Annotated in this window: 52 protein-coding genes (1 of these 52 only partly in view); 20 read left to right on the top strand and 32 right to left on the bottom strand. The window is 73.9% G+C overall.

Annotated elements, in window-relative coordinates; all coding sequences use genetic code 11:
* The 6 genes from V6U82_RS04930 to V6U82_RS04955 all read right to left on the bottom strand — a co-directional run.
* Positions 1–1,071: the 5' portion of a SulP family inorganic anion transporter gene (locus V6U82_RS04930; RefSeq protein ID WP_334459439.1), read on the bottom strand. The gene continues 618 nt to the left of window position 1, outside the view; the window shows 1,071 of its 1,689 coding nt (coding positions 1–1,071); its start codon is at positions 1,069–1,071; the stop codon falls past the left edge of the window.
* Positions 1,072–1,103: 32 nt separating this feature from the next.
* The gene (locus V6U82_RS04935) at positions 1,104–1,442 is read right to left on the bottom strand and encodes an ArsR/SmtB family transcription factor (protein WP_091419334.1); all 339 of its coding nucleotides are present in this window, start codon (positions 1,440–1,442) and stop codon (positions 1,104–1,106) included.
* Between the two features lie 77 nt (positions 1,443–1,519).
* On the bottom strand, positions 1,520–3,967 hold the full coding sequence (locus V6U82_RS04940; RefSeq protein WP_334459442.1) for a glycoside hydrolase family 2 protein: 2,448 nt from the start codon (positions 3,965–3,967) through the stop codon (positions 1,520–1,522).
* The gene (locus V6U82_RS04945) at positions 3,964–4,824 is read right to left on the bottom strand and encodes a carbohydrate ABC transporter permease (protein WP_128137749.1); all 861 of its coding nucleotides are present in this window, start codon (positions 4,822–4,824) and stop codon (positions 3,964–3,966) included. The genes V6U82_RS04940 and V6U82_RS04945 overlap by 4 nt, the downstream gene beginning before the upstream one ends.
* Positions 4,821–5,834 (bottom strand): carbohydrate ABC transporter permease, encoded by a 1,014-nt coding sequence (locus tag V6U82_RS04950; RefSeq protein WP_334459443.1) that lies wholly within the window; start codon positions 5,832–5,834, stop codon positions 4,821–4,823. Before V6U82_RS04950 ends, V6U82_RS04945 begins: the two co-directional genes overlap by 4 nt.
* Positions 5,835–5,904: 70 nt before the next feature.
* Positions 5,905–7,188 (bottom strand): ABC transporter substrate-binding protein, encoded by a 1,284-nt coding sequence (locus tag V6U82_RS04955; protein ID WP_128137747.1) that lies wholly within the window; start codon positions 7,186–7,188, stop codon positions 5,905–5,907.
* Positions 7,189–7,537: 349 nt separating this feature from the next.
* On the opposite strand from V6U82_RS04955, the gene V6U82_RS04960 reads away from it, so the two are divergent.
* Positions 7,538–8,563: a LacI family DNA-binding transcriptional regulator gene (locus V6U82_RS04960; RefSeq protein WP_334459445.1), complete on the top strand. Its 1,026-nt coding sequence runs from the start codon at positions 7,538–7,540 to the stop codon at positions 8,561–8,563.
* A gap of 11 nt (positions 8,564–8,574) precedes the next feature.
* Here the strand turns inward: V6U82_RS04960 and V6U82_RS04965 are convergent, their stop codons facing one another.
* Positions 8,575–11,073: a GGDEF domain-containing protein gene (locus V6U82_RS04965; protein WP_334459446.1), complete on the bottom strand. Its 2,499-nt coding sequence runs from the start codon at positions 11,071–11,073 to the stop codon at positions 8,575–8,577.
* A gap of 464 nt (positions 11,074–11,537) precedes the next feature.
* Here V6U82_RS04965 and V6U82_RS04970 point away from each other — a divergent pair, with 464 nt between their 5' ends.
* Complete coding sequence (locus tag V6U82_RS04970; protein WP_181726734.1) at positions 11,538–11,921, top strand: PH domain-containing protein; 384 nt, start codon at positions 11,538–11,540, stop codon at positions 11,919–11,921.
* Here V6U82_RS04970 and V6U82_RS04975 read toward each other — a convergent pair.
* Positions 11,915–12,841, bottom strand: a complete 927-nt coding sequence (locus tag V6U82_RS04975) for a 2-hydroxyacid dehydrogenase (protein WP_334459447.1) — start codon at positions 12,839–12,841, stop codon at positions 11,915–11,917. The genes V6U82_RS04970 and V6U82_RS04975 overlap by 7 nt on opposite strands.
* A gap of 142 nt (positions 12,842–12,983) precedes the next feature.
* On the opposite strand from V6U82_RS04975, the gene V6U82_RS04980 reads away from it, so the two are divergent.
* From V6U82_RS04980 to V6U82_RS04990, 3 genes are all read left to right on the top strand, one after another.
* Positions 12,984–14,789, top strand: coding sequence for a SpoIIE family protein phosphatase (locus V6U82_RS04980; RefSeq protein WP_334459448.1), 1,806 nt, complete (start codon positions 12,984–12,986; stop codon positions 14,787–14,789).
* An 86-nt stretch (positions 14,790–14,875) separates the two neighbouring features.
* Complete coding sequence (locus V6U82_RS04985; RefSeq protein ID WP_334459449.1) at positions 14,876–16,051, top strand: PQQ-dependent sugar dehydrogenase; 1,176 nt, start codon at positions 14,876–14,878, stop codon at positions 16,049–16,051.
* Positions 16,052–16,104: 53 nt separating this feature from the next.
* Complete coding sequence (locus V6U82_RS04990; protein WP_334459451.1) at positions 16,105–17,718, top strand: metallophosphoesterase family protein; 1,614 nt, start codon at positions 16,105–16,107, stop codon at positions 17,716–17,718.
* 434 nt (positions 17,719–18,152) lie between these two features.
* Here V6U82_RS04990 and V6U82_RS04995 read toward each other — a convergent pair whose 3' ends face one another.
* The 7 genes from V6U82_RS04995 to ligA form a co-directional block, all read right to left on the bottom strand.
* The gene (locus tag V6U82_RS04995) at positions 18,153–20,510 is read right to left on the bottom strand and encodes a transketolase-like TK C-terminal-containing protein (protein WP_128137356.1); all 2,358 of its coding nucleotides are present in this window, start codon (positions 20,508–20,510) and stop codon (positions 18,153–18,155) included.
* A 96-nt stretch (positions 20,511–20,606) separates the two neighbouring features.
* Positions 20,607–22,100: an Asp-tRNA(Asn)/Glu-tRNA(Gln) amidotransferase subunit GatB gene (gatB, locus tag V6U82_RS05000; protein WP_128137355.1), complete on the bottom strand. Its 1,494-nt coding sequence runs from the start codon at positions 22,098–22,100 to the stop codon at positions 20,607–20,609.
* Positions 22,101–22,197: 97 nt separating this feature from the next.
* Positions 22,198–23,352, bottom strand: a complete 1,155-nt coding sequence (locus V6U82_RS05005) for a putative Ig domain-containing protein (protein ID WP_334459452.1) — start codon at positions 23,350–23,352, stop codon at positions 22,198–22,200.
* Positions 23,353–23,611: 259 nt separating this feature from the next.
* Complete coding sequence (gatA, locus tag V6U82_RS05010; RefSeq protein ID WP_128137358.1) at positions 23,612–25,087, bottom strand: Asp-tRNA(Asn)/Glu-tRNA(Gln) amidotransferase subunit GatA; 1,476 nt, start codon at positions 25,085–25,087, stop codon at positions 23,612–23,614.
* Positions 25,088–25,110: 23 nt separating this feature from the next.
* The gene (gatC, locus tag V6U82_RS05015; RefSeq protein WP_013284468.1) at positions 25,111–25,416 is read right to left on the bottom strand and encodes an Asp-tRNA(Asn)/Glu-tRNA(Gln) amidotransferase subunit GatC; all 306 of its coding nucleotides are present in this window, start codon (positions 25,414–25,416) and stop codon (positions 25,111–25,113) included.
* A gap of 105 nt (positions 25,417–25,521) precedes the next feature.
* Positions 25,522–28,098, bottom strand: coding sequence for a putative bifunctional diguanylate cyclase/phosphodiesterase (locus V6U82_RS05020; RefSeq protein ID WP_334459455.1), 2,577 nt, complete (start codon positions 28,096–28,098; stop codon positions 25,522–25,524).
* Positions 28,099–28,249: 151 nt separating this feature from the next.
* Positions 28,250–30,403 carry an NAD-dependent DNA ligase LigA gene (gene ligA / locus V6U82_RS05025; protein ID WP_435120952.1) on the bottom strand — a complete coding sequence of 718 codons (2,154 nt, stop codon included), beginning with the start codon at positions 30,401–30,403 and terminating at the stop codon, positions 28,250–28,252.
* Between the two features lie 183 nt (positions 30,404–30,586).
* Here ligA and V6U82_RS05030 point away from each other — a divergent pair, with 183 nt between their 5' ends.
* Positions 30,587–31,225: a type II toxin-antitoxin system PemK/MazF family toxin gene (locus V6U82_RS05030; RefSeq protein ID WP_334459457.1), complete on the top strand. Its 639-nt coding sequence runs from the start codon at positions 30,587–30,589 to the stop codon at positions 31,223–31,225.
* Here the strand turns inward: V6U82_RS05030 and V6U82_RS05035 are convergent.
* The 7 genes from V6U82_RS05035 to V6U82_RS05065 all read right to left on the bottom strand — a co-directional run bounded on the left by V6U82_RS05035 (position 31,215) and on the right by V6U82_RS05065 (position 37,596).
* On the bottom strand, positions 31,215–32,246 hold the full coding sequence (locus tag V6U82_RS05035) for an ADP-ribosylglycohydrolase family protein (RefSeq protein ID WP_334459458.1): 1,032 nt from the start codon (positions 32,244–32,246) through the stop codon (positions 31,215–31,217). The two genes, V6U82_RS05030 and V6U82_RS05035, sit on opposite strands and share 11 nt — an antisense overlap.
* 26 nt (positions 32,247–32,272) lie before the next feature.
* Complete coding sequence (locus V6U82_RS05040) at positions 32,273–32,641, bottom strand: VOC family protein (RefSeq protein WP_184682833.1); 369 nt, start codon at positions 32,639–32,641, stop codon at positions 32,273–32,275.
* A 37-nt stretch (positions 32,642–32,678) separates the two neighbouring features.
* Positions 32,679–33,683: a methionine synthase gene (locus tag V6U82_RS05045; protein ID WP_334459461.1), complete on the bottom strand. Its 1,005-nt coding sequence runs from the start codon at positions 33,681–33,683 to the stop codon at positions 32,679–32,681.
* Positions 33,684–33,713: 30 nt separating this feature from the next.
* A complete protein-coding gene (gene mnmA / locus V6U82_RS05050) occupies positions 33,714–34,790 on the bottom strand; it encodes a tRNA 2-thiouridine(34) synthase MnmA (RefSeq protein ID WP_334459462.1) in 1,077 nt (358 codons plus the stop codon).
* 37 nt (positions 34,791–34,827) lie between these two features.
* A complete protein-coding gene (locus V6U82_RS05055) occupies positions 34,828–36,003 on the bottom strand; it encodes a cysteine desulfurase family protein (protein WP_334459463.1) in 1,176 nt (391 codons plus the stop codon).
* Between the two features lie 97 nt (positions 36,004–36,100).
* Positions 36,101–36,766, bottom strand: coding sequence for a class F sortase (locus V6U82_RS05060; protein WP_334459464.1), 666 nt, complete (start codon positions 36,764–36,766; stop codon positions 36,101–36,103).
* Positions 36,763–37,596, bottom strand: coding sequence for a DUF4397 domain-containing protein (locus V6U82_RS05065; protein WP_334459466.1), 834 nt, complete (start codon positions 37,594–37,596; stop codon positions 36,763–36,765). The genes V6U82_RS05060 and V6U82_RS05065 overlap by 4 nt, the downstream gene beginning before the upstream one ends.
* Positions 37,597–37,836: 240 nt before the next feature.
* Between V6U82_RS05065 and V6U82_RS05070 the strand changes: the two genes are divergently transcribed.
* Entirely contained in the window at positions 37,837–38,442 is a 606-nt protein-coding gene (locus V6U82_RS05070) for an RNA polymerase sigma factor (protein ID WP_120571328.1), read from the top strand.
* Complete coding sequence (locus V6U82_RS05075) at positions 38,396–39,169, top strand: anti-sigma factor (RefSeq protein ID WP_047893164.1); 774 nt, start codon at positions 38,396–38,398, stop codon at positions 39,167–39,169. Before V6U82_RS05070 ends, V6U82_RS05075 begins: the two co-directional genes overlap by 47 nt.
* Before the next feature lie 97 nt (positions 39,170–39,266).
* On the opposite strand, the gene V6U82_RS05080 is transcribed toward V6U82_RS05075, so the two are convergent.
* The 4 genes from V6U82_RS05080 to V6U82_RS05095 form a co-directional block, all read right to left on the bottom strand.
* Positions 39,267–40,226 (bottom strand): electron transfer flavoprotein subunit alpha/FixB family protein, encoded by a 960-nt coding sequence (locus V6U82_RS05080; RefSeq protein WP_047893165.1) that lies wholly within the window; start codon positions 40,224–40,226, stop codon positions 39,267–39,269.
* A 12-nt stretch (positions 40,227–40,238) separates the two neighbouring features.
* Positions 40,239–41,018: an electron transfer flavoprotein subunit beta/FixA family protein gene (locus V6U82_RS05085; protein WP_047893166.1), complete on the bottom strand. Its 780-nt coding sequence runs from the start codon at positions 41,016–41,018 to the stop codon at positions 40,239–40,241.
* A gap of 178 nt (positions 41,019–41,196) precedes the next feature.
* Positions 41,197–41,601: a hypothetical protein gene (locus tag V6U82_RS05090; protein ID WP_047893167.1), complete on the bottom strand. Its 405-nt coding sequence runs from the start codon at positions 41,599–41,601 to the stop codon at positions 41,197–41,199.
* A 2-nt stretch (positions 41,602–41,603) separates the two neighbouring features.
* A complete protein-coding gene (locus V6U82_RS05095; protein WP_047893168.1) occupies positions 41,604–42,401 on the bottom strand; it encodes a GNAT family N-acetyltransferase in 798 nt (265 codons plus the stop codon).
* Positions 42,402–42,442: 41 nt separating this feature from the next.
* Here V6U82_RS05095 and V6U82_RS05100 point away from each other — a divergent pair, with 41 nt between their 5' ends.
* Genes V6U82_RS05100 through V6U82_RS05110 form a run of 3 tightly spaced genes read left to right on the top strand, consistent with a single transcriptional unit; the run spans position 42,443 to position 43,550 of the window.
* Positions 42,443–42,829 carry a YidH family protein gene (locus V6U82_RS05100; RefSeq protein ID WP_047893169.1) on the top strand — a complete coding sequence of 129 codons (387 nt, stop codon included), beginning with the start codon at positions 42,443–42,445 and terminating at the stop codon, positions 42,827–42,829.
* A complete protein-coding gene (locus V6U82_RS05105) occupies positions 42,826–43,125 on the top strand; it encodes a DUF202 domain-containing protein (protein WP_334459469.1) in 300 nt (99 codons plus the stop codon). Before V6U82_RS05100 ends, V6U82_RS05105 begins: the two co-directional genes overlap by 4 nt.
* Positions 43,126–43,151: 26 nt before the next feature.
* A complete protein-coding gene (locus V6U82_RS05110; protein WP_334459471.1) occupies positions 43,152–43,550 on the top strand; it encodes a PLD nuclease N-terminal domain-containing protein in 399 nt (132 codons plus the stop codon).
* 55 nt (positions 43,551–43,605) lie between these two features.
* Here the strand turns inward: V6U82_RS05110 and V6U82_RS05115 are convergent, their stop codons facing one another.
* Positions 43,606–45,228: an acetolactate synthase gene (locus V6U82_RS05115; RefSeq protein ID WP_334459473.1), complete on the bottom strand. Its 1,623-nt coding sequence runs from the start codon at positions 45,226–45,228 to the stop codon at positions 43,606–43,608.
* Positions 45,229–45,298: 70 nt separating this feature from the next.
* Positions 45,299–46,072: an enoyl-CoA hydratase/isomerase family protein gene (locus tag V6U82_RS05120; protein WP_334459476.1), complete on the bottom strand. Its 774-nt coding sequence runs from the start codon at positions 46,070–46,072 to the stop codon at positions 45,299–45,301.
* Positions 46,073–46,204: 132 nt separating this feature from the next.
* On the opposite strand from V6U82_RS05120, the gene V6U82_RS05125 reads away from it, so the two are divergent.
* Complete coding sequence (locus V6U82_RS05125; protein ID WP_334459479.1) at positions 46,205–46,753, top strand: DUF6232 family protein; 549 nt, start codon at positions 46,205–46,207, stop codon at positions 46,751–46,753.
* Here the strand turns inward: V6U82_RS05125 and V6U82_RS05130 are convergent.
* The gene (locus tag V6U82_RS05130; protein WP_047893173.1) at positions 46,699–47,127 is read right to left on the bottom strand and encodes a nuclear transport factor 2 family protein; all 429 of its coding nucleotides are present in this window, start codon (positions 47,125–47,127) and stop codon (positions 46,699–46,701) included. The two genes, V6U82_RS05125 and V6U82_RS05130, sit on opposite strands and share 55 nt — an antisense overlap.
* A 59-nt stretch (positions 47,128–47,186) precedes the next feature.
* Between V6U82_RS05130 and V6U82_RS05135 the strand changes: the two genes are divergently transcribed.
* Both V6U82_RS05135 and V6U82_RS05140 read left to right on the top strand, forming a co-directional pair.
* Entirely contained in the window at positions 47,187–47,666 is a 480-nt protein-coding gene (locus V6U82_RS05135) for a DUF6232 family protein (RefSeq protein WP_334459481.1), read from the top strand.
* 65 nt (positions 47,667–47,731) lie between these two features.
* Positions 47,732–48,502: a hypothetical protein gene (locus tag V6U82_RS05140; protein ID WP_334459484.1), complete on the top strand. Its 771-nt coding sequence runs from the start codon at positions 47,732–47,734 to the stop codon at positions 48,500–48,502.
* Between the two features lie 3 nt (positions 48,503–48,505).
* On the opposite strand, the gene V6U82_RS05145 is transcribed toward V6U82_RS05140, so the two are convergent.
* A complete protein-coding gene (locus V6U82_RS05145) occupies positions 48,506–49,402 on the bottom strand; it encodes a ribokinase (RefSeq protein ID WP_334459487.1) in 897 nt (298 codons plus the stop codon).
* A 16-nt stretch (positions 49,403–49,418) separates the two neighbouring features.
* Positions 49,419–50,258, bottom strand: coding sequence for an ABC transporter ATP-binding protein (locus V6U82_RS05150; RefSeq protein ID WP_128138705.1), 840 nt, complete (start codon positions 50,256–50,258; stop codon positions 49,419–49,421).
* A gap of 132 nt (positions 50,259–50,390) precedes the next feature.
* On the opposite strand from V6U82_RS05150, the gene V6U82_RS05155 reads away from it, so the two are divergent.
* Positions 50,391–51,395 carry an ABC transporter ATP-binding protein gene (locus V6U82_RS05155; RefSeq protein WP_334459493.1) on the top strand — a complete coding sequence of 335 codons (1,005 nt, stop codon included), beginning with the start codon at positions 50,391–50,393 and terminating at the stop codon, positions 51,393–51,395.
* The gene (locus V6U82_RS05160; protein ID WP_334459496.1) at positions 51,392–52,402 is read left to right on the top strand and encodes an ABC transporter permease subunit; all 1,011 of its coding nucleotides are present in this window, start codon (positions 51,392–51,394) and stop codon (positions 52,400–52,402) included. The genes V6U82_RS05155 and V6U82_RS05160 overlap by 4 nt, the downstream gene beginning before the upstream one ends.
* Before the next feature lie 85 nt (positions 52,403–52,487).
* Here the strand turns inward: V6U82_RS05160 and V6U82_RS05165 are convergent, their stop codons facing one another.
* Positions 52,488–53,693, bottom strand: coding sequence for an ROK family transcriptional regulator (locus tag V6U82_RS05165; protein ID WP_269701679.1), 1,206 nt, complete (start codon positions 53,691–53,693; stop codon positions 52,488–52,490).
* A gap of 124 nt (positions 53,694–53,817) precedes the next feature.
* On the opposite strand from V6U82_RS05165, the gene V6U82_RS05170 reads away from it, so the two are divergent.
* From V6U82_RS05170 to V6U82_RS05185, 4 genes are all read left to right on the top strand, one after another.
* Positions 53,818–55,272 carry a glycoside hydrolase family 3 protein gene (locus tag V6U82_RS05170; RefSeq protein WP_334459502.1) on the top strand — a complete coding sequence of 485 codons (1,455 nt, stop codon included), beginning with the start codon at positions 53,818–53,820 and terminating at the stop codon, positions 55,270–55,272.
* Between the two features lie 117 nt (positions 55,273–55,389).
* On the top strand, positions 55,390–55,827 hold the full coding sequence (locus tag V6U82_RS05175) for a hypothetical protein (RefSeq protein WP_334459503.1): 438 nt from the start codon (positions 55,390–55,392) through the stop codon (positions 55,825–55,827).
* Positions 55,824–56,306 (top strand): thiol-disulfide oxidoreductase DCC family protein, encoded by a 483-nt coding sequence (locus V6U82_RS05180; RefSeq protein WP_334459504.1) that lies wholly within the window; start codon positions 55,824–55,826, stop codon positions 56,304–56,306. The genes V6U82_RS05175 and V6U82_RS05180 overlap by 4 nt, the downstream gene beginning before the upstream one ends.
* Positions 56,245–56,946: a TetR family transcriptional regulator gene (locus tag V6U82_RS05185; RefSeq protein WP_334459507.1), complete on the top strand. Its 702-nt coding sequence runs from the start codon at positions 56,245–56,247 to the stop codon at positions 56,944–56,946. The genes V6U82_RS05180 and V6U82_RS05185 overlap by 62 nt, the downstream gene beginning before the upstream one ends.

Consider the following 56,946-nt stretch of genomic DNA (forward strand, 5'->3'; position numbering starts at 1 on the left):
CGGGATGCGGCCGACCAGCGGGGCGGCGGCCAGGACGATCGCGGCGAGGGCGACCGCGTGGGTGAGCGCGGCCAGCTTCGAGGACGCCCCGGCGCGCACGTTCACCGCGGTACGGGCGATGGCGGCGGTCGCCGGGATGCCGCCGAAGACCGGGGAGGCCAGGTTGGCCAGGCCCTGGCCGAACAGTTCCCGGTCCGGGTCGTGCCGCTCGCCGACGGTCATGCCGTCCGCCACCGTGGCGGAGAGCAGGCTCTCCAGGGCGGCGAGCGCGGCCACCGCCAGGGCGCTCGGCAGCAGCACGCCCAGCGCGCCGAGGTCCACGAAGCCCAGTGACGGCACGGGCAGCCCCTGCGGCAGCTCGCCGATCCGGGCCAGGTCGATCGGGGCCAGCTCGGCGAGAGCCGTCGCGGCGGCCACCCCGACCAGGGAGAACGGCACGGCGGGCCGCCACCGCCCGCCGAGCAGCATCAGCGCCGCCACGCCGAGCGCCACGGCGATCGCGGCGGGCCGGGGCTGCGCGGCGAACCGGGCGACCGCGTCGGCGGCGACCGCCCACACCTTCTCCCCGTGTGCGCCGGTGACGCCGAGCGCGGCGGGCACCTGTTGCAGCGCGATCACCACGGCGATGCCCGCGGTGAAGCCCTCGATCACCGGGGCCGGCAGGTAGCGGACGTACCGGCCGAGGCGGGCCAGGGCGAGCGCGATCAGGATCAGCCCGGCCAGCGCGCCGACCATCAGCACGCCACCGGCACCGAACTGCTGCACCACCGGCACCAGCACGACAGTCATCGCACCGGTGGGGCCGGAGACCTGGAGGTTGGAGCCGCCGAAGACCGCCGCGACCGCTCCGGCGACCACGGCGGTGACCAGACCGGCCTGCGCGCCGAGCCCGGAGGTGACGCCGAAGGCGAGCGCCAGGGGCAGCGCCACCACGGCGACGGTGAGCCCGGCGAGCAGGTCACGCCGGGGCGAGCGGCGTACTGCCGCCCAGTCGGCCCGGCCGGGCAGCAGCCCGCCGAACAACCGGCCCGCCTGCCGGACGACGTCACCGGCGCGACGGCGGCCGGACACCGGAGGCGCCTGCGAGCCGGACGCCGCCGCGCTCACCGGTCCGTCCCCGAGGCCCGCAGCTCGTCCAGCAGGGCGTCCCGGTCGGTGAGGACCGCGCCGAGGATGCGCCGTCCGGCGGCGAGCAGGTCGGCCACGTCGGGGGTGCTGAGCGCGTACATCACCAGCGGGCCGTCCCGGTACGAGGTGACCATGCCGGCGCGGCGCAGCACGGCGAGCTGCTGGGAGAGGTTCGACGCCTCCACGTCGATGGCGGCGAGCAGGTCGCGGACCGGCAACGGCCCGTCCTGGAGCAGTTCGAGCACCCGGATGCGGACCGGGTGCCCCAGGGTGCGGAACAGCTCCGCCTTGGCCTGGTACAGCGGCACCGACACGACTCACCCCTCCGACGACTCTGAAGACTTTAGCACTTGCAGAAATCTTCAAATCGACGAGGATGCGGGTGACCGCCTCAGATCAGGTCGTTGACGCAGCGCAGCACGGGGCGGCGGGTGAGCGCGTCCGCGTCGAGCGGGCCGGGCGCGTGCACGGTGAACGTCGCGCTCTCCCCCGGCAGCAGCGTCACCAGGGCCCGGTCCACCTGCGCGGCCGGATCGAGGCGGTCCGGGAACAGCGTCAGGTCGCGCAGCACGGTCCGGGCGGTCACCCGGACCCGCACGCCGCCGTCGGCCGGCTCGGCAGTCGCGTCCCACCGCGCCGCCGGCCAGCGCACGTCGCGGTCCTCGGCGAAGAACCACAGCGCCCGCTCCGCGGCGTCCCCGGCGTCCGCGACGAGCAGTTCCGCGCGGCCGTCGTCCGGCCGCGCCAGATCCGCCGGCAGCGCCACCACCACCGAGGAGTACGCCGGGACGTCGAGGTCGACCGAGGTCTTCGCCCTCGGCTCCCCGGTGACTGTCAGCCGGGTGACGCTCACCGGCCCGCTCCACGCGTCGGCGGTGTCGTTCACCGCCACCAGCGCCGGCCCGCCGTCACGCGGCTGCACGGTGAGCAGCCGGTCGGCGTAGGCGCGGCGCAGCGCGTACCACAGGGGTTTGCGGCGCCCGTCGCCGTCGATCGCCGACCACGAGGTGACCGGCCAGCAGTCGTTGAGCTGCCACACGACGGTGCCCGCGCAGACCGGCCGGTGCGAACGGAAGTGCTCCACGCCGAGCTGGATGGCGCGGGCCTGGTTGAGCTGGGTGAGGTAGTGCCAGTCGTCGAAGTCGGCGGGCGGCGGCAGGTGCGCGTCCAGCCCTCGGCGGAGCTTGCGGTCCCCGTCGGCCGCCTTCTGGTGGTGGGCCATGCCCGGCGAGTCGTGCGCGAGCGGGTCGTCGGAGAGGGCCCGGCGCAGCGTCGCGTACGCGGGCGGTGCCTGGTAACCGAACTCGGCCACGAACCGGGGCACGTAGTCCCGGTAACGCGTGTAGTCGTCGGTGTTCCACACGTCCCAGATGTGCGTGGTGCCGTGTGCCGGGTCGTTGGGGTGGACGTCCTCGCTGCCCGACCAGGGGCTGCCCGGCCAGTACGGGACCGTCGGATCCAGCTCCCCGACGATCCCCGGCAGCAGCTCCAGGTAGTAGCCGCGTCCCCAGGTGCGCCCGGCCAGCGGTTCCTGCCAGTCCCAGTCGTGCCAGCCCCAGATGTTCTCGTTGTTGCCGGTCCAGAGCACCAGCGAGGGGCGCCCGGCGAGGCGGGCCACCTGCTCGCGCGCCTCCGCCTCGACCTCGGTGCGGAACGGCTCCTCCTCCGGGTACGCCGCGCAGGCGAACAGGAAGTCCTGCTGCACCAGCAGTCCCATCTCGTCGGCGAGCTGGTAGAAGTCGTCCGACTCGTACCGGCCGCCGCCCCAGACGCGCAGCAGGTTGACGTTCGCGCCGGCCGCCTGGGCGAACCGCTGCGCCAGGCGCTCCCGGGTGACCCGGTGGGGAAACGCGTCGTCGGGGATCCAGTTGACGCCCCTGACGAACACCGGCACGTCGTTGACGTGCAGCGCGAACGGGGTGCCGTGGGCGTCGGGCGTGGTGTCCAGGCGTACCGAGCGGAACCCGATCCGCCGGGACGCGGCGTCCAGCTCCCGGCCGTCGGCGCCGTGCAGGCTCACGTCGAGGTCGTACAGCGGCTGGTCGCCGTACCCGATCGGCCACCACAGCGCGGGGTCCGCGACGGTGAGCGTCACGACGGCGGTCCGCTCCCCCGCCGGTACGGCGACCTCGGCGGTGACCCCGGCGACGGCGGCGCGGACGGTCAGCGGCTCGTCGCCGGCCCGCTCGACCTCGGCGCGCAGCTCGACCCGGCCGGTGCCGTCGACCACCGTGACGAGCGGCCGGACCGACGCGAGCCGGGCGGTCGACCAGGCGTGCAGGGCGATGTCCTGCCAGATGCCGACGGTGACCAGCGCCGGTCCCCAGTCCCAGCCGAAGTTGCAGGCGGTCTTGCGGATGAAGTGGAACGGCTCCGGGTACGCGTTCGGCCGGTCACCGAGCCGGTCCCGGTGCGCCTCGGCGTACCGGTACGGGGAGTCGAAGCGTACGGCCAGGGTGTTGCCGCCCGGGCGCAGCAGCGCGCGGACGTCGAAGCGGTACGAGCGGTGCTGGTTCTCTGTGCGGCCGACCTCGACGCCGTTGAGCGTGACCGTGGCGACCGTGTCCAGGCCGGCGCAGACCAGGTCGGCCCGGTCGTCGTCGCCGGGCTGCCGGTCGAACGTGGTCTCGTAGACCCAGTCGGTGCGACCGATCCAGGTGAGGCGGTTCTCGTTGTCGTCCAGGTACGGGTCGGGGATGAGGTTCGCCGCCAGCAGGTCGGTGTGGACGCAACCGGGGACTGTGGCCGGCACCGCCGTCCCGGCGATCTCCGGCGGCACCGCCGGACCGGGCTCGGCCCGCAGCGTCCACCCCTGGTGCAGCAGCGTTCGACGGCTCACGACTTCACCGCGCCTTCCATGATTCCGCGGACGATCTGACGTCCACCGATGAACAGCATGACCAGCAGGGGGACGGTGGCGATGAACGCGCCCGCGAGCACCCGCCGGTAGATCACGTAGTTGCCGCTGGCCAGGTCGGAGACCGCCACCATCGACGTCGGGTAGTCGGTGCCGCTGAGCGTGATCAGCGGCCACTGGAAGTCGTTCCAGGTGGCCACGAACGTGAGCAGGCCGAGCACCGCCAGGGCCGGGCGGATCGCCGGGAGCACGATCGTCGCGTACACCCGCATGGTCGTGGCGCCGTCGACCCGGGCCGACTCGATCAGCTCGTCCGGAACGGTGTTCACGATGAACTGCCGCATGTAGAACACGCCGAACGCGGTGACCAGGCCGGGCGCGATGACCGCGAGCAGCGTGCCGTTCCAGCCGAGCTTGCCCATCACGATGTAGAGCGCGACGATGCCGAGCTGGTTGGGCACGGTGAGCGTGAGCACCACGAACAGCATCAGCGCGCGGCTGCCCCTGAAGCGCAGCTTGGCGAAGGCGAACCCGGCCAGCGAGCAGAAGAACAGCACCGAGGCGGTCACCACGGCGGAGACGATGACGCTGTTGATCAGCGAGGCGGCGAAGTAGACGTCCTGGAGGGAGAAGACCTCGTCGACGTTCGTCAGGAACCGGTCTCCGGGGATCACCGCCGGGGGCAGCTTCGCCAGCGCCTCGTCGTCGCTGGTGGCGATGACGAACATCCAGTAGAGCGGGAACGCGGCGAACAGCATGCTCACCGCGAGGAGCAGGTAGGTCCAGAGCCCGGCCGGGGTGTCCTGTGGCGCCCGGGCCACCACGCGTCGCGTCGTCACCGGCGACCTCCGGAGAGTCGGTTCGTCAGCAGGTAGTTGAGGCCGGCCACGATCAGGATGATCAGGAACAGCGCCCAGGACATGGCGGCGGCGTAGCCGAGGTTGAGGTCCTTCCAGCCGACCTTGTAGATGAGCTGGGCGATGGTCTGCCACTCGCCGTCCGGCCCGCCGGTCGCGGCCTGCGCGTTCGGGTCGAACAGCATCGGCTCGGTGAACAGCTGCAACCCGCCGATGGTGGACAGGATGACTGTGAACAGGACCACCGGTTGGATCATCGGGACGGTGATCCGCCAGAGCTGCTTCCACGGGCCGGCGCCGTCGATCGCCGCGGCCTCGTAGACGTCGCGCGGGATGGACTGCATGGCGGCCAGGTAGAGCAGCGCGTTGTAGCCGATCCACTTCCAGTTGACCATGGTGGCGATGGCGATCCAGGCGTGCAGCTTGTCCGCCCGCCAGTCGATCGGATCGTCCGGGCCGCCGATGCCGAGCAGGCCGAGCGCCCAGTTCGCCATGCCGAAGTCACGGGAGAAGAAGACGCTGAACACCATCGTCGAGGCCACGATCGGTGTCACGTACGGCAGCAGCACACCCACCCGCCACCACGTCTGCGCCCGCAGCCTGCGGTTGAGCAGCGACGCGACGAGCAGCGCGAGCAGCAGTTGCGGGACGGTGGAGAGCAGGAAGATGCCGAAGGTGTTGTAGAGGGCGTTCCAGAAGTCCTCGTCGGCGACCAGGCGGCTGAAGTTCTCGGCGCCGGCCCAGTACGGCAGCGTCGGGTCGTCCAGCCGGTAGTTGCGCAGCGAAACGACCGCGTTGAACAGCAGCGGGAACAGCCCGAACACCACGAAGAGCAGGAAGAACGGCGCGATCATCAGGTACGGCATGTAGCGCATGTCGAAGCGGTACAGCCGGTCGCGCCAGGTCATCCGCCGGTCACCGGCCCCGGTACGGCCGCGCTTGCGCGCGGGTGGGCGGTCGGGCGGCGCGGGCGCGGCACGGGTGCTGGACATCGGTTCACTCCAGGGCCGGGAGATCGGACGGCGACGGGGCGGACCGGGCCGCCCCGCCACCGCTGACACGTCAGGACTTGGCGGCCTTCTCGGCCTCCTTGACCGCCTCGGACCAGGCGGCGTCGGACTTGAGCGACTTGTTCTCCACCCGCCGGATCACGTTCTCCACCGCCACCCGGGTCGGACCGTTCTTCCGGCCCAGGTACTGCGGGGTGAGGCCCTGCGCCATCTTCGGGAAGATCTGGCCGACCGGGGCGTCGTTGAAGAACGGGTTCTTGAAGTCGGCGATGGCCGGGTCGGCGTAGAGCGCCGGCTGGGACGGCAGGTTGCCGACCTTCTTGAAGATCTCGATCTGCTGCTCCGGCGCGACCAGCCAGGTCAGCAGCTTGTACGCCTCGTCGACGTTCTTGCCCTGCTTGGGCAGCGTCAGGAAGGAGCCGCCCCAGTTGCCGCCGCCCCCTGGTACCGCGGCGATGTCCCACTTGCCCTCGGTGCCGGGCGCGGTGTCCTTGATGTGGCCGAGCATCCAGGCCGGGCAGGCCAGCACCGCGAACGCGCCGCTGGTGAAGCCCTTGTCCCAGTCGGCCTGGAAGCTGACCAGGTTGGCCGAGAGCCCGGCGCCGACGGCCTTGACCGTGTAGTCGAACGCCACCTTCGGGCCCTGCTCCATCCGGAGCTGGTCCTGTTCGTCGTAGAAGCCGACCGGCTGCTGGCCGAGGATCGGGTTGAACAGGTTGGTGCCGGCGTCGATGAACTTCTTCTTCGTCTTGGTGGTGTACTGCTGGCCGACCTCGATGAACCTGTCCCAGGTGGGCCAGAGCGCGGACACCTGGTCGCGTTCGGTGGGCAGGCCGGCGGCCTTGAACAGGTCGGTGCGGTAGCACATGGCCAGGCCGCCGACGTCGGTGCCGAGGCCGATCTGCGTCCTGCCGTCGGCCGACAGCGACTGCTTCCACTTCCAGGGCAGGTACTTGCTCTCGTACGAGCCGGCGCCCTTGTCGAGCAGGTTGACGAACTTGTCGGACTGGCTGCGGAACTGGACCATGAAGCCCTCGTCGATCGCCGCGATGTCCGGCGCCCCGTTGCCCGCGACCAGCTTCTTCTGCAGGTCTTCGTGCTGGGCGTTGTACTCACCGGAGTTGAGCTGGATCTTGACGTTCGGGTGCTCGGCCTCGTACTTGGCCTTCAGGTCCTGGAGGCCAAAGTCGCCCCAGAAGTTGATTTTCAGCGTGACCTGACCACCGGCCGAGTCCGAGCCGCCGGTGGTGCTCCTGCCGCTGCATGCGGCGACCATGACCAGGCTGACGGCACCGACGGCGGCCACGCGCGCCAGGTGCGTCCAGGACCGTTTCATGTCATCCTCCGCGCCGAATGGGAACGCTCCCGATATCGAGGAACGTTGACTGAACCGGATAAGTGAGGCCACCGTACGGTTCGCCTCCGGGGCTGTCAACGGGCGGTTACCGATGTGCTCGTCCGGTAACCTCTTCGCCGCTCACAGCGGCGGTTCGGGCCCGTTCACGGCAGGTGCCGGGTGGTCGGCGCACTAGGCTGAACCGCACAAGCGACCGCCGTCCGATGCCGTCCGCGGCCGCCACCGGCGGCACCCGGGCCCGACGGGGCGTGCAGTAGCGTCACCAGACGCCGGTGATCCGGCGACCGAGAGCGCCCGCGAGGGCCGGACACAGTGGAGGAACGCTTCGGTGAAGCGGCCGACCATCGCCGACGTCGCCCGGCGCGCCGGAGTCTCCAAGGGCGCGGTGTCGTACGCGCTCAACGGGCAGCCCGGCGTCTCCGAGGCGACCCGCCGGCGGATCCTCGCCATCGCCGCCGAGATCGGGTTCCGTCCGAGCAGCGCCGCCCGCGCGCTGTCCGGCGCCACCGCCAAGGCGGTCGGGCTGGCGCTGTGCCGCCCCGCCCGGATACTCGGCATCGAGCCGTTCTTCATGGAGCTGATCAGTGGCGTCGAGGCCGAGCTGTCGGCCCGCTCGTACGCGCTCACGCTCCAGGTGGTGAGCGACCAGGAGGCCGAGATCGCGGTCTACCGGCGGTGGTGGGCCGAACGCCGGGTGGACGGCGTGCTCGTCTGCGACCTGCGCACCGACGACCGGCGCGTGCCGGCGCTGGAGGAACTGCAACTGCCGGCGGTGGTGATCGGCGGGCCCGGGCACACCGGCGGCCTGGCCAGCGTCTGGTCCGACGACGCGGCGGCACTGGCCGAGACCGTGGAGTACCTGGTCGCGCTCGGCCACCGGCGCATCGCCCGGGTCGGCGGGCTGCGTTCGCTGCTGCACACCGAGATCCGCACCGAGGCGTTCACCGACGTGTGCCGGCGGCTCGGGCTGGACGAGGCGACCACCGTCTGGTCCGACTACACCGGCGAGGAGGGCGCGCGGGCCACCCGCCGGCTGCTCAGCTCCGCCGGGCGGCCCACCGCCGTGATCTACGACAACGACGTGATGGCGATCGCCGGGCTCTCCGTGGCCCAGGAGATGGGTCTCACAGTGCCCGGCGACCTGTCCATCGTGGCCTGGGACGACTCGCCGCTCTGCCGGCTGGTGCACCCGCCGCTGACCGCGCTGGGCCGGGACATACCGGCGTACGGAGCGCACGCCGCCCGGCAGCTCCTGGCCGTGATCGCGGGCGAGCCGGCCGCCGTCGTACAGGACGAGACGGCGCACCTGACGCCGCGCGGCAGCACCGCCCCACCTCGTACGGCGGCCCGCTGAACCGGTTCAGCTCACCGGGCGGTGGACGGGTACTCCTCGAACCACGCCTCGACCCGCTCGGCGGTCGCCGGCCGGGCCAGCGCGAAACCCTGGCCGTACCGGCAGCCGGCCCGCCGCGCCCCCGCCACCTGCCCCTCCGACTCCAACTCCTCGACCACCAGCTCCACGCCCAGCCGGTCGGCCAGGTTCGCCACCACGTCGATCAGCGGGCGCTGACCGTCGCCGCCCGGACCGACCAGGTGCGGACCCACCTTGAGCAGGTCGATCGGCAGCCGGCGGAGCTGGGCGAGCGAGGCGTGCTCGGCCCGGAAGTCGTCGAGCGCGATCCGCACGCCGATCGACCGCAGACCGGCCAGCCGGGCCACCACAGTGGACGGCTCCGCGCCCACCACCGGCTCGGCCACCTCCACCACCAGCCGTTCCGGCGCCACGTCGTACGCGGCCAGCGCGGTCGCGGTACGCGCCACGAAGTCCGGCGCGGCCAGCTCGCGCGGCGTCACGTTGACCGCCATCCACAGCTCGCGGCCGCCCGCCGACCACGCGGCGAGCTGCCGGCAGGCCCGGTCCAGTACCCACCGACCGATCTCGCCGGTCAGGTCGAGGTCGGCCGCCACCGGCAGCAGTTCGGCCGGGAGCACGGTGCCCAGCGCCGGGCTGCGCCAGCGCAGCAGCGCCTCCGTACCCACCGGCATCCGGTCGGCGAGCGCCACCACCGGCTGGTAGACCAGGTCCAGCTCACCGCGCGCCACCGCGCCGGGCAGCTCCCGCTCCAGGTCCAGGCGCCGGACCAGTTGCTCCTCCAGGTAGGCGTCGTACCACTCGACCCGGTCCCGGCCGAGCTGCACCGCCCGGCGCCGGGCCAGGCCCGCCTGACGCAGCACGTCCTCCGGATCGCCGCCGCTGGTCTCGGCCAGCCCGACGCTCACCCCCAGCCGGACCGCGCCGCCGGGCCGGGGGTACGGCTCGCCCAGCGCCGCCAGCAGCCGCAGGCCGAGCGCGTACGCGAGCACCGGCCCACGATCGGTGAGGACCGCGTACTCGGTGTCGCCGAGCCGGGCGACCAGATCGTGCGTCTCGGAGCCCGCCCGTAACCGGCGCGCGGCCTCGGTGAGCACCGGCCCCTCCGGCACCGCGCCGCCCGCACCGTGCAGGTCGACGACGAGCAGCGCGCCACCACTGCGTTCCGCCATCGCCCGGACCAGCTCGGCGCGCGTCAGCGGCACGGGCCCGGCTGCCCGGGCCTCCGGTCCGAGCCGGCGTCGTAGCCACGCCTCGCGGGCCGCGAGCCGTTGCACCCGGCGTCGCTGGTCGGCGGCGGCGAGCAGCTCACCCACCATGATCGGCGGAATGACGGCCAGGCCCAGGGCCATCGCGGCGGTGCTGAACTCCCCCGCCGTACCCAGGTGGATCCCGGCGGCCAGCGCGGCGATCCCGGCCGGCGCGGTGAGGCGGGGCCACGCGGCCGGCGCCACGTCCCGGCCCGGTCGTTCACCGCCCGAGGTGCGCCGGGCCCCGGCGGCGGTGAGCAGCGCCCCGGCCACCAGCGGGGCCGCGACGAGCGGCAGCGCCCGGTCCGGCGCGCCGCAGGCCAGCAGCACCACGAGCAGCGTCAGCCCGCCGAGCGTCAGGGCCGCACCGGCATGGCAGCGCGCGGCGCCCGGTCGGCGGCGGCGTTCCGCGACGGCCGCCACCGCGAGCACGGCGAGCACCACAGCGCCGCCCGCCGCGACGACCCCGGCGACGGCCGGGACCGGGCCGCCCGGCAACAGCATCCAGCCGGCGAAGACCAGGCTGACGCCGAGCGCGAGCACGTCGACGGTACGGCGCAACAGCTCCGGGCCGGACAGCCGCGACCGGCCGGGCAGGCGCAGCAGGGCCGTCACGTGCAGCGCCCCGGTGAGGCACAGCCCGGCCAGCGCGATCGGCAGCCGGTGGGCGGCGTCGCTCAGCGGCAGCACCGCGACGGTGAGCCCGGCGACCAGGACGGCGCTGTCGAGGATGGCCGCGACCCGGCGGGACAGCGCCGCGCGTCGCGCCCGCCGCCCGGTCGCCGTCGCGCCGTGCGGTACGGCGTCGCCCGCCGTCACGTCGGCGTGCCACCGGAACGTGACGGCCTGCTGCGGTCCGGGTTCGGCGGCTCGGCGCCCAGGTTCCGCGTGCCAGTCGCGTTCCGACGCGTGCCGCCCGGACTCGGCGGTCATGCCACCCGGAACGGGATCACCCGCCAGCACGGTGCGGTCGGTCGACGCGGGCCGGCCGGTCGACGCGGGCCGGCCGGTCGACGCGACAGGATCCGGCGGCGCGGCGCGGCCGGCGGGTGCAGGGCGATCGGTCGGCGCGGGGCGACCGTCGGCTGCGGGACGGTGGGGCGGCGGGGCGGCTCCGGCCAGCCAGGCGAGCCGGACGCAGGCGAGGGCGAAGCCTCCGGCGACGGCGAGCGCGGCGGCGGCGGGGCCGGGCAGGGCACCGGCGACGCCGGCCAGGAGGAAGGCCGCGCCGGTGAGCGACACGGCGACATCGGGCAGGACCGATCGCCGACGGGGGACGGCGGAAGGGGGGACGGGCACGGCGGTCGCCTTCGTGAGGGGGCACGGGGGCGGTGCGGTTGCGGTACGCGGTACGGCGTGCGGGGTCGGGGCGGCCGGGGACGCATCGGCGGGGACCGCTGCGGCCACGCCTAGAGACGATCCCGGAAGCGCCCGGTGACGTCACCGCACCAGTGACGTCCGTCACATCAATAGACGTCACGGCGACGGATCCCGTTCAAGATCGACGCCGTCGGTTCCGTACCGGCCGCCCAAGACGAAATCGTGGAAGGAAACGGCCCCCAGAGGGGCCCAACGCTTCCAAGATCTCCAGCACGGGGAGATCTTGGTACCGAACCGCCCCCGGAAGGGCGGGGCCGTACCAAGATCTGCGGCGGGTGGGGATGCCCGCGGGGTGGCGTGAACTGGCCGGATGGGATCATCGGGGGGTGAGCCGCGCCGATACCGTCCGCTTCCGTCACAACCAGGCCATCCTGGTCGCCGCGATCGTCGCCTTCATCGGCGCGCTGCCGCTGGCCTCCGCCCGCTGGTGGCTGCTCTGGGTGCTGCTCGTACCGCTCGCCGTCGCGGTCTGGGCGTGGCGGGCCGGCACCGACGCCGACGCCCGGGAGCTGCGGCTGCGGGCACTCGTCGGGCAGCGCCGGGTGCCGTGGAACCGGGTCGCCGAACTCGCCGGTGACCCCCGGGGCCGGGCGGTGGCCCGGCTCGACGACGGCGAGGTCGTGGTGCTGCCGGCGGTACGCGCCACCGAACTGCCCCGGCTGGTCGCCGTCACCGGCCAGGAGCTCTCCGGCACCGCCGGCGATCAGTAGCCGTCGACCACCCGGTTCGTCAGCTCCTCCCCGGCCACGTACCGGCGCAACTGCTCGCCCACCAGCCGGTACGCGCGGGGCAGCAGCCCGCGTACCGAGCCGGCGACGTGCGGGGTGAGCAGCACGTTCGGCAGCTCCCACAGGGGATGGTCGGCGGGCAGCGGTTCCGGGTCGGTGACGTCCATCGCCGCGCGCAGGCGGCCCGAGGTCAGCTCGGCGACCAGTGCCGAGGTACGGGCCACCGGCCCCCGGGCGGCGTTGACGAGCAGCGCGCCGTCAGGCATCGCGGCGAGGAAACGCTCGTCGACCATGCCCCGGGTCTGCTCGGTCAGCGGCACCAGCAGCACCACCACGTCCGCCTCTGGCAGCAGCGCAGGCAGCTCGTCGACCCCGTGCACGCCCTGGTCGGGGCGCGGCGTACGGGCCACGAGCGTGAAGGTCACCTCGAACGGGGCGAGCCGGTCGCGGACAGCGGTGCCGATCGAGCCGGCGCCGACGATCAGCACCCGCTTGCCGGCCAGCTCGTCGGTGGGCGCCACCTCGTCGTACGCCCACTCGCGCCGCGCCTGCGCCCGGGCCAGCGGCGCGAACCCGCGCAGCGAGGCGAGGATCGCGGCGACCACCCATTCGGCGGTGGGCGAGTCGTGCACGCCCCGGGCGTCGCAGAGCGTCACGCCGTCGGGGATCCGTCCCACCCAGGCGTCCGCCCCGGCGGAGAGCAGTTGCACCACCTCGACGTCGGGCAGCTCGGCGAGGAGCGCCCCCGCGTCGGGGCCGGACAGGAACGGCGGCACCCAGAACCGCACCCCGGACGGGGACGACGGAAGCCGGTGCGGGTCGTCCAGCAGTTCCACGGTGACGCCGGGCGGCAGCTCGCCGAGCAGCCGCCGGCCCTCGGGGTGCGGGATCCATGCCTTCACGACCGCCGACGATATCGGCCCCGGGCGGCCGGTACGGCGTGACCCGTGACGAACACCGCGCCGGGAATGGAGTGGCGGTCCGGCGGGGTATAACCGAGGACGGGATGCCGGTCGGGTGTTCCACTTGCTGAGGGCGGTGGCGATGAGCGAGGACGGCCGGGGACGGGTGTCCGTGCCGATTCCGGCGCTCGCCGACCCCGACCGGTTGCGCTCACTCGACGAGACGCGGCTCGACGCCGTACCGGACGAGGCGTTCGACAGGTTCGCGCGGCTGGTCGGGGATCTGCTGGACGTACCCGTCGCGCTCGTCTCCCTGGTGGACGCGGACCGTCAGTTCTTCCCCGGCGCGACCGGGCTGCCGGAGCCGTGGACGGGCCGCCGGGAGACGCCGCTGACCCACTCGTTCTGCCAGCACGTCGTCGACATCGAGATGCCGCTGGTGCTGCCCGACGCCCGCCTCTACCCGCGCGTACGCCTCAACCTGGCGATCGAGGACCTGGGCGTGGTGGCGTACGCGGGCATGCCGCTGACCGACCTGGACGGGCGGGTGCTCGGCTCGCTGTGCGCGATCGACAGCAAGCCCCGGGCCTGGACCAAGGAGCAGCTGCGGACGCTCGCCGACCTGGCCGCCGCGTGCTCCTCGGAACTGCGGCTGCGCATCGCGGTCCGGGGCGCCGAGCAGGCCCGCCGCCGCGCCGAGGAGGCGCACGACCGGCTCGCCATGCTGGCCGGGATGAGCGAGATGCTCGGCGGCACGCTCGACGTGGCCACTGCCGTCGACCGGCTCGGGCACGCGATGGTGCCGCTGCTCGCCGACTGGTGCCTGATCACGCTCGTCGACCCGGCCGGCCGGCCGCGCACCGTCACCGGCGTACACCGGGACGCCGAGTGCGAGGCCGACCTGGCCCGTTTCGCCGAGCTGCTGACCACCGGGCTCAGCGCGGAGTCGCAGATCCGGTCGGTGCTGCGTACCGGGCGTCCGGCGGTGCGGGCCGTGGCCGGCCTGGACGACGTGGCGCGCGGCACCACGCACCCGGAGCTGGTGCCGCTCGCCGACCGGCTCGGCGTCGGTTCCCACCTGACCGTGCCGATCACCGCCGCCGGGGACCGGGTGATCGGGGCCGTCACGCTGGTCAACCGTCAGGGGCGGCGCGGTTTCGACGCGAGCGACCTGCGTACCGCGCAGGACATCGGGGTACGCGCCGGTCAGGCGGTCGGCAACAGCCGCCTCTACGGCGAGCAGCGCCACGTCGCCGAGGTGCTCCAGCACAGCATGCTGCCCGCCCTGCCGGCCGTACCGGGGATCGAGCTGGCCGCCCGCTACCTGCCGGCTGCCGACCGGGTGGAGGTGGGCGGCGACTGGTACGACGCCTTCGTCCAGCCCGACGGCGAGTTGATCGCCGCGATCGGTGACGTCGCCGGGCACGACATCGAGGCGGCGGCCACGATGGGCCAGTTGCGCAACCTGGTGCGGGGCAACGCGTACGGGCGGGGCGATCCGGTGGAGGACCTGATGGCCCACCTCGACCGGGCCATGGGCGGGCTGCGGGTACCCACTGTCGCCACCGCCGTGCTCGCCCGGGTCCGCCCGGTTGCCGACGGGCTGACGGTCTCCTGGTGCAACGCGGGGCATCCACCGCCGTTGCTGGTGCGGGCCGACGGAACGGTCTCGGCGGCGGACGGTCGCGGGCCGCTGCTCGGCCTGGCCCGGCCGCCCCGGCGCACCGGCCGGACGCTGACCCTGGCCCCGGGCGACACGCTGCTGCTGCACACCGACGGGCTGATCGAGCGCCGGGACCAGCCGATCGACGAGGGCCACGCCGACCTGCTCGCCCACCTCCGGGCCGGCGGGCCGGCCGTACCGCTGGACCTGCTCTGCGACCGGCTGCTCGCCGCCGCGCACCAGTGGGAGGACGACGTCGCCCTGCTCGCGCTGCGGGCCGGTTGAACCGGCACTCCCCCGAACGGCCGGACGCGGGCAGGCGTGCGCGTGACGTGCCCGGTTCGCCGGTCCGCCCGGCTAGGCTGGGGCGGGTGAGCCCGCGTCTTGCGTACCCCCGTGTCCGCCGCCTCCGGACGGCGCTGGCGGCGTCCTGCGCGGCGCTGCTGCTGGGCACCGCCGGCTGCGCCCTCGGCGAGCCCGAGCCGGACCCGGCCGGCGCGCCGCCCAACCTGCCGACGCCGTCCGGCACCGCGAGCCCCGGCGGGGCCGGCCAGCAGGTGGTCGCCACCGTGCTGGCCAAGGGGCTGGAGGTGCCGTGGGGCATCGCGTTCCTGCCCGACGGCGGGGCGTTGGTGACCGAGCGGGACAAGGGACGGATCCTCCAGGTCGGCCCGGAGTCCGGCCCGGACGGGCTGGCCGTCCGGCCGGTGCAGACAGTGCCCGACGTGGCCGCCGGTGGCGAGGGCGGCCTGCTGGGCATCGCGGTCTCTCCCGCGTACGCCCGGGACCGCACGGTCTTCGTCTACTACACGGCCGAGGACGACAACCGGATCGCGAAGATGCAGCTCGGGCAGGCGCCGAAGCCGATCCTGACCGGCATCCCGAAGTCCGGCACGCACAACGGCGGCGGGCTGGGCTTCGGCCCGGACGGCCACCTCTACGCGAGCACCGGCGACGCCGGGCGCACCGAGAACGCCCAGGACGCCAAGAGTCTCGGTGGCAAGATCCTGCGGATCACGCCGGACGGCAAGCCGGCGCCGGGCAACCCCACCGCCGGGTCGCCGGTCTGGTCGACCGGTCACCGCAACGTCCAGGGCTTCGCCTGGGCGCCGGACAAGAAGATGTACGCGGTGGAGTTCGGCCAGAACACCTGGGACGAGATCAACCAGATCAACAAGGGCGGCAACTACGGGTGGCCCCGGGTGGAGGGGCGCGGCGACGACAAGCGCTACGTGAACCCGATCACGCAGTGGCCCACCGGTGACGCCTCCTGTTCCGGCCTGGCGGCGGCGGACCGTCTGCTCGTCGCCGCCTGCCTGCGCGGCCAGCGACTGTGGCTGGTCGAGCTGGCCGGCAACGGCACCGTCCTCGGTCAGCCCCGCGACCTGCTCACCGGCCGGTACGGTCGGCTACGGGCCGTCGCGGCGGCGCCGGACGGCTCGCTCTGGGTGAGCACCTCGAACCGCGACGGGCGGGGTACGCCCACCGCCGAGGACGACCGCATCCTGCGGCTCGTCTTCGCCGACGGGGGTGCCGGCCGGAGCTGATCCGGCCCACCGGGTTTGTCAAGATCGCTCAAGGGGCAGGTCAGGATCTCAGCATGGACGGCCACGAGAACGAACAGCACCGCACCGGGGACGAGACGTCTCCGGAGCGCGGGGGCGCCCGCCGCTGGACGGCTTGGCGGCCCGGTCACCGGCTGCGCCGGCTCGGTGTGGTGCTGGCTGTCCTCGCGGTCACGCTCGGCGGCATCGTGGTCGGCACGTACGCGGGCGGCCACGTCGGCACCGACATCGGCCCGTTCCGGGCCGAGCTGAAGCTCAGCCCGTCGCTCAGCGGCGGCACCACTGTCGACATCCCGCCGCTGGGCGCGCTGCTGCTGGACAGCCACGACGGCCCGGCGTATCTGACCGTCGAGGTGGGCTCGCTGGACCAGGGGCGCACCGAGGCGCTCATCGACGACCCGGCCAGCATCAGCCGGGCCAGCCAGTCGGCGGTCCAGGACGTCCGCGACGGCGTGATGCGGCTCGGGCTGCGTACGCTCGCCTCGGCCGTGCTGGCCACGCTGCTGCTGGCCGCGCTCGTCTTCCGGGACGTCCGGCGTACCGCCTGGGCCGGCGGCCTGGCGCTCGTCGTGACCGCCGGCAGCCTCGGTGTCGCCGCGAGCACCCTGCGCCCGCAGGCGATCGAGGAGCCCCGGTACGAGGGCCTGCTGGTCAACGCGCCGGCGATCGTCGGTGACGCGCGGCGGATCGCCAACGACTACACCAAGTACGCCGAGCAGCTCCAGCGGCTGGTCGGCAACGTCAGCAAGCTCTACACCACGGTCTCCGCGCTGCCCGTGGTGCAGCCGTCGCCCGGCACCACCCGGGTGCTGCACGTGTCGGACATCCACCTCAACCCGACCGGGTGGCAGCTGATCCGTACCGTGGTCGAGCAGTTCGGCATCGACGTGGTGATCGACACCGGCGACATGACCGACTGGGGCAGTGAGCCGGAGGCGTCGTTCGTCGGCTCGATCGGCCTGCTCAAGAAGCCGTACGTGTTCATCCGCGGCAACCACGACTCGCCGCGCACCGCCGCCGCCGTGGCGCAGCAGCCGAACGCGATCGTGCTGAACAACTCGGTCACGACTGTGGGCGGGCTGACCATCGCCGGCATCGGCGACCCCCGCTTCACCCCGGACAAGGAGACCTCACCGGCCGGCAGCGGCCTCACCTCGGCCGTCGCCGACCAGGTGATCGGCGCCGGTGAACAGCTCGCCGGCACGATCGGGAAGTCGCCCCGCAAGGTCGACATCGCGCTCATCCACGACCCCGCCTCGGCCGGCCCGCTCTCCGGCACCTGCCCGCTGGTGCTCTCCGGGCACACCCACTCCCGGCAGGTGTCGAAGTTGCCGCAGGTCGAGGGCAAGCAGCCGACCACGCTGATGGTGCAGGGCTCCACCGGCGGGGCCGGGCTGCGGGGCCTGGAGGGCGAGAAGCCGACCCCGCTGACCATGACGGTGCTCTACTTCGACCAGCAGAAGCTGCTCCAGGCGTACGACGACATCACCGTGGGCGGCACCGGGCAGTCGCAGGTCAACCTGGAACGGCACGTGATCCGCGACCCGGCCAAGGGCGACCAGGTGCCGGTCACCCCGACCCCGACCCGCGGCCCGTCGGAGTCGCCCTCACCGGGTACGACCACGTTGAGCCCCACCCCCACGAGCTGACCGCCCCGCTTCTCCCGTCTCTCCCCACGGTCGGTCCGGCGCTCGGCCGCACCGACATCCGGTCACTCGGCGTCATGAAGCCGCCCGGCACGGGCATGCCCCGCCGCCGCCTTTGCTCTGCACCCATCGGCGCAGCAGGCACCGAGAGTCGCCGCCTGGGCGGTTGCAGAGCGGCGGGCGTTCCGCTCCGCCCCAGCTCAGAGCACTGATGCGGATATGGCTGCAGAGCAAAGGGGCCGGAGGGCGATTCCCCGGGCCGCCAGAGAACGTCACTCTCCGCAACCGGGCCAGCCGTAACGTTCCGTGAGGAGGACCGGCTACCACACCTCCCGGATCGGGCCAGGACGCGGCCCGCCGTGCCGGAGTCCAGCGGGAGAGCCGGGGCCGCCCGGGATGGCCCCGTGGCGGCGTGCGGTCAGCGCAACGGAGGCGCCTCAGCGCAGCGCGATCGCGGCCAGCGCGGCGTTGACGATGCTGCCCGGCAACAGGTCGTGCAGCTCGTACAGCTCCCGGACGCTGCCGGACTGGCCGAACTCGTCCACGCCGAGCGGCACCGCCGGGGCGCCGACCGCCGAGCCCAGCCACGCCATCGCGTGCGAGGCGGCGTCGTGCACGGTGACCACCGGCACCCGGTCCGCGAACGCCGACCGCAGCGCGCCGGGCACGCTCGGCACGGTCGCGGTCCGCACGCCCTGGCGCAGCGTCCGCTGCCACGCCCGGTAGAGGCGGTCCAGGCTGGTCACGTCCACCACGTGCGCGGCCACGCCCTCCTCCGCCAGCTCCGCGGCGGCCGCGAGCACCTCCGGCAGCACCGCGCCGGAGGCGGCGAGCTGCACGACCGGGGCATCAGCCAGATCGGGGTACGCCTGGTGCGCGTCGACGAGCCGGTACGCGCCGGCCACCACCTGCCGCCGCAGCACGGCGTCCCCGAGTCGCGCCCGGGCCGCCTCGAACGGCGCCTGGTCGATCGGCCGGGTGCTGAGCCGGAAGTAGTACGCCCCGTCCTCGGCCGGCGCGGCGGTCGCGGCCGGGGCGGAACCGCCGGCGATCTGCCCGAGCGCGTCGCAGAGCAGCCAGTCGAGGCTGCCGGCGTACGCGGGCTCCAGGAACGTCACCCCTGGGAGCTCCAGGCCGACCGAGGCGGTGATGGTGGACTGGTGCGCGCCGCCCTCGGGGGCCAGCGTGATACCGGACGGCGTGCCCGCCACCACGAACCGGGAGCCGGAGTACGTGCCGTAGAGGAACGCGTCGAGACCGCGCAGCACGAACGGGTCGTAGACGGTGCCCACCGGCAGCAGCGGCTGGCCGGACAGGTCCCAGGACAGGCCGAGCTGGCCCAGCAGCAGGAACAGGTTCATCTCCGAGATGCCCAGCTCGATGTGCTGCCCGGCGGGGCTCTCCGTCCAGCGCAGCATCCGGTCCTCGGTCCAGGAACGCTGCTCGGTCGGGGCGAAGACGCCCGTCTTGTTGATGAACCCGGCCAGGTTCGTCGAGGTGGCCACGTCCGGCGCGGTGGTCACCAGGTAGGGCGCCACCTGCGGATCGCGGGCCAGGTCGACGAGCACCCGGCCGAAGACCTCCTGGGTGGAGACCGGCTTGTTCGCGCGTACCCGCGTGGTCTCCGGAACGGTGACGCCCAGCGCACGCTCGCGCGGCGGCCGGGACAGCGCCTCCCGGCGCTCGCCGGCCCGGATGCCGGCCGGGGACGACGGGTCGAGGCGGTCCCACTCGGTCTCGGCGGTCAGGCCGTGCGCGGTGCGCAGCGCGTCGACCTGCTCGGTGGTGAGCAGCGCCGAGTGGTTGCGCGGGTTGCCGGCGATCGGCAGGCCCCAGCCCTTGACCGTGTACGCGAACACGACGCTGGGCCGGTCCGTGACCGCGTCGCACTGGGCGTACGCGTCGAGCATGGCCTGCGCGTCGTGACCGCCCAGGTCGGTGACGAGCGGGCCCAGCTCGTCGTCGCCGATGTCGGCGACGAACGCGGCCACCTCGGCCGGCGCGCCGTCCAGGAACTGCTTGCGCAGCGCCGGCCCGGCCAGCCCGAACAGCGACTGGTACTGCTCGTTGGGCATCCGGTCGATCCAGTCGCGCAGCGTCGCGCCGCCCGGCCGGGCGTACGCCTCGGCGAGCCGACGGCCGTACTTGACCTCCACGACGTGCCAGCCGGCCGCCTCGAACTGGCCGCGCCACTGGTTGATCCGGATGCCGGGTACGACCCGGTCCAGCGACTGCCGGTTGAAGTCGACGAGCCACATCACGTTGCCCAGCCCGGTGGTGGCCGGGTCGGCGACCGCCTCCCAGATGTTGCCCTCGTCCAGCTCGGCGTCGCCGATGATGGCGACGAACCGGGAGTGCGGGCGCGGGCCGAAGTGCGCGTCGACGTAGCGGCGGGTGACGGCGGCGAACAGCGGCGCGGCGGCGCCCAGGCCGACCGAGCCGGTGGAGAAGTCCACCTCGTCCGGGTCCTTGGTGCGCGACGGGTACGACTGGAGCCCGCCGCGTGCCCGCAGCTTCGGCAGGTACGACTTGTCGAGGTTGCCGAGCAGATACTGGATCGCGTGGAACACCGGCGAGGCGTGCGGCTTCACCGCGACGCGGTCCTCGGCGTCCAGGTGCTGGAACCAGAGCGCGGTCATCGCGGTGACCAGGGAGGCGCTGGACGCCTGGTGGCCGCCGACCTTCACCCCGTCACCGGTGTCGCGGTCGTGGTTGGCCGCGTCGACGATGCGGGTGGCGAGCCAGAGCACCCGGCGCTGGATCTCGTCGAGGACGTCGAGGTCGTGCTGATTCACGGTGACTCCATCCGGGCGTCGCCGTTGACGCCCTCTGCGGGATGAGGAGCGGACGAAGGGCCCCTCCCCTGCCGGGAAAGGGCCCACACGACCGGATCAGGCGCCGAGGCGCGCCAGGATCAGCTCGCGGACGGTCTTCGCGTCCGCCTGGCCGCGGGTGGTCTTCATGACCGCGCCGACGAGTGCGCCGGCCGCCGCGACCTTGCCGCTGCGGACCTTGTCGGCGACGTCCGGGTTGGCGGCGATCGCCTCGTCCACGGCGGCGGTGAGCGCACCGGTGTCCGAGACGACCTCCAGGTTGCGGTTGGTCATGATCTCGGTCGGCGAGCCCTCGCCGGCCACCACGCCCTCCAGCACGGTACGGGCCAGCTTGTCGTTGAGCTTGCCCGCGTCGACCAGGCCCTGCAGCTCGGCGACCTGGGCCGGGGTCGCGCCCACGTCGGCCAGCTCCACGCCGGTCTCGTTGGCCCGGCGGGACAGCTCGCCCAGCCACCACTTGCGGGCGGCGGCCGGGGTGGCGCCGGCGGCCACAGTCGCCTCGATCAGCTCGACGGCGCCGGCGTTGACCACCGACTGCATGTCGAGGTCGGACAGGCCCCACTCCTGCTGGATCCGCTTGCGGCGCAGCCGCGGCAGCTCCGGCAGGGCGGCCTTCAGCTCGGCCACCCACGCGGTGTCCGGGGCCAGCGGCACCAGGTCCGGCTCCGGGAAGTACCGGTAGTCGGTGGCGGTCTCCTTGGACCGGCCCGGCGTGGTGTCGCCGGTGTCCTCGTGGAAGTGCCGGGTCTCCTGGGTGATCCGGCCACCGGCCTCCAGCACCGACGCCTGGCGCAGCATCTCCGAGCGCACCGCCCGCTCGACCGAGCGCAGCGAGTTGACGTTCTTGGTCTCGGTGCGGGTGCCCCACTCCTCGCCCGGCCGGTTCAGCGACGTGTTGACGTCGCAGCGCAGCGAGCCCTCCTCCATCCGCACGTCGGAGACGCCGAGCGAGCGGATCACGTCACGCAGCTCGGCGACGTACGCGCGGGCGACCTCGGGCGCGAGCGCACCGGTGCCGGGGATGGGCTTGGTGACGATCTCGACGAGCGGGATGCCGGCCCGGTTGTAGTCGACGAGCGACTCGGTGGCGCCGTGGATGCGGCCGGTGGCGCCGCCGACGTGCAGCGTCTTGCCGGTGTCCTCCTCCAGGTGCACCCGCTCGATGCCGATGCGCACCAGCTCGCCGTTGACCTCGACGTCCAGGTAGCCGTCGAAGCACAGCGGCTCGTCGTACTGGCTGATCTGGAAGTTCTTCGGCATGTCCGGGTAGAAGTAGTTCTTCCGGGCGAACCGGCACCACTGCGCGATCGAGCAGTTCAGCGCCAGCCCGATCCGGATGGTCGCCTCGATGGCGGCCTTGTTCGCCACCGGCAGCGATCCGGGCAGGCCGAGGCAGACCGGGCAGACCCGGGTGTTCGGCTCGCCGCCGAAGTCGGTCGGGCAGCCGCACCACATCTTGGTGTTCGTGCCCAGCTCGACGTGGGTCTCCAGGCCGATCACCGGTTCGAAGCGCGCGACGACGTCGTCGTACGCGGGCAGCGTCGTGGTCATGAGAACTCCAGCTTTGCAGGCGGTAGCCGGCCCACGGCGGCATCCGGACACAACGCCGCCAAGCCTACCGCTCCGCCTACCCGGCCTCGGCCGGGCGTCACTCGGGCGTGGTGAAGCTTCGCCGACGGTTGTAGGCCAGCACGAGCAGAATGCCGCCGATGGAGAAGGCCACGACGCTCAGCAGCAGCAGGACGAGCGGCGAACCCGGCCCGGTGATCGGCAGCCACGCACCACTCACCTTCGACGGCGAGGGCGTCGGCTGGGGCGCCGCGGTGCTGCTCTCCGACGGTGTGGCGGCCGGGTCGCCCGGCGTCGGCGTCGCCGTCGGGTCGGCCGGGGTGGGCGTGGCCGTCGGGTCGGCCGGGGTCGCCGTGGGGGTGCCCGGGGTCCGGGCGGCGACGGTCAGCGACACCTGCTTCGTGGCGCTGGTGCCGTACCCCTTCGCCGCGACGGTGAAGGCGAACGTGCCGGCGCTGTTCGGGGTGCCGCTGAGCAGGCCCTCCTCGCCGAGGGTGAGGCCGCCCGGCAGGGCTCCCGCGGCCAGGGCGAACGCGATGCCGGAGTCGCCGTCGGCGGTGAACCGGAAGGAGTACGGCTTGCCGACAGTGGCGGCGGGCGGTTCGCCGGAGGTGAACGCGGTCGCCGCCTCGGCGACGACGACTGTGGCGTTCTGCTCGTCGAATCGGTCGTTCTTGTCGGTCATCCGCAGCGTGAAGGTGTACGTGCCAGGGGTGGTCGGCGCGCCGCCGAGCGACGTCCCCACCACGAGCATTCCCGGCGGCAGGCTGCCCGAGGTCACCGACAACCGGTACGGCCCGGTGCCACCTGTGGCCTCGACGGTGTGGATCGCGTAGACCCGCCCGAGGTACATGGGCGACCGGGGCTTGCCCGACGTGATGACGACCTTCGGTTCGCGTACCTCGACGGTCGCCGTCTGCTCGCCGAACAGGTCGTTCTGGTCGGTCATCCGCAGCGTGAACGTGTAGGTGCCCGGCGTCGTGGGGGCACCGCCGAGCGAGTTCCCCACCACGAGCATGCCCGGCGGCAGGCTCCCCGACACCACCGACAACCGGTACGGCCCGGTGCCACCGGTCGCCTCGACGGTGTGGATCGCGTAGACCTGCCCGATGTCCATGACCGGCCGGGGCTTGCCCGAGGTGATGGTGACCGTCTCCGTGGCGGCGGTGGCGGGTTGCGCGGTGGCGGGTTGCGCGGCGCCCAGCAGCAGAGCGGCAACCATCGTCAGGGCCATGACCGGGCGAAGTGTCCCCATCGCACATCCAGCTCTCGGTCGGAACCGCTCGCGTCCGCCAGCGGGCCACAGTCCAGTCGATCCAGCAGACTCGGAGTTTATTCGACCAGTGCCAGCGACCCCGGGCAATCCACTGATCGGTGATCACCGTGTCGCCGCGACGACAGCCGCGCCCGGCACGGTCGTGGTGACCGCACCGGGCGCGGGGCGTTTCCCGGTACGGGTACGGAGGCGGGCGGCCCGCCTCCGTACCCCTGATTCAGAGCGCCGGCGGGGTGAGCGTGCCGACGGCGCTCTCCAGCGCGGCGGCGACCCGGTACATCCGGTCGTCGGCCATGGTCGGCGCCATGATCTGGAAGCCGACCGGGAGCCCTTCGGACAGGCCGCACGGCACCGAGATGGCCGGGCCGCCGTACAGGTTCGTCGGGATGGTGAACAGGTCGGCCAGGTACATCTGGTACGGGTCGGCGGTGCGCGACCCGATCGGGAACGCCACGAACGGCGTGGTCGGCGAGATCAGCGCGTCGACCTGCTCGAACGCGCTGGTGAAGTCCCGCGTGATGAGCGTGCGGACCTTCTGCGCCTGGCCGTAGTAGGCGTCGTAGTAGCCCGACGAGAGCGCGTACGTGCCGATCATGATGCGGCGCTTGACCTCGGGACCGAAGCCGGCCTCGCGGGTCAGCGACATGACCTCCTCCAGCGACCGGTTGCCGTCGTCGCCGACCCGCAGGCCGAACCGGACGCCGTCGAACCGGGCCAGGTTGGAGGAGCACTCGCTCGGCGCGATCAGGTAGTAGGCCGGCAGCGCGTACTTGAAGTGCGGGCAGGAGATCTCGACGATCTCGGCGCCCAGCTTCGCCAGCGCCTCGACCGACTCGCGGAACGCGGCCATCACGCCCGGCTCCGCGCCCTCGCCGGTGAACTCGGTGACCACGCCGAGCTTGACGCCGGTCAGGTCGCCGGTGGCGCCGCGCCGCGCCGCGGCCACCACGTCCGGCACCGGGGCCGGGATCGAGGTGGAGTCGCGGGGGTCGTGACCGCCGATCGCCTCGTGCAGCAACGCGGCGTCGAGCACGGTACGCGCGCACGGTCCGGGCGTGTCCAGCGACGAGGAGAACGCGACCAGGCCGTAGCGGGAGGTGCCGCCGTAGGTGGGCTTCGCGCCGACGGTGCCGGTGACCGCGCCGGGCTGGCGGATCGAGCCGCCGGTGTCCGAGCCGATCGACAGCGGCGCCTCGTACGCGGCCAGCGCCGCCGCGCTGCCACCGCCGGAGCCGCCCGGGATCCGGTCGGTGTCCCACGGGTTGCGGGTCGGTCCGTACGCCGAGTATTCCGTGGAGGAGCCCATCGCGAACTCGTCCATGTTCGTCTTGCCGAGCATCACCGTGCCGGCGGCGCGCAGCCGCTCGACGATCGTCGAGTCGTACGGCGGGCGCCAGCCCTCCAGGATCTTCGACCCGACAGTGGTCGGCACGCCCTTGGTGGTCAGGACGTCCTTCACGGCGACCGGCACACCGGCGAGCGGGCCCAGTTCCTCACCGGCGGCGCGCCGCTCGTCCACGGCGCGAGCGGCGGCGAGCGCGCCCTCGGTGTCGACGTGCAGGAACGCGTGCACCCGGTCGTCGACGGCGCCGATACGGTCCAGGTGGGCCCGGGTGACCTCGACCGCGGAGGTCTCGCCGCTCGCCACCAGCCCGGCGATCTCGACGGCGGTCAGCTTCGTCAGGTCGGTCATGCCGGCACTCTCGCTGCGCTCGCTCATGAGGCCACATCCTCGTCCAGGATCCGCGGGACGCGGAACCGCTGCTCCTCGGCGTCGGGGGCGCCCGACAGCGCCTCCTGCGGGGTCAGGCCGGGCCGCACCACGTCCTCGCGGAGCACGTTCGTCAACGGCACGGAGTGGGACGTCGGCGGGATGTCCGCCGCGGCGACCTCGCCGACCTGCGCGACCGACTGGAGGATCACATCCAGCTGGCCGGCGAAGGTGTCCAGTTCCTCCTCCGTGACGGCGAGCCGCGACAGTCGCGCGAGGTGCGCGACCTCCTCGCGGGAGATGGCGGCCATCAGTGCCCCCTTCGTGGCTGTCCTGAGACGTCTGCGGTGGGCCGGCCGCGCGTGCGGGCGTGCTCGATGACGCGCGGTGACCGGAGCGAGTCTATTGTCCCGCCGTCACGACGACGCCTTCGACTCCCCCTCCGGCGCCGGACCGCTGCGGCTCCCCGCCTCCGCCGGGCGCACCGGACGGTAGCGGGACAGCCAGGCCACCAGGTCCTCGGCCGGCATCGGCCGGGCGTGGAACCAGCCCTGCGCCACGTCGCACCCGGCGGCGTGCAGCAGCCGCCAGGTGCGCTCGTCCTCCACGCCCTCGGCCACCACCCGCAGCCCGAGCGCGCCGGCCAGTTCGATCATCGAGCGGACGATCGCCGCGTCGTCCGGGTCCTCGGCCATCCCCAGGACGAACGACCGGTCCACCTTCACCTCGGACAGCGGGAGCCGGCGCAGGTGCTGCAGCGACGAGTAGCCGGTGCCGAAGTCGTCGAGCGCGATGCCGACGCCGATCCGGTGCAACTGGGTGATGCTGGCGAGCACCCGCCGCGGGTCGGCCATCAGCGCGCCTTCGGTGATCTCCACCTGGAGGCGCTCCGGCGGCACGCCGTACCGGGCCAGCCGGTCGGCGATCTGGTCGGCGATCTCGCCGGTGTGCAGGTCACGGACGCTGACGTTGAGCGCGGCCCGCAGCGTGAGCCCGGCCGCCGACCACTTGGCGAGCTGCTCCACCACGTCGTCCACCACGCGCCGGGTGAGCAGCCGCATCACCGCGCTCTGCTCGGCGACCTGGATCAGTTCGCCCGGGTCGACCATGCCCCGGCGCGGGTGCCGCCAGCGCAGCAGCGCCTCGACGCCGACCACCTCGCCGGTGGCGATGGCGATCTGCGGCTGGTAGTACATGGTGATCTCGCCCGGGTGCCCGCGCTGGTCGTCCGGCTCGGCGGTCGTGCTCCCGTCGGCGGTCGGGCCGATGACGCCGGGCGCGCCCGTGCTCACCGCGGCCTGCGCGTCGTGCCCGGTGTCGGCCTCGCGCGCGGCCTCGACGTCGTGCCCGGCGTCCGTCCCGCGCGCGGCCTCCGCGTCGGCGTCCCCGCCACCGACCACGAGCGGCGCCACCACCGCTCCGGTGCCGCCGGCGTGGGCGGCCCGGCGGCGGATCGGGTCGGCGCCGGTGAGGATCCGCTCGATCAGGTCGTCGTCGTGCCGCTCCTCCACCCGGTCCCGGCGGCGCCGCAGCCACCGGTTCGGCCCGTCGCCGGACCGTCCCCGGCCGCCGTCGCGCGCCGGGCGCTGGTTGCGGGCCGGGCGGTCGGCCCGGGCCGGCAGCGCCGGCTGCAGGGCGGCGCCGTCACCCCCGCGTACGCCGACCGTCTCGCCGCCCTGCGCGGACGGGCCGGACTCCAGCACCCGGCGCAGGTCGGCCAGCAGACTCAGCCGCTCGGCCGAGTTGTGGTCGGACTCCGGCGCGTAGACCGCCACCGTGTCGTTGCGATGCTTCGCGTCGTACATGGCCACGTCGGCGTGACGCATCAGGGTGGCGAAGTCCTCGCCGTGGTCGGGGTAGAGCGCGATGCCGATGGCGCCGCCCACGTCCAGCGGCAGCCCGTCCAGCGGCACCGGCTCGGCGAGCGCGGCGACCACCCGGTCGGCCCGCTCGCGGGCCTCATCGATGTCGGTGAGCCGGGGTACGACGATGGCGAACTCGTCGCCGCCGAGCCGCGCCACCATGTCACCGCCGTCCACAGCGCCCATCAGCCGGGCGCTCACCTCGACCAGCAGACGGTCACCCACGGCGTGCCCGAGCGCGTCGTTGACGTGCTTGAACCGGTCCAGGTCGAGCAGCAGCAGCGCCAGGTGGGCGTCCGGCGCGCCCCGGGCGGCCCGGTCGCCGTGCAGGTGCACCTGCTCGGCCACCTCGGTCAGCAGCGCCTTGCGGTTGGGCAGCCCGGTGAGCGGATCCACGTCGGCGAGCTGTTCCCGTTCGGCGGAGAGCCGGGCCATCCGGTAGACCGCGAACAGCGGCACCAGCACCAGCGGGATCAGCGCCGCGCTGGCCCGCGCGGCGGCCACCAGCACCGGCGCGAGCAGCAGCAGTGAGCCGGTGGCGAGCAGCTCGTAGGCCAGGCCGCTGCGGACGCTGGGCCACCACCGGTCGCCGAAGCGCAACCGGACCGCCGAGCTGACCAGCCCGTAGTTGACCACGAACCAGGCGACCGTCGCGCCGCCCACCGCCGCCACGTCGGTCCAGTGCAACCGGCCGCCGTCGAACAGCTCACCCGGGCCGAGCCGGGTGACCGCGTACGCGGCGGCGAGCGCGCACGCGTACTGCGCCGCGTTGAAGCCGGTGCGCCAGGGGGCGTACCCGAGCCGCCAGCCGCTGACCGCGACCGCCACGGCCTGCACCGCGACGGCCGGACCGAAGCCCCAGCCGAGCAGGATGGCGAAGGTGAAGCAGGTGGACGGGAACACCGCCGAGGTCTGCCGCCGGCCGGGCGGGACGAACGGGCGGGCGTCGCAGGCGACGGCGAGCGCCGCCATGGTCCAGAACGCGGCAGGCAGGTCGCTCCACCTGTCGGCGAGCGCGACGAGCGGCCCGGCCGAGACCGCCAGGGCGACGACGCCGATCGCGCCGACGAAGCCGAAGAACGGCCCGCTCCGCCCGGGCGGGACGGAGTTGCGCGGGTCGCCGGTCTCCATCGCACCTCCCGGGAAACGTCCTGGCGCGCGCCGTCACGCGTCGTACGCCAATGAAACGCCCTCCGAGGCGATTTCCCCGACACGACAGTCACGAATCGGTCGTAGTCGTAATTAACTTGGTATCCGCCGGACGAAAGCTGTGACCAGCCTGTCAGTCCTCCACCCGGGCCACCTCGCGCGCCGCCTCCGGGCCGGAGTCCAGCAGCACACGGAATCCGTCCTCGTCGAGGATCGGCAGTTTCAGGGTGGCGGCCTTGTCCGCCTTGGAGCCGGGATTGTCGCCGACCACCACGAAACCCGTCTTCTTGGAGACCGAGCCGGTCACCTTGCCGCCCCGGGCCTGGATCGCCTCGGCCGCCTGGTCGCGGCTGAACCCGCTGAGCGTGCCGGTGACCACCACAGTGACGCCGTCGAGCGGTCGCGGCCCCTCGTCGGCGGCCTCCTCGGCCATCCGTACGCCCGCCTCGGCCCACTTGCGCACCACGTCGCGGTGCCAGTCGACGGCGAACCACTCCTTCACGCTCGCCGCGATGGTCGGGCCGACGCCGTCCACCGAGGACAGCTCCTCCTCACCGGCGGCCTCGATCGCGGCGACCGAGCGGAAGTGCCGGGCGAGCGCCTGGGCGGCGGTCGGGCCGACGTGCCGGATGGACAGCGCCACCAGCACCCGCCACAGGTCGCGTTCCTTGGCCTCGGCGAGGTTGTCGAGCAGCTTGGTGGCGTTGCTGCCCAGGCTGCCGTCCTTGTTGACGAAGAACGGCGACCGGCTCAACTGCTCGGCGTCGAGCTGGAACAGGTCGCCCTCATTGGTGATGATCTGGGCGTCGAGCAGCGCCGCCGCGCCCTTCTCGCCGAGCACCTCGATGTCGAGCACCTTGCGGCTGGCCAGGTAGAAGACCCGCTCGCGGATCTGACCGGGGCAGGCCCGCCCGTTGGGGCAGCGGATGTCGACGTCGCTCTCCTTGGCCGGCGCGAGCGGCGTGCCGCAGGCCGGGCAGGTGGTCGGCATGACGAACGGGCGGGCGTCGGCCGGGCGCAGCTCGACCACCGGGCCGAGCACCTCGGGGATCACGTCGCCGGCCTTGCGCAGCACCACCGTGTCGCCGATGAGCACACCCTTGCGCTCGACCTCGCGGGCGTTGTGCAGCGTCGCCAGCGCGACAGTGGAACCGGCCACCCGGACCGGTTCGAGGACGGCGAACGGGGTGACCCGGCCGGTGCGCCCGACGTTGACGTCGATGTCGAGCAGCTTGGTGTTGACCTCCTCCGGCGGGTATTTGAAGGCGATCGCCCAGCGGGGCGCCCGGCTGGTCGAGCCGAGGCGGCCCTGGATGGAGACCGGGTCGACCTTGACCACCACGCCGTCGATCTCGTGCTCGACGTCGTGCCGGTGCTTGCCGTAGTAGGCGATGTAGTCCGCGACCCCGGCCAGGTCGTCCACCACCCGCCACCGGTCGCTGGTGGGCAGCCCCCACGCCTTGAGCGCGGCGTACGACTCGGACTGCGCGGCCGGCCGGAACCCGGTGCGTGCGCCGATGCCGTGCACCACCAGGCGAAGCGGGCGGGACGCGGTCACCCGGGGGTCCTTCTGCCGCAGGCTGCCGGCGGCGGCGTTGCGCGGATTGGCGAACGGCGCCTTGCCCTGCTCGACCAGGCTCGCGTTCAGATCGGCGAACGCGGCCACCGGGAAGTAGATCTCGCCGCGCACCTCCAGGAGCTCCGGCACGTCGGGGAAGTCGTCGGCCGGGGTCAGCCGCGCCGGCACACCCTTGATGCTGCGCACGTTGGCGGTGACGTCCTCGCCGGTGCGGCCGTCGCCCCGGGTGGCGGCGCGCACCAGCCGGCCCTTCTCGTAGGTCAGGTTGATGGCGAGGCCGTCGACCTTCAGCTCGCACAGGTAGGGCACCGGGCCGCCCGCGTCGCGCTCGACCCGCTCGGACCAGGCCGCAAGCTCCTCGTCGGCGAAGGCGTTGTCGAGCGAGAGCATCCGCTCGGCGTGCGCCACCGGCGTGAAGTCGGTGGAGAAGGTGCCGCCGACCCGCTGGGTGGGTGAGTCGGGGGTGCGCAGCGCCGGGTATTCGGCCTCCAGCGCCTCCAGCTCCCGCAGCTGCCTGTCGAACTCCGCGTCGGTGACGGTCGGCGCGTCGAGCACGTAGTAGCGGTACTGGTGCTCGGTCAGCTCCTGGCTGAGCGTGGCGTGCCGCTCCCGGGCCGCCGGGGTCGGCTCGGCACCCGCCGCCGCGTCCTGGGCCGCGTCGACCGCTGGGGGAACCGCTTCTTCGGACACGCCGCCGCCTTCGGACACCGCTGTCGACCTCCCGTGTTCGTGCTACCCGAGAACCGTAGCGGTCGGGGGTGACAGTCGTCCGGCCACCCGCGCCGAGCAGGGCGAACCGGTGCCGGTCGCGCCACCCGGGCGGGTGCGGCCCGGCCGTGCGACGATCGCGTCGGCGGTGCTGGGCGACAACGGTCGGAAGGCGGGCGACGGATGCGCGACGGGGTGATCTGGGCGCTGGTGATCGTGGCCTGCGTCGCGGCCGGCTGGCTGTGGAACGACTGGCGCCGCCGGTCGGCCGAACGCGCCGCCGGGACGCGCGACCGGACCGGCGGACGGCGGCCGGGCACCGGCCGTGGCAGCCGGAGCAGCGGACCGGGCGGCGACCGGACCGGCACCGACCGGCCCGGCGGCGGACGTGGCGACGAGCGGCCCGGTGGTGGACGCCGCGGTGACCGGGCCGGCGCCGGGGCGCGCGGTGACCGCACCGCGACGACGCCGAGGCCGCGGGGCACCGGACGGACCGGCCGGGACGAGCCCCGGCCCGGGGAGATCTGGTGGGCCGACGTGCCCTACGCCGACGGGACCGGTTCCAAGGTGCGCCCCTGCCTGGTGCTGCGCGTCGACGGCCGGGACGCCGAGGTGCTGAAGATCACCAGCCAGGACAAGTCGGACCGGGACGACCACCTGCCGATTCCGACCCGGGACTGGGATCCGGACGCCGACCACGACAGCTACCTCGACGTCAGCGAGCCGATCCCGGTGCCGCTGGGCGCGTTCGCCGACCGGGCCGGCACCTGCGACCCGGCCCTGTGGCGCGGCATCCGCCGCCTCGACCACCTCACCGGCTGAGCCCTCCGTCGAACGTCCCGGCGAGCGCGGTGAGCTGGTCGGCGTACTCGATCCGGCCGGCCCACCCGGCGGGCCAGGCGGCCGTGCCGTACGCGGCACCGACGAACGCGCCGGCCAGCGCGGCGATGGAGTCCGAGTCACCGGCGGTGGTGGCACCACGGGCCAGCGCGCCGACCGGGTCGTCGGTGTGGCGCAGCGCGCAGAGCAGCGCGGTGGCGAGCGCCTCCTCGGCGATCCACCCCTCGCCGGTGAACCGGCACGGATCGCCGCCGTCGTCCGGGCGGGCCAGCGCCGCCTCCAGCCGGGCGAGCACGCGCAGGCAGTCGTCCCAGCCCCGGGCGACGAACTCGGCCGCGCTGCTCTCGCCGGGCCGCTGCCACAGGTCACCGAGCCAGTCGTCCCGGTAGACGGTGCGCTGCTCCCGGGCCCGCTCGGTGAGCAGGCCGGGCAGCTCCGCCAGCGCCGCGCCGTCGCGCAGCAGCCGGACCGCGTACGCGGTCAGCTCGCTCGCCGCCAGCCCGGTCGGGTGGCCGTGGGTGAGACCGGCCTGGAGCTGGGCCAGCCCGGCCATCGTGTCCAGGTCGACGTCGAGCAGCCCGACCGGGGTGACGCGCATGTTCGCCCCACAGCCCTTGGAACCGGCGACCGTGGCCTCCTGCCAGCGCGCGCCCCGGGCCAGCTCGGCGCAGGCCCGCAGGCAGGTCATGCCGGGGGCGCGGTTGTTCTCCGGGCTGACCGACCAGTCGACGAAGCGCTGCCGCAGCAGCGGCTCCACCGCCGCGGCCGTGTACGCGGGCGCGTCGTGCAGCGCCCACGCCACGGCCAGCGCCATCTGGGTGTCGTCGGTGACCAGGGCCGGATCGCCGGTCAGCTCGCGCGGACCGGCCGGACCGTAGCGCCGGACGATCTCGGTGACGGTGAGGAACTCGGTCGGCTTGCCCAGGGCGTCGCCGTAGGCCAGGCCGAACAGCGAACCGGCGGCGCGGCCGGTGGCGGTGGAGGCGGTCACGGTGGCGATCATGCCCCTGACGGGCAAGTCGCGGAAGATCAGTCCCAGCAGAGGCAGAACGGGTGACCGGCCGGGTCGGCGTAGACCCGGAAGCCCTCGCCCTCGCCCGGCAGCCGCCGCGCGCCGAGCGCCAGTGCCGCCTTCTCGGCCGCCTCGATGTCGTCGACTGTCACGTCGAGGTGGAACTGCTGCGGCCGGGCCGGGTCGGGCCAGTCGGGGGCGCGCAGGCCGGGCGCCCGCTGGAAGGCCACCCGCGGCTGGTGCCCGGGCGGGCCGCCGAGCACCACCCACTCGTCGCCGTCGGAGTTCTCCTCCACCAGGGGCAGGCCGAGCAGCTCCGAGTAGAAGGCGGCGAGCGCGTGCGGATCGGGGCAGTCGATCACTGTGGAACGCAGTCGTCCAATCATGCCGGTCATCGTGCCCGGCGGGTACGACGGAAAAACGTCACTCCTCGGCGAGCCGCCGGCCCGCGTCGCGGCAGGCGGTGAGCACCGCGCGGGCGTACGCCGGGGTGGCGCCGGCCAGGCCGCACGCGGGGGTGACCACCACCTGCTCGGCCAGCCGGCGACGGGGGAAGCCGAGCTGGTCCCAGACCCGCCGGATGCGGTCGGCGACCTCAGCCGACGTCGGCGCCCGGCCGGACGGCGGCGGCAGCGTCGGCGCGGCGCCGGCCAGCAGCCCGAGCCCGGCGTCGATCGCCTCGCCGAGCGGGTCGAGGTCGGTGACGAGCGACAGGTCGAGCGCGACGCCAACCGCCCCGGCGGACCGGATCAGCTCCAGCGGGGCGTCCGGCGCGCAGCAGTGCACCAGCGCCGGGACGCCGGCCGCCTCGATCACGTCGTGCAGCAGCCCTCGCGCCACCTCGGTCTCCACCGGACGGTGGGTGCCGAAGCCGCTCTCGGTGGGCACCCGCCCGGCCAGCACCGCCGGCAGGGACGGCTCGTCGATCTGGAGCAGCACCGAGGCGCGGGGCAGCCGCCGGGTCACCGCCTCGACGTGCCCGCGCAGTCCTTCGCCGAGCGAGCCGCCGAGGTCGCGTACCGCGCCCGGGTCGCGCAGCATCCGGCCGCCGATCGGCAGCTCCAGCGCGGCGGCGAGGGTGAACGGACCGGCGGCCTGGACCTTGACCGGTCCGGCGTACTCCTCGGCCTGCTCGGCGAGCTGGTCGAGGTCGCGTTCCATCAGGTCGCGGGCGCGGCGCAGGTCCCGGCCGGGGCGCGGGGCGATCCGCCAGCGGGCCGCGTACAGCTCGACCGGGAGTTCGACGAGCAGACCGGCGGTGCGGCCGACGATGTCCGCGCCCGGCCCGCGGGCGGGCAGCTCGGGCAGGTGCGGCAGGGCGGGCAGCTCGCCGAGCACGATCCGCTGCGCCTCGGCGATGTCGGTGCCGGGCAGCGACCCGATCCCGGTCGCCGCGCCGGTGGGCCAGGGCCACGCCTGCTCAGTCACGGCCGCAGCCTATCCGCTGCCCGTCGCCGGTCAGGCAGCGGTGATGGTGGCGGAGCCGAGGACCACGTCGCCGGCCGGGTCCGGCCGGTAGGCCACGATCGCCTGGCCGGCCGCGACACCCCGGACCGGGCGGCGCAGCGACGCCCGCAGCCCGTCGGCGTCGACCTCGACGGCGGCCGGCACCACGTCGCCGTGCGCCCGGAGCTGCACCTCGCACTCGACCGGCCCGTCCGGGCGCGGCCCGCCGGTCCACACCGGGCGGGTGGCACGCACGTCGGAGACCTCCAGCGCCTCGGCCGGGCCGACCGTCACGGTGTTCGTGGTCGGGGTGATGGAGAGCACGTAGCGGGGCCGGCCGTCCGGCGCCGGGCGGTCCAGGTGCAGGCCACGCCGCTGCCCGACGGTGTACTGGTAGGCGCCGCTGTGGCTGCCCACCACCGCGCCGGTGAGCGCGTCCACCACCTGGCCGGGCGCCTCGCCGAGCCGCTCGGCCAGGAAGCCGCGGGTGTCGCCGTCGGCGATGAAGCAGATGTCGTGCGAGTCCGGCTTGTCGGCCACGGCGAGGCCGCGCCGGGCGGCCTCCGCGCGCACCTCGGCCTTCGTCGAGTCGCCGAGCGGGAAGATCGACCGGTCGAGCTGCGCGCGGGTCAGCACCGCCAGCACGTACGACTGGTCCTTGGCCGCGTCCACGCTGCGCCGCAGCAGGCCGTCGGGGCCGAGCCGGGCGTGGTGGCCGGTCACCACCGCGTCGAAGCCCAGGGCCACGGCCCGGTCCAGCACCGCGGCGAACTTGATCTTCTCGTTGCAGCGCAGGCAGGGATTCGGGGTACGCCCCGCGGCGTACTCGGCCACGAAGTCGTCCACCACGTCGTCGTGGAACCGGTCGGCCATGTCCCACACGTAGAACGGGATCCCGAGCACGTCGGCGGCGCGCCGGGCGTCCCGGGAGTCCTCCAGCGTGCAGCAGCCCCGGGCGCCGGTGCGGTACGTCTGCGGGTTACGGGCCAGCGCCAGGTGCACGCCCGTCACGTCGTGCCCGGCCTCGACCGCCCGTGCCGCCGCGACGGCGGAGTCCACCCCGCCCGACATCGCCGCCAGAACCCTCACCGGCCCACTCCCCTCGTCCTCACCGAGGGTATCCGGGTCAGCGGGGCGTGCGGAGGGCGGCCGCGCGGCGGGCCCGCTCCACCGCGGCCGGCAGCGCGGCGATCAGCGCGTCCACGTCCGCGCCGGTGCTCGTGTGCCCGAGCGTGAAGCGCAGCGAGGACCGGGCCCGGTCGTCGTCGGCGCCCATCGCCAGCAGCACGTGCGAGGGCTGGGCCACCCCGGCCGAGCAGGCCGACCCGGTCGAGCAGGCGATGCCCTGGGCGTCCAGGAGCAGCAGCAGCGCGTCCCCCTCGCAGCCGGGGAAGGAGAAGTGCGCGTTGCCGGGGAGCCGGTCGGCCGGATCGCCGTTGAAGATCACCTCGGGGACGGCCTGCCGGACCCGCTCGACCAGCTCGTCGCGGAGCGCGGCGACGCGGGCGGCGTACTCCTGCTGGCCCTTGACCGCGCTCTCGACGGCGACCGCGAACGCGACGATGCCCGCCGTGTCGAGCGTCCCGGAGCGCACGTCGCGCTCCTGGCCGCCGCCGTGCAGCAGCGGGGTGGCCGCCACGTCGCGGGCCAGCAGCAGCGCGCCCACACCGGCCGGGCCGCCGAGCTTGTGCCCGGTCACGGTGAGCGCCGACACGCCGCTGGCGGCGAAGTCGACGGGTATCTGCCCGACCGCCTGGATGGCGTCGGTGTGGAACGGCACACCGTGCTCGGCGGCGACGGCGGCCAGCTCGGCCACCGGCTGGACGGTGCCCACCTCGTTGTTCGCCCACATGGCGGTGACCACCGCGACGTGCTCACCGTGCTCGGCCAGCTCGGCGCGCAGTCGCTCCGGATCGAGCCGCCCGGCCGCGTCGACCGGAAGCCGGCCGGCCTGCGCGCCCTCGTGCTCGACCAGCCAGTCCACCGCGTCGAGGACGGCGTGGTGCTCGACGGCGCTGGAGACCACCCGGACCCGGTCGGCGCGGGCGGCGCGGCGGGCCCAGAAGACGCCCTTCACGGCGAGGTTGTCGCTCTCCGTGCCGCCGCCCGTGAAGATCACCTCGGAGGGGCGGGCGCCGAGCGCGGCGGCCACCCGCTCGCGGGACTCCTCCACCCGTCGCCGGGCCCGGCGACCCGCCGCGTGCAGCGACGAGGCGTTGCCGACCTCGCGGGCGACAGCGACGTACGCCTCGAGTGCCTCGTCCAGCATCGGGGTCGTCGCCGCGTGATCAAGGTATGCCATCACGGTTCAGCCTAACGGCCTGCGTACCCGGCACCGGGGGCCGGACCGCCCCGTCCCACCCGGGGCGGTCCGGCCCGCTCATGCGGGAACGCCACGATCACGCGGGAACGGCCGTGATCACGATGTTGTCCCGGTAGCTGCGGGTCTTCGCGTCGAACGGCCCGCCGCAGGTGATCAGCGTGAGGCGGGGCTTGCCGTCGCGGGCGAAGTACCGCTCCAACGGGATCTTCGACTTCCGGTACTCCTCCCGGGCCACCACCCGGTACGAGCGCTCGCGGCCGTCCGAGCCGGTGGCGGTGAGCTCGTCCCCCCGGCCCAGCTCGCGGAGCCGGAAGAACGCCCCCTTTCCCTGCTCGGCGCTGTCCACGTGCCCGGCGATCACCACCGAGCCAGCGTCGGCCTCCAGGCCCGGTCCGTAGCGGTACCACCCGACCTGGTCCACGCTGGGCGGCACCTCGAACTCGTCGGTGCGCTCGTTCACGCCCACCGGATTCACGGTGGCGGTGACCCGGATCGGCGGGATGCTCAACTTCACCGGCGGCACGATCTCGGTATCGGCGGGCAGCGTGCCCGGGTTCACCGGGACCGGACCGCCGCCGGTCGACGCCGGGGGCGACGTGGGCGTCGCACTGGCCAGGGCCGCCACCTCGTCGCCGCCGACGTCCCCGGCGGGCTCGGAGCCGCACGCCACCACTGTCGCCAGGGTGAGCGCGGCGGCGCCGGCGGCCATCGCCGCCAGCGCCCCGCGATTGCGCACCGTCACCGGCGACCGGCCCGGGCGGTTGCCGCCACCCGCGCCCCGCCGCCGACCAGGAGCAGCACGCCGGCCCCGGCCAGCACGTACCACCAGGTGTCCACGCCGGTGCCGGCCTGACCGCCGGTGCCGCTGGGCACGCCGCCCGGCGCCGAGTGCAGGCCGTTGATGGTCTGGGCCACCACGCTCAGGTTCTTCGCCTCGGCCGAGCCGATCGCGTAGACGATGGTGGCGGTGCCCTCCTTCAGGTTGAGGTCGGCCGGGCCGATGGCGACGGTGTCGGTGCCGGCGAGCACCACGTCCGCCTTCACCGAGCCGGCGGCCACGTCCGCCTTGGCCTCCTTCGGGTTGGTCAGGCCCTCGAAGACCGGCTTACCGCCGGCCCGCACGTCGACCGCCGGCGCGGCGGCGGTGTGCCGGACGATCAGCCGGGCCTTGCCGGCGCCCACCTTGGACACGTCGTTGACGAACGGGGTGATCTGCGGCTCGCCGGCGGCGCTCAGGTGGGCGGCGAGGCTGATGTTCGCCCCGCCCGGCACCTCGGCGTCGTCCACCTTCAGGATCGCCTTGTCGATCGCCTCGCCCGGCTTGGTCAGGGCGATGTCGTACTCCCCCTCGGGCAGGGTGAGCGGGCCGGCGACGTCGCCGGGCTTGAAGTTGTTCAGCGTCTTCTCGCCGTTGACGTACACGTCGACCGGGGTGTCCGGGATGCCGTGGACCACGGAGACCTTCGACGAGGCGGCGTAGGCCGGGCTCATGGTGGCGGCGCCGACGCCGGCGAAGGTGAGGGCGGCCACCGCGCCGCCCGCGGCGACCCGACGGAACATCGCGTACTGCATTGTCTGCCTCCTGGTGGTTGATGCTGATTCGTCAGGCCTGGCTTGCAGAACGGGTTACGCCGGCTCCGTCGCCCCCGGATGCGCCCGGATCCGATTTCTTTTTCCCGTCTCCGGGCGCATCCGCCGGACCCTCCGGCGACGAAGGAGAGGTGACGAGGGTCGTGACGGACACACCGGGAGAGTGGGGCGGGGGCTGTGGGAGTTACAGTCGGGCATGCCCCACGGAAGGCGAGCCGCCCGGTGACGGCGGCCAGGCAGGGCCCCGAACCGCCAGGCGAGGACGACCTCGCCACCCGGTTCCGCGACGGCGACGAGGCGGCCCTGCGAGAGGCGTACGACAGGTACGGGCGAGCGGTGCTGCACCTGGCCACCACGACGCTCGTGAACCGCAGCGACGCCGAGGACGTGACCCAGGCGACGTTCGTCGCCGCCTGGCTCGGCCGGGAGACGTTCGACCCGGCGAAAGGCTCACTGGTCGGCTGGCTGCTCGGGATCGGGCGGCGCAAGGTGGTCGACCGGATCCGGGCCGCGGCCCGCGAGACCCGGGTGGTCGAGACGGTGAAGCAACTGCCGGAGCCGGTCTCCACCGGCCCCGACCCGGACACCGTGGTCGACCGGCTGGTGGTCGCCGACGAGCTGGCCCGGCTCCCCGACGAACAACGCCGGATGCTCGAGCTGGCGTTCTACGACGACCTGACACACCAGCAGATCGCGGCGGTGACCGGAGTGCCGCTCGGCACCGTCAAGAGTCACATCAGACGCGGCATGCAGAGCCTGAAACGCAGATGGGAGGTGGACGGTGCAGCACCTGGACCACGACCGGCTGGTCTTTCTGGCGCTCGGTGAGAGCGAGGCGGCTGACGGCGAGGCCACCCATCTGGACACCTGCGACCACTGCCGGGGCGAGATGGAGACGCTCCAGCACGTCGCCGGGCTCGGCGCCGGCACCCAGGGCCTGGCCGAGCTGCCCGACCCGCCGGAGCACATCTGGCAGGGCATCGTGGCCGAGATCCGGGCCGCCGAGGAGCTGCCGGCGCTGACCGAGCGTCGCCTGCCGCGCCCCGCCGACCCGGTGGAGCCGGCCGCCGTACCCGTCGTGGCACGTCGTCCGCGGCGGAGCCGGCGCTGGCCGGGGTGGGCGACCACTGCGGTCACCGCCACCGCCGCCGCGGTGATCGGCGTGGCCGGCACGGCCGCGGTGCTCGGCGGTGGCGGCGGCGAGCCGACCGATCCGCAGCCGCCCGTGGTGGCCAGCGCGCCGCTCGCCGCGTTCGGTACGACGCCGAAGGACGCCTCCGGCGACGCCCGGGTGCTCGGCGACCACCGGTTGCATCTGCACGTGGCGAATCTCCCGAGCGTTCCGGGGTACTACGAGGTCTGGCTGATCGATCCGAACACGATGGAGATGTTCTCCGTGGGTACGCTGAGCAACGGCTCGGGGGATGCGCTCCTGCCGATCCCCCCGAACGTCGACCTGCGTACCTACACCGTGGTCGACGTCAGCGCGGAGCAGTACGACAACAAGCCCGGCCACTCCGGCGACAGCCTGCTGAGGGGCACCCTGACGGGCTGATCGGCGGGCCGGCTCAGCTCCCCGGCCCGCCGATCAGCTCCCCACGAGGAAAGGCCGCCGCCCGGTGCACCGGGCGGCGGCCTTTTTCACGCGACGCTCACTTGCGCTTGCGGATCTCCTCGGCGGCCTGCGGGACGACCTTGAACAGGTCGCCGACCACGCCGTAGTCGGCCAGCTCGAAGATCGGCGCCTCGGCGTCCTTGTTCACCGCGACGATGGTCTTCGAGGTCTGCATGCCGGCCCGGTGCTGGATCGCGCCGGAGATGCCCAGCGCGACGTAGAGCTGCGGGGAGACCGTCTTGCCGGTCTGACCGACCTGGAACTGGTGCGGGTAGTAGCCGGAGTCGACGGCCGCGCGGGACGCGCCGACCGCGCCGCCGAGCAGGTCGGCCATCTCCTCGACCAGCTTGAAGTTGTCGGCGTTGCCGACACCGCGACCGCCGGAGACGACGACCGACGCCTCGGTCAGCTCGGGGCGGGAGCCCTTCTGCTCGGCGACCCGCTCGACGACCTTGGCGAGCTTGTCCGCGTCGGTGACCGACACGGTGAGCTGCTCGACGGCCGGGGTGGCCGCGGCCGGGGCCGGGTTGAGCGAGTTCGGCCGGACGGTGACCAGCGGCAGGCCCTTGGTGACCTTGGACTTGACGATGGTGGAGCCGGCGAACGCGACCTGGGTCGCGGTGCCGTCGGCGGCCAGGCCGACCACGTCGGTCAGGATGCCGTTGTCCAGCTTGACCGCGAGGCGGGCGGCGATCTCCTTGCCCTCCTGCGACGAGGCGAGCAGCACGGCGGCGGGCTGGACCCGCTTGACCAGCTCGGCGACCACCGTGGCCTTCGGGGCGACCAGGTAGCCGTCGATCTCCTCACCCTCGGCGGCGTAGATCTTCTCCGCGCCGTACTCGCCCAGCTTGGCGCTCAGCGCCTCGGCGGCACCCGCGCCACCGAGGACGACGGCGCTCGGGGTGCCCAGCTCGCGGGCGAGGGTGAGCATCTCGAGGGTGACCTTCTTGACGCCGAACTCCCGGGTGGCTTCGACGACGACGAGAACCTCAGACATGTCCCAGACCTCTCACACGAACTTCTCGGTGGCGAGGAACTCGACCAGCTTCACGCCGCCCTCGCCCTCGTCGGTGATCTTCTCGCCGCCGGAGCGCGGCGGGCGCTTGGAGTGCTCGACCACGGCGCTGGTGGCGCCGTCGAAGCCCACCTCGGCCGGGGCCACGCCCAGGTCGCCCAGGGAGAGCGTCTGCACCGGCTTCTTCTTGGCGGCCATGATGCCCTTGAAGGACGGGTAGCGCGGCTCGTTGATGGTGTCCCAGACGGAGACCACGGCCGGGGTCGAGGCGGTGACCACCTCGTAGCCCTCCTCGGTCTGCCGCTCGACGGTCAGGTTCGCGCCGTCGACGGTGAGCTTGCGGGCACCGGTCAGGGCGGCCACGCCCAGCCGCTCGGCGATCATGTGCGGCATGACCTGGACCCGGCCGTCGGTCGACTCGGCGCCGCAGATGACCAGGTCGGCGCCCAGCTGACCGAGGGCGGCGGCGAGCACCTTCGAGGTGGCCACGGCGCAGGAGCCGTGCAGGGCGTCGTCGACGACGTGGACGGCCTTGTCCGGGCCCATGGAGAGCGCCTTGCGGATCGACTCGGTCGCCCGGTCCGGACCCATGGTCAGGATGGTGACCTCGCCGCCGTGCGCCTCCTTGATCTTCAACGCCTCCTCGATGGCGTACTCGTCCATCTCGTTGATGACGTTGTTCGCCGAACCGCGGTCGACGGTGTTGTCGTCAGAACGCAGGTTGCGGTCCGCGCCCGAATCGGGCACCTGCTTGACGAGTACGACGATGTTCATCGCGCTTCGACGACCCTCCTGTTTGGTGTAGCGATCACTCGCCCGGTCACGGGCGCAGCCTCCCGCGCGACGCAACGTGGGTCAACCGCGGGCAGCTGTGCACTTCCCCACGAGCGCAATGTTACCCGCAAGTAGCATGGCCACCCCGGCGGGCCGGAGTGACGCAACTCACCAACCGTCACGCCGCCTCGGTCAGCGCCTGCCGGATCTTCTCGATCGCCGCCGCCTCGGCCGGCTCGATCCCCCGGTGCGCCTGCGCCACCCGCTCCGCCGCGGCCAGCACCACCGACCGGTACGTATCGACGTCGCCCGGCGACTTGGCGCGCAGGATCTCCACCGACCGGCCCAGCGCGGGCAGCACCACCGATTCGATCTCCATGACCGAGTCCCGGGGGAGCTGCGGCAGCGGCCCGGTGGTCAGTGCCTCCTTGACCACGCCCCCCACCTCGGCGAGCGCGCCGGAGGCGGCGAAGCTCTCCCGCACCATGGCCAGCACCCCCGGTACGGCGTTGGAGACCAGGAACACGGCACCGAACGCGCCGGTCTTCAGGGTGAGCCGCTCGTCCGCCGTCAACCGTTCCATGATCACGGAGTGTAGACGTAGGGCGTGGAGGTGGTGACCGCAACGAGCCCGAGCCGCTCCAGGATGGGCCGGCTGTCCGGCGAGCAGTCCACCTGGAGCAGCGTCTTGCCGCGCTGCTGCGCCAGCCGCGCCCGGTGCGCCACGAGCGCCCGGTAGATGCCCTTCTTTCGCCATTGCGGCAGCGTCGACCCGCCCCAGAGGCTGGCGAAGCCGGTGCCGCGCTGGTAGCGGATCCAGCCCGCGCTGACCACCGTCTCCCCCGCCTCGGCCACCACCACCGTGATCGACTGCGGGTCCGCCTCGATCTCCCGGAGCAGGCCGATCACCAGGTGGCTGCGGTCGTCGTGCCAGACCTCCTCCTCCATCGCCGCGATCCGCTCCAGGTCGGCCCGGCCGGTGACCTCGCGCAGGCGTACCCCCTCGGGGAGCACCGGAACGGCGGCGGCGAGCGGCGCGACCGGGCCGACCACGACGGTCTCCTGGTCCTCCGGGACGAACCCGGCGGCGCGCAGCCGGTCGCCCAGGTCGGCCGGCTCGTCGTGACCGGCGAGCTTCCACTCGACCGACTCACCCCGGGCCCGGAAGACCTCGACCTGCCGGGCGATGAGCGCGTCCAGCTCGCCGCCGGCCAGGCCGTCGAGCGTCCGGTAGGTGAGGAAGCCCCGGTGGTCGAGGCCGAGCACGCGGAACAGCGGGCCGTCACGCTCCACCGTCACCCCGTCCGGCAGCGGGTCCGGCAGCTCCGGTCGGATCTGGCTGTCGTAGGCGTCACGCAGCTCGCGCGCGTCAAGATCGGTCATCCCCCCAGGCTAGGCGCGGGGCAAAGCGGATAATCGGCAGCGTGTGGGAGTCGATCAAGAGCTGGTTCGACCCGCGTGAGCTGCGTTCGGTCGGCACCCCGCCGGACTACCGCTTCTCGCTGGCGAACGAACGGACGTTCCTGGCCTGGCTGCGAACAGGTCTCGCGCTGGTGGCGGGCGGGCTGGCCGCCGCGCAGTTCCTCCCGCCGCTGCGCCTGGCCCACCTGCGCGAGGCGCTCGCGGTCGCGCTGCTGCTGCTCGGCGCCACCGTCTCGATCCGGGCGGTCGACCACTGGGCGCGCACCGAACGCGCCATGCGGCTCAACGAGGAGCTGCCCGCGTCCCGCTTCCCGGCCGTGCTGGCGCTCGTCGTCGCGGTCGGCGCGCTGCTGCTGGTGACCGCCGTGCTGCTGGGCGGCGCGCGGTGACCCGTGACCCCGGCCTGCAACCCGAGCGCACCCGGCTGGCCTGGCGGCGGACGCTGCTCACGCTCACCGCGGTGCTGCTGCTCCAGCTCCGGCCGGCGTTCAGCGGCCGGGCCGTGGACGCGGCGCCGGCCGGGGTCGCGGTCCTGGTCTGGCTGGCCGTGCTGGTGGTGACGTGGCACCGGGCCACCGGCACCGGACCGCGCCGGCTCGACCGCTGGTCGGTGCCGCTGACCGCGCTCGGCGCGGCCGGGCTGGCGGTGCTCGGCGTGGCGCACGTGCTCGGCGGGGTGCGCTGACGTGCGGCGGTGAGCCATCATGAGGCATGGCCCGCCTCTACGTGCTGCTCTTCCTGGTTCAGATCGTCCTCGCCGTGTGCGCGCTGATCAGCTGCCTCTCCGCCGACGAGGAGAAGGTCAAGGCGCTGCCCCGGATGATCTGGGTGCTGATCATCCTCTTCTTCCCGCTGGTCGGCTCGATCGCCTGGTTCCTGGTGGGCCGCGAGCGCCCGGCCGGGACCGCCGGCGTCACCGGCATCACCCGTCCCGCCGCCCCGGCCCGCCGCCCGCTCGCACCGGACGACGACCCGGAGTTCCTCGCCTCGCTCGACGAGCGGTCCCGCCGCGAGGACCAGGAACGGCTGCGGCTGTGGGAGGAGGACCTGCGCCGCCGCGAGGAGGAGCTGCGCGGCCGCCCGGACGACCGGGACCGCCCCGAGGTCTGAGACGCGCCGCGGGCCGCCCGCCGGTCACCCGGCGGACGGCCCGCACGCGCCGTGTTCAGGCCAGGTTCGACGAACGGGGGTACGCGTCCGCGGGGTCGGTCAGCACGTTCACCAGGTACGGCACGCCCGAGTCGAACGCGCGCCCCAGCGCGGGCCCGAGGTCGGCCGCCTTCTCCACCGTCTCGCCCGCACCGCCGAGCGCCTCGACCACCTTGTCGTAACGCAGGCCGGGCTGGAGGTCGGCGGCCACGTCGTAGCCGTACATCGCCCGCATCGGGTGCTTCTCCAGCCCCCAGATGCCGTTGTTGCCGACCACGATCACCACCGGCAGCTTCTGCCGGACCAGCGACTCCACGTCCATCAGCGAGAAGCCGGCCGCGCCGTCGCCCATCAGCACGCAGATCTGCCGGTCCGGGTGGCTGACCCGGGCGCCCATCGCGTAGCCCATGCCGGTGCCGAGGCACCCGTACGGGCCGGGGTCGAGCCAGGTGCCGGGCTGGGCCGGCTCCAGGTACCGCCCGGCGTACGACACGAAGTCACCGCCGTCGCCGATGGTGATGGCGTCCGGGGCGAGCACCTTACGCAGCTCGCCGTAGATCCGGGCCGGACGGATCGGGTCGCTCTCGGCGGCCATCTCCTCCGCGTCGCGGGTCTTCGCCGCGTCCTCGGCGGTCCGCAGGTCGGCGATCCAGTCGGCGTGGTCGGCCCGGTCACCGGCGTGGTCGGCGAACGCGCCGAGGATCAGCCGCAGGTCACCGGCCGGCGCGGCGGCCGGCTGCACGTGCCCGGCCCGCTGGCTGGGCGCGTCCACCACGTGCACCACCTGGGCGTCACCGAAGTCGCCGAAGGAGAGCCGGAAGTCCAGCGGGGTGCCGATCACCACGACCACGTCGGCGCCCTTGAGCGCGACCCGGCGGGCCTTGGCGAAGGCGAGCGGGTGCTCCGGCGGCAGCGCGCCCCGGCCCATGCCGTTGGTGAACACCGGCACCCGCAGCGACTCGGCGGCGGCGCGCAGCGCCTCGACGGCGTCGCCCGCGTACACGTCGGAGCCGGCGATGATCACCGGACGGGACGCGCCCGCGATCAGGCGGGCCGCCTTCGCCACCTCGTCCGGGTCCGGCTCGATCGGCGCCGGCGGCGTGACCGCCGGCAGGTCGGCGTCACCGACCGAGAAGACCGCCTCCAGCGGGAAGTCCAGGAAGACCGGGCCGCGGTGCGGGGTGAGCGCGGTGGTCAGCGCCGCCGACACCGCGCGGGGGATGTCGTCGGCGCTGAACACCGTCTCGGCGTGCTTGGTCACCGGCGCGACCAGCGGCAGGTGGTCCATCTCCTGGAGGCTGCCCGAGCCCCAGCGGAACTGCGGCGCCCGCCCGCCGAGCACCAGCACCGGCGAGGCGTTGAAGAACGCGCTGGTCAGGCCGGAGACGCCGTTGGTGACGCCGGGGCCGGCGGTGAGCACGGCCAGGCCGGGGCGGCGCTGGAGCTTGGCCACCGCCTCGGCGGCGAACACCGCGGACTGCTCGTGCCGCACGTCGTAGAGGGGGAAACCCGCCTTGTGCGCGGCGTCGTAGAGCGGGAAGACGTGCCCGCCGGACAGCGTGAACATCTCCCGTACGCCGTGCGCGCGTAGTGCCGCGAGTGCCAGATCGCCCCCGTGGCCCTCGATCCGCTCCGTCATGCCATTCCCCTTCGTCGACCGACCGGGGTCACGCTACTGGCCGGTATCGCGGATGTGAACAGCTCTCGCGTCAGCGTCCGGTGAAGCCCGGCTTGCGCTTCTCCACGAACGCGGTCATGCCCTCGCGCCGGTCGTCGGTGGCGAACAGCGCCGCGAAGAGCTGGCTCTCCCAGGCCAGGCCCGAGGTGAGGTCCATGTCCAGACCCGCGTCCACGGCCGCCTTCGCCGCGCGCAGCGCCTGCGCCGGCCCGGTCAGGAACGGCTTCACGTACGCCACGGCGGCGTCGTAGACCTCGGCGGCCGGGACCACCCGGTCGGCCAGGCCGATCCGCAGCGCCTCGGCGGCGTCGACCATCCGCCCGGTCATGATCAGGTCCTTGGCGCGGGACGGGCCGACCAGGCGGGCCAGCCGCTGGGTACCACCGGCGCCCGGGATGATGCCGAGCTTGATCTCCGGCTGGCCGAGCTTGGCGTCCTCGGCGACGATCCGCCAGTCGCAGGCCAGCGCCAGCTCGCAGCCGCCGCCGAGCGCGTACCCGGTGATCGCGGCCACGACCGGCTTGGGGATGCGGGAGATCGCGCCGAGCGCGCTGGACAGGTCGGCGGCACGCTCCGCCATGTCCACGTAGGACATGTCGGCCATCTCCTTGATGTCCGCGCCGGCCGCGAAGACCTTCTCGCCGCCGTACACGATCACGGCGCGGACCTCGGCGTCGGCGGTGGCCGCCGACGCGGCGGCGCGCAGCTCCTCCTGCACCTGGGTGTTGAGCGCGTTCATCGGCGGCCGCTCCAGCCGGATGGTGCCGATGCCGTCCTTCACTTCCAGCCTGACGAACTCGCCCACGCTGCCCTCACTTCCTCGTCGAAGTCGCGTGCCAACCTTACGACTCGCCTCGTTGGGGTAGACAGTGTGGTGCCGGCGACTCCCAGGCCGCCGCGCCGGAGTCGCCGCCGCCCCGCCACCGGGAGTGAGGCCATGATCACCTACTACGACGACCGATCCGTCCAGGTCACCTCCACCGCGGTACGGGTGGACGGGCGCAGCTACCCGCTGGCCGAACTGACCACCGTGTGGCACCGGCGGGGCGACCGCTCCTGGCGGGTGCTCGCCGGGCGCGGCGCGATCGGGGCCGCGCTCGCCGGGCCGCTGGTGGCCGCCGTGCTGGGCATCGCACTGGCCGTGTGGCTCCAGCGTTCGGCGGCGGTCACCGTCGCCGTCGTCGGGGTCTCGGTGCTGGTCGGCCTCGCGGTCGGGCCGCTCGCGGACTTCCTCTTCGAGCACCTGGACCGCTCCTACGCCCGGGGTAGCCGGGAGATGGAGATGTGGGCCGAGTGGCGGGGCCGGCCGGTACGGCTGCTGCACACCCGCGACGCCATGCGCTTCGGCCAGGTCTACCGGGCGGTGCAGCGGGCCATGGAGGCCCTGCCGTCCGCCCCGGGGCGCGCCGCGCCCGGCCGTCCCGCTCCGGGTCAGAACGTGATCGGCTCGTCCGGCAGCAGGCCCAGCCCGCGCAACAGGCCGTAGGTGTCCTGCTCGCCCCAGAACTGCACGATCCGGCCGCCGGCCAGGCGGTACATCTTGCAGGCGCTCTGCACGGTGGTCGCACCGGTCGCGTCCCGCCGGTACGTCTGCGCCATCGACACCACCACCCGGTCCCCGGCCGCGAAGATCTCCCGGATGTCCTGGTCGAGCACGGTCAGGCCCGGTGAGGACACGGCCGCCTCGGGATGGCGCCGGCCGCGGACCGCGGTGCCCGAGCCGTAGATCTCCACGTCCTCGTCGACCACCTCGGCCAGTTCGGCCAGATCCTTCGTGACGAAGGTGCGCAGGTAGCGCTTGACCACCTCGACGTTGCGCGCCTGCTCGTCACCGATCCCGGCCCCGTTCCGGTCCGCCATGCCCGCCAGCCTACCGCCGCAGGACGCGCCGGCATCGACGCACGCGGTTAGGCTGATTCATGGTCCTCGATTACCGGGACGACGCCGTACAGGTCACCTCGGAGGCGATCCACGCGGGCGGGCAGGTCGTCGCGCTCGCCGACGTCACGTACGTCTGGCACGCGCGCGGCACCACCACGCTCGCCGTCCGGGGGCGGGTGCTGGGACGCGGGGTGCTGGTCCTGCTGCTGTCGCTGCCACCCCTGGTCGCGGTGGTCTGCGTGCTCTCGCTGGCCTGGTCCGCGCAGGACCGGGGCGAGTGGATGCTCGCCCTGATCATCCTGGCCGCGTTCGTGGTGGCCGGGCTGGCGCTCACCCCGTTCCTGGAGGTGCCGCTCGGGTGGCTCGACCGTTCCTACGAGCGCGGCAACCGGGTGCACGAACTGTGGGTGCAGCACCACGGCCGGGAGACGATGCTGGTCCGCACGCCGGACGCGCTGCGGTTCGGGCAGATCTACCGGGCCGTGCAGCGGGCCGTCGAGCAGGGCGACCTGCGGTGAGACGGTCGGAGCGCGGCGGCCACCTCATCCGGCGGCACTGGCCGCGACGCCGCACACTGGATGCCATGGCGATCCCTCTTCCCCGGCCCGGCGCCCTGCTCGGCCTCACCCGCACCGCAGTGGACCAGGCGCTCGGCTCGGCCGCCACGGTGGCCTCGGTGCCCGCTCGCGCCTTCGCCGTCCTCGACCAGGTGGAGGCGCTGGTCCGGCGGATCGACGGGGTGGTGGACCGGATCGAGGGCACGCTCGACCGCACCGACCGGGTGCTCACCGACGCGGAGACGGCGGTCCGCGAGGTGGCGGTGATCAGTGCCGCCGCCACCGCGGCGATCGACACGGCGACCGAGGTGGCCGCCGCGGCGACGGTCGTGGTCGGCGAGGCGCAGCGGGTCTCCGAGGCGGCGGCCGCGGTGGTCGGCGAGGCCGACCGGGTGGCCCGGACGGCGGCCGGTGTGGTGACCGAGGCGGAGGCGGTGACCGCGCGCGCGGCGGGCACGCTGGCGACCGCCGAGAAGGCGACGGGCGTCGCGACCGAGCTGCTGACCGCGTACGAGGCGACGCTGCGCCGCGCCGCGCCGATGGCGGCCCGTTTCGTGGAGCAGCTCAGCCCGGAGGAGGTGACCGCCGCGATCCGGCTGGTGGACGAGTTGCCGAAGCTCAAGGACCATCTCACCTCGGACGTGCTGCCGATCCTCGCCACACTGGACCGGGTCGGCCCGGACCTGCACGACCTGCTGGACGTCACACGCGATCTCAAGCTCGCGGTCGCCGGCATCCCCGGGCTCGGCATGCTCCGCCGCCGCGGCGAGCGCCTCACCGACGAACCGGCCGGCTGAGGCTCAGCCGGCCGGGAAGAGCTCGTCGATCTCCGCGCGGTGCGGCAGCGCCACCGAGGCGCCAAGCTTGCGCACGCACGCCGCACCGGCGGCCGCCGCCCAGCGCACCGCGTCGACCAGCTCCCGCCCTTCGCCCCAGGCCACGGCGAGCGCGGCGGTGAACGCGTCCCCGGCGGCGGTCGAGTCGACCACGTCCACCGGCACGGCCGGCACGTGCGTCGGCGGCCGTTCCCGGTCGACGTACCAGGCGCCGTCGCCGCCGAGCGTGAGCACCGCCCGGGGCACCAGGTCGAGCAGCGCCGCCGGCTCGTCCCGGCCGCGGCCGGTGAGCGCCTGCGCCTCCGGCTCGTTCACCACGAGCAGGTCGGTGGCCGCCAGCAGTTCGCTCGGCACCGGCCGGGCCGGCGCGGCGTTGAGCACCACCCGGGTGCCCGCGGACCGGGCCGCCAGCGCCGCCTCGGTCACCGTCTCGACCGGCACCTCCAGCTGCGCGACCAGCACATCCGCATCGCGTACGGCGGAGAGCTCGTCGGCGGTCAGCGACGTGAACGCGGCGTTCGCCCCGGGGGTGACCAGGATGGCGTTCTCCCCCGCGCCGCCGACCATGACCAGCGCGACGCCGGACGGGCCGTAGACCACCCGCAGGTGTCCGGTGTCCACGCCGGCCGCTGTCATCCGGGCCCGCAGCGTCACGCCGAACGAGTCCGAGCCGATCGCGCCGAGGAAGACGCAGGACGCGCCGGCGCGTACCGCGGCGACCGCCTGGTTCGCGCCCTTGCCGCCGGGCAGCATGACGAAGTCGTCGCCCAGCACCGTCTCGCCGGGCCGGGGCAGCGCGGCGCCGATGCCGACCAGGTCCATGTTGGCGCTGCCGACGACGGCGATCCGGGTCTGCGGCACTGTGTCGTCCCGTCGCTCAGGCGGCGCGGGCGGCCCAGCGGTCGCCGGACCGCGTGACCACCAGCGGCAGGCCGAACGTCTTCGACAGGTTGTCGGCGGTGAGCACGTCGGCGAGCAGCCCCTGCGCCACCACGCCGCCCTCGCGCAGCAGCAGCGCGTGGGTGAAGCCCGGCGGGATCTCCTCGACGTGGTGGGTGACGAGCACCATGGCCGGCGCGTCCGGGTCGTACGCCAGCTCGGCCAGCCGGGCCACCAGGTCCTCGCGCCCGCCCAGGTCGAGCCCGGCGGCGGGCTCGTCGAGCAGCAGCAGCTCCGGGTCGGTCATCAGGGCGCGGGCGATCTGGACGCGCTTGCGCTCGCCCTCGGACAGCGTGCCGTACGTGCGGTCGGTGAGGTGGCCGACGCCGAGCTGGCGCAGCAGCGCGGCGGCGCGCGCCACGTCGGTGCGGTCGTAGCTCTCCCGCCAGCGGCCGACCACGGACCAGGCGGCGGTCACCACCACGTCGACGACGCGCTCCTCGGCGGGGATCCGCTCGGCGAGCGTCGCGGTGGACAGGCCGATGCGGGTACGCAGCTCGTTGACGTCGGTACGGCCGATGCGCTCGCCGAGCACGTGCGCGACGCCGCTGGTCGGGTGCAGCCGGCCGGCGGCCAGGTTGAGCAGCGTGGTCTTGCCCGCGCCGTTCGGCCCGAGCACCACCCACCGTTCGTCCAGCTCGACCCGCCAGTCGACGTCGTGCACCAGCGCGGTGCCGGAACGCTTGACGACGACCCCGTCGAGGCTGACCACCAGATCCGCGTCCACGGTCGAGGGGGCGGGGGCGCCCGGGGCGCCGGGGATCAGGTCACCAGTCACCGCTCCATCCAATCACGCACCCGGCCCGGCGCCCCCCACGGGCGGCGCCGCCGCCATAGGGTGGGGCGCCGTGTCGTTGGTCACCACTTCCGGAAGGACACCCATGCCCGACCGCTGCCGGAAGGCGCGCGGATGAGCGCGGTCATCGAGATCGCCGGACTCCGCAAGACGTTCCACACGCTGCGCCAGGGGCGCCGGGTCGCCGTCGACGGCTTCGACATGCTGGTCGAGGCGGGCCAGGTGCACGGTTTCCTGGGGCCGAACGGGTCCGGGAAGACCACCACGCTGCGCGCGCTGCTGGGGCTGGTCCGGCCGGACTCCGGACGGATGCGCGTGCTGGGCGCCGAGTCACCCGAGCACCTGCCGGACGTGGCCGGCCGGGTCGGCGCGATCGTGGAGAGTCCGCAGTTCTTCGCCAACTTCACCGCCCACCGGACGCTGCGGCTGCTGGCGCTGGCCGGCGGCGTGCCGACCGCCCGGGTGGACGAGGTGCTGGAGCAGGTCGGGCTGCGCGACCGGGGCGACGAGCGGGTCAAGGGTTACTCGCTGGGCATGAAGCAGCGCCTGGCGGTCGCGTCGGCCCTGCTGAAGAACCCGGAGCTGCTGATCCTGGACGAGCCGGCGAACGGGCTGGACCCGGCCGGCATCCGGGAGATGCGTGACCTGACCCGGTCGCTGGCCGAGGCCGGGGTGACGGTGCTGCTGTCCAGCCACATCCTCGCCGAGATCCAGTTGATCTGCGACCACGTGACGATCGTCAGCCGGGGGCAGCGGGTCGCGTACGGGCCGGTGGAGGAGGTGCTGGCCGGCTTCGACCAGCACCAGTGGCGGGTCCGGGTGGCCGACCCGGAGCAGGCCGGGCAGGTGCTGGGCCGGTCCGGCCTGTCGGTGACTGTCGCGCCGGACCACCTGGTGGTGACCGGCGTGCAGGATCCGGAGACGATCAGCCGGACGCTCGGCGAGCAGGGCATGTGGGTACGCGAGCTGGTCCCGCTGCGGCCGGACCTGGAGAGCGTCTTCCTGGAGCTGACCGGCGGCCACGAGCACGTGGCGGTGCCGCGACAGGTCGACGGTGCGCCGCCGAACGACGGTGTGATCGACCTCGACGTCCGGGAGAGCCGGGAGGTGGACGCGTGAACCTTGTCCGTGCCGAGCTGGAGCGGCTGGCCGCCCGGCGCTTCGTGCAGCTCATGGTGGTGCTGCTGGCTGCCGCCTTCGCGGTGACAGTGGTGACCACGCTCGGCGGTTCGCACCGGCCCGGCCCGGCGGAGCTGAGCCGGGCGCAGGCCCAGGCGGCCGAGAGCGTGCGCCAGATGGAGATGACGTACGACCGCTGCCTGCGGATCCGGGAGGGCTCGCTCCCGCCGGGCGAGAACGACTACCTGCCGCGCGACTGCGCCCAGATCGACCCCGCCCAGATCGAGGAGCTGCCGAGCGCGGCCGACTACCTCAGCGGCGTCTTCGTCTTCGCCAAGGAGGCCGAGCCGCTGCTCTACTTCCTGATCGCGTTCCTGACGCTGTTCGGGTTCCTGGTCGGCGCCTCCTACATCGGGGCCGACCTGAACTCGGGCGGGGTGGTCAACCTGCTGCTGTGGCGGCCACGACGGCCCACTGTGCTCGCCGCGAAGCTCGGCACGCTGCTGGGCGGGCTGCTCGGCCTGTCGGTGCTGGCGTCGGCGGCGTACCTCGGGGCGTTCTGGTTGATCGGCCAGGCGTCCGGCCTGGTCGGACGGACCGGCGGCGACTTCTGGCCGTCGCTGGCGGCGATCTGGGTACGCGGCCTGATGCTCGTGCTGCTCGCCGCGGCGCTCGGGTTCGCCGTCGCCACGCTGGGCCGGCACACCTCGGCGGCGCTCGGCACGGTGGCCGCGTACGTGGTGGTGTGGGAGCTGGGGGCACGGCTGGTGTTCCAGATCCTGGAGGTCGGCCGGCCGGACCGGTACATGCTGTCCAGCTATCTGGCGGCGTGGCTGTCCGGTGAGGTACGGCTGTGGGACAACAACGCCTGCGGCCCCGGGATCTCCGGCTACTGCGACGGCTCCTACACGTTGACCTGGACGTCGGGCCTGGTGGTGCTGCTCGGGCTCACCGGCGCGCTGGTGGCCGCCGCGTTCACGGTGTTCCGCCGCCGCGACCTGATCTGAGGGAGGCCACACTCCGGCAACTCCTTGCGAACCCTGGCGCCATGATGAAGGATTCCTTCACATGGCGCCAGGGTGCACGACGCGGTCAGCCGACCGTCGAGCCGAACACCTCGTCGCGTACGGCGTCCAGCGCGGTACGCAGCGCGCCGCGCAGGATCGGCTCCTCGGTCAGCCCGGTGGTCACCACCCGGGGCCGCACCAGCGTGATCGCGGCGACCTCGTGCTGCACCCGCTCGGCCAGCGCCGCCCCGCCCGCCTGCCCGACCGCGCCGGCGAGCACCACGAGCGGCGGGTCCAGCACCACGCAGGTGCTCGCCACACCGAGCGCCAGCCGCCGGGCCAGCTCGTCGAGCATCGGCCCACCCGCGGTGCCGGCGGCGATGGCGGCGCGCACCACCTCGGCCGCCCGGGCCGCCGCGACGCCCTGCTCGGCCGCCTCCGGGCTGGCGAAACCGTGCTCGGCGGCCACCGCGCGCACCGCGTCGGCGCCGACGAGCTGCTGGAACGCCGGCTTGGCCCGCTTGGACACGTCGCGCGGGATGGGCGCGCCGGGCACCGGCAGGTAGCCGATCTCCCCCGCCGCGCCGCTGCTGCCGTGGTGCAGCCGGCCGCCCAGCATGATCGCCAGGCCGACGCCCGCGTCCACCCAGACCAGCACGAAGTCGGCGGTGCCACGGGCCGCGCCGGACTGCGCCTCGGCCACCGCGGCGAGGTTCACGTCGTTCTCGAACACGACCGGGGTGTCCAGGTCCTCACGCAGCGCGGCGAGCAGGCCGCTGTGCCAGCGCGGCAGGTTGAACGCGAACGTGATGTCGCCGGTCTGCGGGTCGACCAGGCCCGGGGTGCCGAGCACGACGCGCCGGACGGCGGACAGTTCCGCACCGGCGCTGGCGGCCGCCTGGACCACGGCGTTGTGCACCACGCCGACCGGGTCGTCGGTGTCCTTCGTGGACTGCTCGACCCGGCCCGCCACCGTGCCGGTGATGTCGGCGCACGCCGCGACCACCCGCTCCGCGCCCACCTCCACGCCCACCACGTACGCGCTGCTCGGCCGGACGGCGTAGAGCTGGGCGTTCGGGCCCCGCCCGCCGGCCTGCTCGCCGACCCGGGCGACCAGGCCGCGTTCCTCCAGCCGCTCGACGAGCTGGGACGCGGTGACCTTGGACAGCCCGGTCAGCTCACCGATCCGGGCCCGGGTCAGCGGGCCGCGTTCGAGCAGCAGCTCCAGCGCCGCACGGTCGTTGAGCGCCCGCAGGAGTCGGGGGGTGCCGGGCAGCCGGGTCGCACTCATGCCAACGTCCTCAATTTTCAGTAAAGTTTTCTAACCACAAAACGCCTGCCGAGGGGTGCCCGTTAGCGTATCGGCCACCCCCATCCGCGGAGGTCGGACGACCCGGCAGGGAAAGGGGATACTCGTGGGTCTGGATCCAGGACTGCGCCGGCTCGCGCTGGGCACGCTGCTGGCCGCGTACCCGGGACCGGTCCCGCCGGACTGGGCGGTCGACCTGCTCGCCGACGGGCTCGCCGGGCACACCCTGTTCGGCACCAACATCCACGACCCGGCCCAGGTGGCGGCGTCCACCGCGGCGCTGCGCGCCGGCCGCCCCGACGTGATCGTCGCGATCGACGAGGAGGGCGGCGACGTCACCCGGCTGGCGCACGCCACCGGCAGCCCGTACCCCGGGAACGCCGCGCTCGGCGCGGTGGACGACCCCGACCTCACCCGCCAGGTGTACGCGGCGATCGGCGCGGAGCTGGCCGCGCTCGGCGTCACCGTCGACCTCGCCCCCACTGTCGACGTGAACACCGCCGACGAGAACCCGGTGATCGGCACCCGCTCGTTCGGGGCGGACCCGAAGCGGGTCGCCGTCCACTCGGCCGCCGCCGTCGCCGGCCTCCAGTCGACCGGCGTGGCCGCCTGCGCCAAGCACTTCCCCGGCCACGGCGCCACGGTCGCCGACTCGCACCACGAGCTGCCCACGGTCGACGTGCCGCCGGCCGTCCTGCGGGACCGCGACCTGCCGCCGTTCGCGGCCGTGGTCGACGCGGGCGTCCGCGCCGTGATGACCGCGCACATCCGGGTTCCGGCGCTGACCGGCGACGGCCCGGCCACGTTCAGCCGCGCGGTCCTGCACGACCTGCTGCGCGTCGAGTACGGCTTCACCGGCGCGATCATCACCGACGCGCTGGAGATGAAGGGCGCCGTGCTCGCCGCGGGCGGGGTCGGTCCGGGTGCGGTCCGGGCCCTGGCCGCCGGCGCGGACCTGCTCTGCATCGGCGCCCGGGTCGACGCCGAGCTGGTCGAGTCGGTCGCCGCCGAGATCGTCGCGGCGATGGCCGACGGCCGGCTGGCGCGCGAGCGGGTCGAGGAGGCGGCCGGCCGGAACGCCGCGCTCGCCGCCGCCACCGGCCCCGCCGACGCCCCGCCGCCCGCGGTCGACGGCCTCGGCTACGCCGCCGCGCTGCGGGCGGTACGCGTCGAGGGCGACCTCACCCGCGACACCGCGCCCCTGGTGGTGCAGGTGCACGCCACCTCCACCATCGCCGAGGGGCGGGTGCCGTGGGGGCTCGGCCCGCACCTGGCCGCCGGCGTCGAGCAGGCCCGCGCGGTGGCGGGCGAGACCGACCCGGAGCAGTTGCGGCGGCTCGCCGGGGACCGGCCGGTCGTGCTGGTCGGACGGCACCTGCACCGGCTGCCCGGCGCGCGCGAGCTGGTCGAGGCGCTGGCCGCCACGCACCGGGTGACTGTGGTCGAGATGGGCTGGCCGGGCGCCTGGCGGCCGGCGGCCGCACGGGCGTTCGTCGCGACCCACGGCGCCAGCCACGCCAACGGCCGGGCCGCCGCCGAGGTGCTCGGCCTGACCGCCTGACCCACGCCCCTGCACCGGCCCGCCGTCCCCGGACGGCGGGCTCTCTTGAACGCGTTCAAATTCTGTCGTACGCTCGGGGCGCCCTGGTTTTGAACACGTTCAAGAGAGGCGACGGGGATGGACATGAAGGTCTGGATGTACCTGGCCTACCTGACGGTGAGCATCGGCCTCACCATCTGGGTGGCGCGGGCGCTGTCCCGCAACGGGCTGGTGTTCCTGGAGGACGTGTTCGCCGACAGCCGGCTGGCCGGGGCGGTCAACAGCCTGCTGGTGGTCGGCTTCTACCTGCTCAACCTCGGCTACGTCACGGTGGCGATGAAGGAGTCCGATCCGGTCGGCGACACCAGCCAGGCGCTGGAGCAGCTCTCCATGAAGGTGGGATTCGTCCTGCTGGTGCTGGGTGCGCTGCACTTCTTCAACGTCTTCGCACTCGGCCGCTACCGGCGTGGCCGTCTGCGCCAGCAGGCCGTCCACCCGCCGCTGCCGCCGGTTCGAATGCTCCCGCCGCAGGGCGGCCCCGTACCGGCGGCGGGCCCGAACCCGCCGGCCCGGTGACGTCGGCCGCGGGCGGGCACCAGCAGGATCCCACCGGGCACGGGGCCGGTGGGATCCGCGGGTTCACCGTCCTGTTCGACGCGGACTGCCCGATGTGCCGGGCCGCCCGGCGGTGGCTCGCCTCGCGCGCCCAGCTCGTACCGCTGGAGTTCGTGCCGGCCGGGTCCGCCGAGGCCCGGCGGCGCTTCCCCGGGCTGGACCACGACGCCACGCTGCGCGACCTGACGGTGGTGGCCGACACCGGCGCGGTCTACCGCGGCGACGGCGCCTGGTTCGCCTGTCTCTGGGCGCTCGCCGAGCATCGCGGTACGGCCGAGCGGCTGGCCCGCCCACACCTGCTGCCGCTGGCCCGGCGGGTGGTGGCGGCGGCCTCGGCGGTCCGCGAGCGGATCCGGGAACCGGGATACGGTGACGACGATGACCGAGCAGAGTGCGCCGACGACCGCTGCGGGTGGGCAGGGGTCGACGGCCCGCGGTGAGCAGACCCGCCAGCTGATCCTGGACACCGCGATGCGGCTGTTCCGGGAGCGCGGATACGCGCGGACGACGATGCGCGCGGTCGCCCAGGAGGCGGGCGTGGCGGTGGGCAACGCCTACTACTACTTCGGCTCCAAGGAGCACCTGGTCCAGGAGTTCTACGCGGGCACCCAGCGCGAGCACCGGGAGGCGACCGCGCCGGTGCTCGCCCGGGAGCGGGACTTCGGCCCGCGACTGGCCGGGGTGCTGCACGCGGGCGTCGACGTGCTGAGCCCGTACCACGCGTTCGCGGGCGCCTTCTTCAAGACGGCGGCGGAGCCGACCTCGCCGCTGAGCCCGTTCTCCGCCGAGTCGTCGACGCCCCGGGACATGTCGATCGCGCTGTTCCGCGAGGCGCTGACCGGCTCCACCGTCAAGCTCGACGACGAGCTGCGCGAGGCTCTGCCCGAGCTGCTCTGGCTCGGCTACATGGGTGTGGTGCTCTACTGGGTGCACGACCGCTCGGAGGGGCAGGTCAAGACCCGGCAGCTCATCGACGGCGTGGTGCCGCTCGTGGACCGGCTGGTGGGACTGTCCCGGCTGCGCGTGCTGCGGCCGGTCACCCGCCAGGCGCTCGCCCTCATCCACACGCTGCGTCACTGA

This window comes from Micromonospora sp. CPCC 205554 (assembly GCF_036902745.1).
Classification (GTDB): Bacteria; Actinomycetota; Actinomycetes; order Mycobacteriales; family Micromonosporaceae; genus Micromonospora; species Micromonospora tulbaghiae.

Coding starts and splice junctions, on each gene's coding strand:
- V6U82_RS04950 (WP_334459443.1), bottom strand. CDS start 5,834: ATGTCCAGCACCCGTGCCGCGCCCGCGCCGCCCGACCGCCCACCCGCG.
- V6U82_RS04955 (WP_128137747.1), bottom strand. CDS start 7,188: ATGAAACGGTCCTGGACGCACCTGGCGCGCGTGGCCGCCGTCGGTGCC.
- V6U82_RS04980 (WP_334459448.1), top strand. CDS start 12,984: ATGAGCGAGGACGGCCGGGGACGGGTGTCCGTGCCGATTCCGGCGCTC.
- V6U82_RS04990 (WP_334459451.1), top strand. CDS start 16,105: ATGGACGGCCACGAGAACGAACAGCACCGCACCGGGGACGAGACGTCT.
- gatB (WP_128137355.1), bottom strand. CDS start 22,100: ATGACCACGACGCTGCCCGCGTACGACGACGTCGTCGCGCGCTTCGAA.
- V6U82_RS05005 (WP_334459452.1), bottom strand. CDS start 23,352: ATGGCCCTGACGATGGTTGCCGCTCTGCTGCTGGGCGCCGCGCAACCC.
- gatA (WP_128137358.1), bottom strand. CDS start 25,087: ATGACCGACCTGACGAAGCTGACCGCCGTCGAGATCGCCGGGCTGGTG.
- gatC (WP_013284468.1), bottom strand. CDS start 25,416: ATGGCCGCCATCTCCCGCGAGGAGGTCGCGCACCTCGCGCGACTGTCG.
- V6U82_RS05020 (WP_334459455.1), bottom strand. CDS start 28,098: ATGGAGACCGGCGACCCGCGCAACTCCGTCCCGCCCGGGCGGAGCGGG.
- V6U82_RS05030 (WP_334459457.1), top strand. CDS start 30,587: ATGCGCGACGGGGTGATCTGGGCGCTGGTGATCGTGGCCTGCGTCGCG.
- V6U82_RS05035 (WP_334459458.1), bottom strand. CDS start 32,246: ATGATCGCCACCGTGACCGCCTCCACCGCCACCGGCCGCGCCGCCGGT.
- V6U82_RS05040 (WP_184682833.1), bottom strand. CDS start 32,641: ATGATTGGACGACTGCGTTCCACAGTGATCGACTGCCCCGATCCGCAC.
- V6U82_RS05055 (WP_334459463.1), bottom strand. CDS start 36,003: ATGGCATACCTTGATCACGCGGCGACGACCCCGATGCTGGACGAGGCA.
- V6U82_RS05065 (WP_334459466.1), bottom strand. CDS start 37,596: ATGCAGTACGCGATGTTCCGTCGGGTCGCCGCGGGCGGCGCGGTGGCC.
- V6U82_RS05080 (WP_047893165.1), bottom strand. CDS start 40,226: ATGTCTGAGGTTCTCGTCGTCGTCGAAGCCACCCGGGAGTTCGGCGTC.
- V6U82_RS05085 (WP_047893166.1), bottom strand. CDS start 41,018: ATGAACATCGTCGTACTCGTCAAGCAGGTGCCCGATTCGGGCGCGGAC.
- V6U82_RS05090 (WP_047893167.1), bottom strand. CDS start 41,601: ATGGAACGGTTGACGGCGGACGAGCGGCTCACCCTGAAGACCGGCGCG.
- V6U82_RS05095 (WP_047893168.1), bottom strand. CDS start 42,401: ATGACCGATCTTGACGCGCGCGAGCTGCGTGACGCCTACGACAGCCAG.
- V6U82_RS05110 (WP_334459471.1), top strand. CDS start 43,152: ATGGCCCGCCTCTACGTGCTGCTCTTCCTGGTTCAGATCGTCCTCGCC.
- V6U82_RS05115 (WP_334459473.1), bottom strand. CDS start 45,228: ATGACGGAGCGGATCGAGGGCCACGGGGGCGATCTGGCACTCGCGGCA.
- V6U82_RS05125 (WP_334459479.1), top strand. CDS start 46,205: ATGATCACCTACTACGACGACCGATCCGTCCAGGTCACCTCCACCGCG.
- V6U82_RS05130 (WP_047893173.1), bottom strand. CDS start 47,127: ATGGCGGACCGGAACGGGGCCGGGATCGGTGACGAGCAGGCGCGCAAC.
- V6U82_RS05135 (WP_334459481.1), top strand. CDS start 47,187: ATGGTCCTCGATTACCGGGACGACGCCGTACAGGTCACCTCGGAGGCG.
- V6U82_RS05140 (WP_334459484.1), top strand. CDS start 47,732: ATGGCGATCCCTCTTCCCCGGCCCGGCGCCCTGCTCGGCCTCACCCGC.
- V6U82_RS05155 (WP_334459493.1), top strand. CDS start 50,391: ATGAGCGCGGTCATCGAGATCGCCGGACTCCGCAAGACGTTCCACACG.
- V6U82_RS05165 (WP_269701679.1), bottom strand. CDS start 53,693: ATGAGTGCGACCCGGCTGCCCGGCACCCCCCGACTCCTGCGGGCGCTC.
- V6U82_RS05175 (WP_334459503.1), top strand. CDS start 55,390: ATGGACATGAAGGTCTGGATGTACCTGGCCTACCTGACGGTGAGCATC.
- V6U82_RS05185 (WP_334459507.1), top strand. CDS start 56,245: ATGACCGAGCAGAGTGCGCCGACGACCGCTGCGGGTGGGCAGGGGTCG.